Source organism: Streptomyces sp. NPDC050548, assembly GCF_044457385.1.
Taxonomy (GTDB): Bacteria; Actinomycetota; Actinomycetes; order Streptomycetales; family Streptomycetaceae; genus Streptomyces.
Window position 1 is genome coordinate 55,219 of sequence record NZ_JBITGV010000010.1, and the last position, 54,725, is coordinate 109,943.

Annotated in this window: 58 protein-coding genes (2 of these 58 only partly in view); 37 read left to right on the plus strand and 21 right to left on the minus strand. The window is 69.8% G+C overall.

The genetic code is table 11. The features are described 5' to 3' along the window. From ACIBJH_RS26550 to ACIBJH_RS26565, 4 genes are all read left to right on the plus strand, one after another. Positions 1–309 carry the 3' end of a glycosyltransferase gene (locus ACIBJH_RS26550; RefSeq protein ID WP_399119369.1) on the plus strand. Its footprint begins 1,182 nt before the window's first position, so the window shows 309 of its 1,491 coding nt (coding positions 1,183–1,491); its start codon lies beyond the left edge, outside the window; it ends in the stop codon at positions 307–309. Continuing rightward, positions 306–1,049, plus strand: coding sequence for a polysaccharide deacetylase family protein (locus ACIBJH_RS26555; protein ID WP_399119370.1), 744 nt, complete (start codon positions 306–308; stop codon positions 1,047–1,049). The genes ACIBJH_RS26550 and ACIBJH_RS26555 overlap by 4 nt, the downstream gene beginning before the upstream one ends. Before the next feature lie 72 nt (positions 1,050–1,121). Beyond that, positions 1,122–2,774, plus strand: coding sequence for a carboxylesterase/lipase family protein (locus tag ACIBJH_RS26560; RefSeq protein WP_399119371.1), 1,653 nt, complete (start codon positions 1,122–1,124; stop codon positions 2,772–2,774). A 109-nt stretch (positions 2,775–2,883) separates the two neighbouring features. Beyond that, a complete protein-coding gene (locus tag ACIBJH_RS26565) occupies positions 2,884–3,405 on the plus strand; it encodes a MarR family winged helix-turn-helix transcriptional regulator (RefSeq protein ID WP_399119372.1) in 522 nt (173 codons plus the stop codon). Positions 3,406–3,439: 34 nt separating this feature from the next. Here ACIBJH_RS26565 and ACIBJH_RS26570 read toward each other — a convergent pair whose 3' ends face one another. Both ACIBJH_RS26570 and ACIBJH_RS26575 read right to left on the minus strand, forming a co-directional pair. Further along, the gene (locus ACIBJH_RS26570; RefSeq protein WP_399119373.1) at positions 3,440–4,501 is read right to left on the minus strand and encodes a dihydrodipicolinate reductase; all 1,062 of its coding nucleotides are present in this window, start codon (positions 4,499–4,501) and stop codon (positions 3,440–3,442) included. Positions 4,502–4,585: 84 nt separating this feature from the next. Beyond that, the gene (locus ACIBJH_RS26575; protein WP_399119374.1) at positions 4,586–5,251 is read right to left on the minus strand and encodes a TetR/AcrR family transcriptional regulator; all 666 of its coding nucleotides are present in this window, start codon (positions 5,249–5,251) and stop codon (positions 4,586–4,588) included. Between the two features lie 145 nt (positions 5,252–5,396). On the opposite strand from ACIBJH_RS26575, the gene ACIBJH_RS26580 reads away from it, so the two are divergent. From ACIBJH_RS26580 to ACIBJH_RS26605, 6 genes are read left to right on the plus strand one after another with little or no spacing between them, the layout of a single operon-like run. After that, a complete protein-coding gene (locus ACIBJH_RS26580) occupies positions 5,397–6,677 on the plus strand; it encodes an acyl-CoA dehydrogenase family protein (RefSeq protein ID WP_399119375.1) in 1,281 nt (426 codons plus the stop codon). Further along, positions 6,674–7,696: a phosphotransferase family protein gene (locus ACIBJH_RS26585; RefSeq protein ID WP_399119376.1), complete on the plus strand. Its 1,023-nt coding sequence runs from the start codon at positions 6,674–6,676 to the stop codon at positions 7,694–7,696. The genes ACIBJH_RS26580 and ACIBJH_RS26585 overlap by 4 nt, the downstream gene beginning before the upstream one ends. Continuing rightward, complete coding sequence (locus ACIBJH_RS26590) at positions 7,693–8,664, plus strand: NADPH:quinone oxidoreductase family protein (protein WP_399119377.1); 972 nt, start codon at positions 7,693–7,695, stop codon at positions 8,662–8,664. The genes ACIBJH_RS26585 and ACIBJH_RS26590 overlap by 4 nt, the downstream gene beginning before the upstream one ends. After that, positions 8,654–9,505, plus strand: coding sequence for an acyl-CoA dehydrogenase family protein (locus ACIBJH_RS26595; protein ID WP_399119378.1), 852 nt, complete (start codon positions 8,654–8,656; stop codon positions 9,503–9,505). The genes ACIBJH_RS26590 and ACIBJH_RS26595 overlap by 11 nt, the downstream gene beginning before the upstream one ends. Next, positions 9,502–10,650, plus strand: a complete 1,149-nt coding sequence (locus ACIBJH_RS26600; protein WP_399119379.1) for an acyl-CoA dehydrogenase family protein — start codon at positions 9,502–9,504, stop codon at positions 10,648–10,650. The genes ACIBJH_RS26595 and ACIBJH_RS26600 overlap by 4 nt, the downstream gene beginning before the upstream one ends. Before the next feature lie 21 nt (positions 10,651–10,671). Next, the gene (locus ACIBJH_RS26605; RefSeq protein ID WP_399119380.1) at positions 10,672–11,499 is read left to right on the plus strand and encodes an enoyl-CoA hydratase; all 828 of its coding nucleotides are present in this window, start codon (positions 10,672–10,674) and stop codon (positions 11,497–11,499) included. A 19-nt stretch (positions 11,500–11,518) separates the two neighbouring features. On the opposite strand, the gene ACIBJH_RS26610 is transcribed toward ACIBJH_RS26605, so the two are convergent. Genes ACIBJH_RS26610 through ACIBJH_RS26625 form a run of 4 tightly spaced genes read right to left on the minus strand, consistent with a single transcriptional unit; the run spans position 11,519 to position 14,738 of the window. Beyond that, positions 11,519–12,319 (minus strand): SDR family NAD(P)-dependent oxidoreductase, encoded by an 801-nt coding sequence (locus tag ACIBJH_RS26610; RefSeq protein WP_399119381.1) that lies wholly within the window; start codon positions 12,317–12,319, stop codon positions 11,519–11,521. A gap of 42 nt (positions 12,320–12,361) precedes the next feature. Then, complete coding sequence (locus tag ACIBJH_RS26615) at positions 12,362–13,183, minus strand: NAD(P)-dependent oxidoreductase (RefSeq protein ID WP_399119382.1); 822 nt, start codon at positions 13,181–13,183, stop codon at positions 12,362–12,364. Continuing rightward, positions 13,180–13,707 carry a nuclear transport factor 2 family protein gene (locus ACIBJH_RS26620; RefSeq protein WP_399119383.1) on the minus strand — a complete coding sequence of 176 codons (528 nt, stop codon included), beginning with the start codon at positions 13,705–13,707 and terminating at the stop codon, positions 13,180–13,182. The genes ACIBJH_RS26615 and ACIBJH_RS26620 overlap by 4 nt, the downstream gene beginning before the upstream one ends. 8 nt (positions 13,708–13,715) lie before the next feature. Next, positions 13,716–14,738: a zinc-binding dehydrogenase gene (locus ACIBJH_RS26625; protein ID WP_399119384.1), complete on the minus strand. Its 1,023-nt coding sequence runs from the start codon at positions 14,736–14,738 to the stop codon at positions 13,716–13,718. 128 nt (positions 14,739–14,866) lie between these two features. Here ACIBJH_RS26625 and ACIBJH_RS26630 point away from each other — a divergent pair, with 128 nt between their 5' ends. After that, on the plus strand, positions 14,867–15,463 hold the full coding sequence (locus ACIBJH_RS26630) for a TetR/AcrR family transcriptional regulator (protein ID WP_399119385.1): 597 nt from the start codon (positions 14,867–14,869) through the stop codon (positions 15,461–15,463). Between the two features lie 31 nt (positions 15,464–15,494). Here ACIBJH_RS26630 and ACIBJH_RS26635 read toward each other — a convergent pair whose 3' ends face one another. From ACIBJH_RS26635 to ACIBJH_RS26655, 5 genes are read right to left on the minus strand one after another with little or no spacing between them, the layout of a single operon-like run. Then, positions 15,495–16,706 (minus strand): amidohydrolase family protein, encoded by a 1,212-nt coding sequence (locus tag ACIBJH_RS26635; RefSeq protein WP_399119386.1) that lies wholly within the window; start codon positions 16,704–16,706, stop codon positions 15,495–15,497. A gap of 6 nt (positions 16,707–16,712) precedes the next feature. Then, a complete protein-coding gene (locus tag ACIBJH_RS26640) occupies positions 16,713–17,033 on the minus strand; it encodes a hypothetical protein (RefSeq protein WP_200711194.1) in 321 nt (106 codons plus the stop codon). Next, positions 17,020–18,285 (minus strand): aromatic ring-hydroxylating dioxygenase subunit alpha, encoded by a 1,266-nt coding sequence (locus ACIBJH_RS26645; RefSeq protein ID WP_262062208.1) that lies wholly within the window; start codon positions 18,283–18,285, stop codon positions 17,020–17,022. Before ACIBJH_RS26645 ends, ACIBJH_RS26640 begins: the two co-directional genes overlap by 14 nt. A gap of 4 nt (positions 18,286–18,289) precedes the next feature. After that, a complete protein-coding gene (locus ACIBJH_RS26650; RefSeq protein ID WP_399119387.1) occupies positions 18,290–18,877 on the minus strand; it encodes a carboxymuconolactone decarboxylase family protein in 588 nt (195 codons plus the stop codon). Continuing rightward, positions 18,874–19,578: an SDR family NAD(P)-dependent oxidoreductase gene (locus ACIBJH_RS26655; RefSeq protein ID WP_399119388.1), complete on the minus strand. Its 705-nt coding sequence runs from the start codon at positions 19,576–19,578 to the stop codon at positions 18,874–18,876. The genes ACIBJH_RS26650 and ACIBJH_RS26655 overlap by 4 nt, the downstream gene beginning before the upstream one ends. Before the next feature lie 236 nt (positions 19,579–19,814). Here ACIBJH_RS26655 and ACIBJH_RS26660 point away from each other — a divergent pair, with 236 nt between their 5' ends. From ACIBJH_RS26660 to ACIBJH_RS26720, 13 genes are all read left to right on the plus strand, one after another. Further along, positions 19,815–20,546, plus strand: a complete 732-nt coding sequence (locus ACIBJH_RS26660) for an SDR family oxidoreductase (RefSeq protein ID WP_399119389.1) — start codon at positions 19,815–19,817, stop codon at positions 20,544–20,546. Further along, positions 20,543–21,982 (plus strand): aldehyde dehydrogenase family protein, encoded by a 1,440-nt coding sequence (locus ACIBJH_RS26665; RefSeq protein ID WP_399119390.1) that lies wholly within the window; start codon positions 20,543–20,545, stop codon positions 21,980–21,982. Before ACIBJH_RS26660 ends, ACIBJH_RS26665 begins: the two co-directional genes overlap by 4 nt. Then, the gene (locus tag ACIBJH_RS26670) at positions 21,979–23,184 is read left to right on the plus strand and encodes a CaiB/BaiF CoA transferase family protein (protein WP_399119391.1); all 1,206 of its coding nucleotides are present in this window, start codon (positions 21,979–21,981) and stop codon (positions 23,182–23,184) included. The genes ACIBJH_RS26665 and ACIBJH_RS26670 overlap by 4 nt, the downstream gene beginning before the upstream one ends. Before the next feature lie 41 nt (positions 23,185–23,225). Then, the gene (locus ACIBJH_RS26675; RefSeq protein ID WP_399119392.1) at positions 23,226–24,590 is read left to right on the plus strand and encodes an ABC transporter substrate-binding protein; all 1,365 of its coding nucleotides are present in this window, start codon (positions 23,226–23,228) and stop codon (positions 24,588–24,590) included. 42 nt (positions 24,591–24,632) lie between these two features. After that, positions 24,633–24,827 (plus strand): ferredoxin, encoded by a 195-nt coding sequence (locus ACIBJH_RS26680; protein WP_019069976.1) that lies wholly within the window; start codon positions 24,633–24,635, stop codon positions 24,825–24,827. Positions 24,828–24,863: 36 nt separating this feature from the next. Further along, a complete protein-coding gene (locus tag ACIBJH_RS26685) occupies positions 24,864–26,240 on the plus strand; it encodes a cytochrome P450 (RefSeq protein ID WP_399119393.1) in 1,377 nt (458 codons plus the stop codon). Then, on the plus strand, positions 26,237–27,898 hold the full coding sequence (locus ACIBJH_RS26690) for a thiolase C-terminal domain-containing protein (RefSeq protein ID WP_399119394.1): 1,662 nt from the start codon (positions 26,237–26,239) through the stop codon (positions 27,896–27,898). Before ACIBJH_RS26685 ends, ACIBJH_RS26690 begins: the two co-directional genes overlap by 4 nt. After that, complete coding sequence (locus ACIBJH_RS26695; protein ID WP_399119395.1) at positions 27,895–28,812, plus strand: alpha/beta hydrolase; 918 nt, start codon at positions 27,895–27,897, stop codon at positions 28,810–28,812. The genes ACIBJH_RS26690 and ACIBJH_RS26695 overlap by 4 nt, the downstream gene beginning before the upstream one ends. Then, positions 28,809–29,360: a DoxX family protein gene (locus ACIBJH_RS26700; protein WP_399119396.1), complete on the plus strand. Its 552-nt coding sequence runs from the start codon at positions 28,809–28,811 to the stop codon at positions 29,358–29,360. Before ACIBJH_RS26695 ends, ACIBJH_RS26700 begins: the two co-directional genes overlap by 4 nt. Further along, positions 29,360–30,211: an NAD(P)-dependent oxidoreductase gene (locus tag ACIBJH_RS26705; protein ID WP_399119397.1), complete on the plus strand. Its 852-nt coding sequence runs from the start codon at positions 29,360–29,362 to the stop codon at positions 30,209–30,211. Before ACIBJH_RS26700 ends, ACIBJH_RS26705 begins: the two co-directional genes overlap by 1 nt. Before the next feature lie 70 nt (positions 30,212–30,281). Then, positions 30,282–31,577, plus strand: a complete 1,296-nt coding sequence (locus ACIBJH_RS26710) for a cytochrome P450 (RefSeq protein ID WP_399119398.1) — start codon at positions 30,282–30,284, stop codon at positions 31,575–31,577. Continuing rightward, positions 31,574–31,762, plus strand: a complete 189-nt coding sequence (locus tag ACIBJH_RS26715; RefSeq protein WP_399119399.1) for a ferredoxin — start codon at positions 31,574–31,576, stop codon at positions 31,760–31,762. Before ACIBJH_RS26710 ends, ACIBJH_RS26715 begins: the two co-directional genes overlap by 4 nt. Before the next feature lie 97 nt (positions 31,763–31,859). Beyond that, entirely contained in the window at positions 31,860–32,432 is a 573-nt protein-coding gene (locus tag ACIBJH_RS26720) for a TetR/AcrR family transcriptional regulator (RefSeq protein WP_399119400.1), read from the plus strand. On the opposite strand, the gene ACIBJH_RS26725 is transcribed toward ACIBJH_RS26720, so the two are convergent. The 3 genes from ACIBJH_RS26725 to ACIBJH_RS26735 are packed head-to-tail and all read right to left on the minus strand — an operon-like array spanning position 32,386 to position 34,926. After that, positions 32,386–33,195 carry an alpha/beta hydrolase fold domain-containing protein gene (locus ACIBJH_RS26725; RefSeq protein ID WP_399119401.1) on the minus strand — a complete coding sequence of 270 codons (810 nt, stop codon included), beginning with the start codon at positions 33,193–33,195 and terminating at the stop codon, positions 32,386–32,388. The genes ACIBJH_RS26720 and ACIBJH_RS26725 overlap by 47 nt on opposite strands. After that, positions 33,188–33,907: an enoyl-CoA hydratase/isomerase family protein gene (locus ACIBJH_RS26730; protein ID WP_399119402.1), complete on the minus strand. Its 720-nt coding sequence runs from the start codon at positions 33,905–33,907 to the stop codon at positions 33,188–33,190. The genes ACIBJH_RS26725 and ACIBJH_RS26730 overlap by 8 nt, the downstream gene beginning before the upstream one ends. 5 nt (positions 33,908–33,912) lie before the next feature. Then, positions 33,913–34,926, minus strand: coding sequence for a 2Fe-2S iron-sulfur cluster-binding protein (locus tag ACIBJH_RS26735; protein WP_399119403.1), 1,014 nt, complete (start codon positions 34,924–34,926; stop codon positions 33,913–33,915). Positions 34,927–34,990: 64 nt separating this feature from the next. Here ACIBJH_RS26735 and ACIBJH_RS26740 point away from each other — a divergent pair, with 64 nt between their 5' ends. The 9 genes from ACIBJH_RS26740 to ACIBJH_RS26780 are packed head-to-tail and all read left to right on the plus strand — an operon-like array spanning position 34,991 to position 44,473. Beyond that, positions 34,991–36,529: an AMP-binding protein gene (locus ACIBJH_RS26740; protein WP_399119404.1), complete on the plus strand. Its 1,539-nt coding sequence runs from the start codon at positions 34,991–34,993 to the stop codon at positions 36,527–36,529. A 35-nt stretch (positions 36,530–36,564) separates the two neighbouring features. Further along, entirely contained in the window at positions 36,565–37,743 is a 1,179-nt protein-coding gene (locus ACIBJH_RS26745; RefSeq protein WP_026178744.1) for an amidohydrolase family protein, read from the plus strand. Next, positions 37,740–39,167, plus strand: coding sequence for a FadD3 family acyl-CoA ligase (locus tag ACIBJH_RS26750; protein ID WP_399119405.1), 1,428 nt, complete (start codon positions 37,740–37,742; stop codon positions 39,165–39,167). The genes ACIBJH_RS26745 and ACIBJH_RS26750 overlap by 4 nt, the downstream gene beginning before the upstream one ends. Further along, complete coding sequence (locus ACIBJH_RS26755; RefSeq protein ID WP_399119406.1) at positions 39,164–40,765, plus strand: methylmalonyl-CoA mutase family protein; 1,602 nt, start codon at positions 39,164–39,166, stop codon at positions 40,763–40,765. The genes ACIBJH_RS26750 and ACIBJH_RS26755 overlap by 4 nt, the downstream gene beginning before the upstream one ends. Next, a complete protein-coding gene (locus ACIBJH_RS26760; protein ID WP_200711216.1) occupies positions 40,765–41,163 on the plus strand; it encodes a cobalamin B12-binding domain-containing protein in 399 nt (132 codons plus the stop codon). Before ACIBJH_RS26755 ends, ACIBJH_RS26760 begins: the two co-directional genes overlap by 1 nt. Positions 41,164–41,194: 31 nt before the next feature. Next, positions 41,195–42,151, plus strand: a complete 957-nt coding sequence (locus ACIBJH_RS26765) for an LLM class F420-dependent oxidoreductase (RefSeq protein WP_399119407.1) — start codon at positions 41,195–41,197, stop codon at positions 42,149–42,151. Further along, on the plus strand, positions 42,148–43,206 hold the full coding sequence (locus ACIBJH_RS26770) for a CaiB/BaiF CoA transferase family protein (RefSeq protein ID WP_399119408.1): 1,059 nt from the start codon (positions 42,148–42,150) through the stop codon (positions 43,204–43,206). The genes ACIBJH_RS26765 and ACIBJH_RS26770 overlap by 4 nt, the downstream gene beginning before the upstream one ends. After that, on the plus strand, positions 43,203–43,658 hold the full coding sequence (locus tag ACIBJH_RS26775; RefSeq protein WP_399119409.1) for a VOC family protein: 456 nt from the start codon (positions 43,203–43,205) through the stop codon (positions 43,656–43,658). Before ACIBJH_RS26770 ends, ACIBJH_RS26775 begins: the two co-directional genes overlap by 4 nt. Then, a complete protein-coding gene (locus ACIBJH_RS26780) occupies positions 43,655–44,473 on the plus strand; it encodes an SDR family oxidoreductase (protein WP_399119410.1) in 819 nt (272 codons plus the stop codon). The genes ACIBJH_RS26775 and ACIBJH_RS26780 overlap by 4 nt, the downstream gene beginning before the upstream one ends. Positions 44,474–44,485: 12 nt before the next feature. Here ACIBJH_RS26780 and ACIBJH_RS26785 read toward each other — a convergent pair whose 3' ends face one another. From ACIBJH_RS26785 to ACIBJH_RS26795, 3 genes are all read right to left on the minus strand, one after another. Next, positions 44,486–44,668: a hypothetical protein gene (locus tag ACIBJH_RS26785; protein ID WP_019069998.1), complete on the minus strand. Its 183-nt coding sequence runs from the start codon at positions 44,666–44,668 to the stop codon at positions 44,486–44,488. 125 nt (positions 44,669–44,793) lie between these two features. Further along, a complete protein-coding gene (locus ACIBJH_RS26790; RefSeq protein ID WP_399119411.1) occupies positions 44,794–45,537 on the minus strand; it encodes an SDR family NAD(P)-dependent oxidoreductase in 744 nt (247 codons plus the stop codon). Positions 45,538–45,551: 14 nt separating this feature from the next. Further along, positions 45,552–46,313, minus strand: a complete 762-nt coding sequence (locus ACIBJH_RS26795) for an SDR family NAD(P)-dependent oxidoreductase (RefSeq protein ID WP_399119412.1) — start codon at positions 46,311–46,313, stop codon at positions 45,552–45,554. 54 nt (positions 46,314–46,367) lie between these two features. On the opposite strand from ACIBJH_RS26795, the gene ACIBJH_RS26800 reads away from it, so the two are divergent. The 3 genes from ACIBJH_RS26800 to ACIBJH_RS26810 are packed head-to-tail and all read left to right on the plus strand — an operon-like array spanning position 46,368 to position 49,746. Then, the gene (locus ACIBJH_RS26800; protein WP_399119413.1) at positions 46,368–47,801 is read left to right on the plus strand and encodes a class I adenylate-forming enzyme family protein; all 1,434 of its coding nucleotides are present in this window, start codon (positions 46,368–46,370) and stop codon (positions 47,799–47,801) included. After that, complete coding sequence (locus ACIBJH_RS26805) at positions 47,794–48,942, plus strand: thiolase family protein (protein WP_399119414.1); 1,149 nt, start codon at positions 47,794–47,796, stop codon at positions 48,940–48,942. Before ACIBJH_RS26800 ends, ACIBJH_RS26805 begins: the two co-directional genes overlap by 8 nt. 42 nt (positions 48,943–48,984) lie before the next feature. Beyond that, on the plus strand, positions 48,985–49,746 hold the full coding sequence (locus tag ACIBJH_RS26810; protein ID WP_399119415.1) for an SDR family NAD(P)-dependent oxidoreductase: 762 nt from the start codon (positions 48,985–48,987) through the stop codon (positions 49,744–49,746). Positions 49,747–49,767: 21 nt separating this feature from the next. Here the strand turns inward: ACIBJH_RS26810 and ACIBJH_RS26815 are convergent, their stop codons facing one another. Genes ACIBJH_RS26815 through ACIBJH_RS26830 form a run of 4 tightly spaced genes read right to left on the minus strand, consistent with a single transcriptional unit; the run spans position 49,768 to position 52,909 of the window. After that, on the minus strand, positions 49,768–50,571 hold the full coding sequence (locus ACIBJH_RS26815) for an acyl-CoA thioesterase (protein WP_399119416.1): 804 nt from the start codon (positions 50,569–50,571) through the stop codon (positions 49,768–49,770). A gap of 42 nt (positions 50,572–50,613) precedes the next feature. Beyond that, entirely contained in the window at positions 50,614–51,399 is a 786-nt protein-coding gene (locus tag ACIBJH_RS26820) for an acyl-CoA dehydrogenase family protein (protein WP_399119417.1), read from the minus strand. A gap of 2 nt (positions 51,400–51,401) precedes the next feature. Continuing rightward, complete coding sequence (locus ACIBJH_RS26825) at positions 51,402–52,517, minus strand: acyl-CoA dehydrogenase family protein (RefSeq protein ID WP_399119418.1); 1,116 nt, start codon at positions 52,515–52,517, stop codon at positions 51,402–51,404. After that, positions 52,514–52,909 carry a nuclear transport factor 2 family protein gene (locus tag ACIBJH_RS26830; RefSeq protein ID WP_200711230.1) on the minus strand — a complete coding sequence of 132 codons (396 nt, stop codon included), beginning with the start codon at positions 52,907–52,909 and terminating at the stop codon, positions 52,514–52,516. The genes ACIBJH_RS26825 and ACIBJH_RS26830 overlap by 4 nt, the downstream gene beginning before the upstream one ends. Positions 52,910–53,119: 210 nt before the next feature. Between ACIBJH_RS26830 and ACIBJH_RS26835 the strand changes: the two genes are divergently transcribed. Further along, positions 53,120–54,725, plus strand: partial view of an ABC transporter permease gene (locus ACIBJH_RS26835; RefSeq protein WP_399119419.1) — the 5' portion only. It continues 509 nt past the right edge of the window; only the first 1,606 of its 2,115 coding nucleotides appear in the window; its start codon is at positions 53,120–53,122; its stop codon lies off the right edge, out of view.

Genomic DNA, 54,725 nt, shown 5'->3' on the forward strand with positions numbered 1-54,725 from the left:
GGTCCCGCCGCCGAAACGGTACGGGTCTGCCGGGCCGGCGTCGGGCCCGCCACCCCGATCGCCGTCCGCCGGACCCGTGCGGTCCGTCCGGCCGCCCTGCGGCTCGCGATCACCACCGCCCTGGCCTGCACGGTCTGGGCGGGCGCGGTCGGCACGGCCGTCGCCACGACCGACGGCGGCCCGCGTCTCATCCACGCCATAGGAGAGGACCTCGACCTCGACGACGTGGGCCACCCACATCACGGACACCACGGACACCACGAACTCGACGCGGATCACGAAGGCCACGCCAAGGGACGCCACTCATGACCGCCACCCGCCTCCTCCGCACCGCCACCCGCGCCGCGCTCCCCGCACTTCCCCTCCTCGCCGCCGCGTACGCCGCCCCCGTCCTCTCCACCTACGGCCCCCTCCGCAACCGCGTCATGCCCCGCCTCGCCGGCCGCGGCCGGCCCGACCACGTGGCGCTCACCTTCGACGACGGACCGGACCCGCTCTCCACCCCCCTGTTCCTCCGCCTGCTCGACGAGCGCGGGGTCCGCGCCACCTTCTTCCTCCTCGGCAACCAGGCGGTACGCGCCCCCGGCCTGGTCCGCGAGATCGCCGCCGCCGGACACGAGATCGCCGTCCACGGCTGGCTCCACCGCCCCCTCCTGCTGCGCGGCCCGCGCGCCACCCTCGACGACCTGGCCCGCGCTCGCGACACGGTCGGCGACCTCACCGGCCGCACGCCACGGCTCTTCCGCCCGCCCTACGGTGTGATGTCGACCGCCGCCCACCTCGCGGCCCGCCGCCTGGATCTCACGCCGGTGCTGTGGACGGCCTGGGGCGAGGACTGGAGGGCGCGCGCCACCCCGGAGTCGGTCCACCGCACGGTCACCGGGGACCTGCGCGGCGGCGGCACGATCCTGCTGCACGACTCCGACTGCACCTCGGCCCCCGGCTCCTGGCGCGCCACTCTCGGCGCCGTGCCCCGCATCCTCGACACCTGCGCGCTGCGCGGGCTGTCCGTGGGCCCGCTGCGGGAGCATGCTGTGGATCCGCTCTGAAGTTGACAATATTGTTGGCGCTCCCGGTCGAGGGAATTTACGTTCGCAAGTACCTAGACCAGGGAGCCCCCCATGCTTTCGAACGCCATGAACCGCCGGACCTTCCTCAACGGGACGCTGACCGCCGCCGCGACGACCGCACTCGCCGGCAGCGCGACCGGCGCCTACGCGGCGGACCGCGACAGCTCCGCGACCCCGTTGACGGGCCCGCTCCGGATCGACACCGGCCGGGTGTCCGGCGTGGCGTCCCTGGTCTCCGGCGTCACGGTGTTCAAGGGCCTGCCCTACGCGGCGACCACGGCGGGCGCCAACCGCTGGCGCCCGCCGCAGCGGGCCGACTCCTGGACGGGCGTGCGCATCGCGGACACCTTCGGGGACATCTGCCCGCAGCAGACGATGAGTTCGGCCTCGGTCACGATGAGCGAGGACTGCCTCAACCTCAATGTCTGGACCGGGGCGGCGAGTTCACGAGAGAAACGCCCGGTCCTGGTCTGGATCTACGGCGGCCGTTTCACCGGCGGCTACGCCTCCGACCCCGGCTTCGACGGAGCCGGACTCGCCGCCAAGGGCCTGGTCGTGGTGACCCTCAACTACCGCACCGGCGCCTTCGGTTTCCTCGCCACCCCCGAACTCAGCGCCGAGTCCGGCCACCAGGCATCCGGCAACTACGGTCTCCTGGACCAGATTTCGGCCCTGCGCTGGGTACGGCGCAACATCGCCGCGTTCGGCGGCGACCCGAACCGGGTGACGATCGCCGGCCAGTCGGCGGGCGGCGCCTCCGTGATGCACCTCATCTACTCACCGCTCGCCAAGGGCCTGTTCCAGGGCGCGATCTCCGAGAGCGCCGGCGCCCGCGCCACCGGCGACCCCGAAATCGCCGCGCTGGCAGCGTCGTACCGCACTCTGGAGACGGCCGAGAGCCAGGGCACCGCATACGCCGCCGCGCTCGGCGCCACCTCGCTCGACGCTCTCCGGGCCGTGGCCAGCGACAAGTTGATGGCGGGTCAGAACGCGAACGACACCACGGTCAGCGGTCCGGTGAACGGCAACCCGCCGGAGTTCCGCCCGGTCCTCGACGGCTGGGTCAAGCCGTGGACGTACGAACAGGCCCTGGCGGGCGGCCACTTGAACGACGTACCGGTACTGGCGGGCGGCAACAAGGACGAGAACGGCGCTTCCCCGAGCCCGACCGTGAAGCTCGCCGACTACCTCGCCACCGCCCAGAAGGAATACGGCACTCTCGCCGACGAATTCCTGACGCTCTACCCCGCCACCACCGACACGGAGGCGGGCCAGGCCCGCAACGCCTCCGCCCGCGAGGGCTCGCGCGTCTCCGCGAACCTATGGGCGGCGGAGTGGGCGAAGACGGCCAAGAGCCCGGTGTTCACGTACTACTGGGAGCACGTCCCGCCGACGGCGACCGGTCCCAACTCCCGTGGCGCGTACCACGGTTCGGAGATCAACTACGTCTTCGACAACCTCTACGCCACGAACCTGCCCTGGACCGACGCCGACCGTACGGTGGCCGACACCCTGTCCGACTACGTGGTGAACTTCGTGACCCACGGCGACCCCAACGGCCATGGCCTCACCCGCTGGCCCGCGGCGAACCACCGTTTCCCGGTCACGATGGAACTCGGCGACCGCTTCGGCTCGCTCGCCCTGGCGGACGCGGCCAAGGTGGACTTCTTCGGGCGATTCTTCGCGAGCCAGAAGCGCTGGTGACGTCGGTGTCGATGGGGGCCCGCGGGTGACGTACTCTCTCCGCCGTAGACGGGGTAAACGCACGCCGTAACTTACTTGAGTTACGCAACAATATGGTAAAGTGGGTCTCATGTCCACACCTCCGGTCCCCACCGCCCCCGCCTCCCCGGAGGTGACCGAGATCGAGCGAGCCCTCACTCGGATCACCTACCTGAGTACGCGCGCCCGCCAGCACGACCGGCTCATGGCCCTCGCCGGTGTGCCCCTGGACCGTGCGGCGGTGGCGCTGCTGCGACAGGTCGCCGACTCCGAACCGCTGCGCCCGGGGGAGCTGGCGAACCGCCTCGGGGTGGAGGCCTCGCATGTGACCCGCACGGTGCAGCAGCTGCAGAAGTCCGGCTACGTCACCCGCGTGCCCGACCCCGACGACCGCCGCGCCCAGCGGATCGAGCTGACCGAGGCCGGCGAGAAGGCCGTCGCCAGTGTCCGGGACGCGGGTGCGCGCGGAATGCAGATGGCCCTCTCCGAGTGGTCGACGGACGAACTCCAGCAACTGGCAACGCTGTTCCACCGCATGGTCGACGACTTCCTGAACTACGCGATCGACGAGGAGAGTGAGCCGGAGGGCGCCGCACCGGCGACCACCGCCTGAGCATGGACAGCACGGGGTGGGGATCGTGCCGACCTCAACCGAGGTCGGCGACGATCTGCGGCAGGTCGGCCGTGGTGCGGATTCCGGGGGTCGCCGCGCAGACGAAGGGGACGGCGTTGACCGCGCGGTTCGCGGTGTAGGAGGGGGACATCGCGGCCATCCGGTCGAGAGGGACGGGGAAGCGCAGGTCGATGTCGAGCGGTGCGTCCCCCTCGACCGAGACGTGCCAGCCTGTGGAGCGGAGATCCCAAGCTGGATCGAGGTCGGTGGTGCAGTACCAGTTGGCGCGGAATCGCAGCAGTGGACGGCCTTCGCGCAGACCGGAAACCGTGATGCGCTGCGCGGCCACCGACCCCTCCGCCAGGGTGCCCGCCGCGATCGTGGTCGGGCGCCGGGCGAGTGCGACCTCACCGGTGGCCTCCACCGAATCGAGCGGTGTCCCGAGCGCCTCGGCCAGCAGCCGCAACGACGGGCCGAAGCTGTCGCGCAGTCCGGTCAGCCGCCGTTCGCCGAATTCGGCAGGGGGCTGCCCGAAGCCCATCACCTCGAACAGCAGCCCGGGGGAGTCGCGTTGGGAGAGATCCGCGAACTCGTCGATCGTCAGCGCGTCGAGGCGCCGCTGGATCGAGGTGAGGACGATCGGTAGCGCCTCCGTGATGAACCCGGGGCTGCTGCCCGTGCTGTGGACGGAGGTCCCGCCCTCCGCGCACGCGTCCTCGATCCGTTTCCGCACGACCGGGTCGAGACTGGGCGCGTGATGGAACTCTCCGCGCGTCGACACGACGTTCACGCCTGACGAGAGCAGCGTGCACACCTCGTCGAAGTCGCAGGCGCGCGGGGTGTAGAGGACGCAGTCGGCGTTCAGCGCCAGGATCTCGTCGATGTCGTGCGTGGCGAGGATCCCGGTCCTGCCGAACTCGCAGCCGCTCAACTCACCCGCGTCCAGGCCCGACTTGGCCGGCGTATGGACGTACACGCCGGCCAGGGTCAGCTTCGGATGCTCCAGTACGGCACGCATCGTGCGGGCACCGATGTTCCCCGTGGCCCACTGCACGACCCGGTAGCGCTGCGTTTCATGCCGTAGCGGCTCGGTCATCGCCCACCTCCCGATCGGTGGGCGAGAACCGTACTCTCCGCTTCGGAGAGCGTCAATTACGCGTCAACTGTGCATGGAGAACCGTCAGTTGCGCACCGGGACGCCCGAGAGGCCGCCGAGGCAGAACTGCCAGACCTCCTCGGCGCTGACCGCCGCGGCATGGCTGCCGGCCGGAACGCCGTTGCCCTGCGCGACGAACATGACCGTCTGCATCAGGATCGAGGCCTGACGGCGAGGCTTCCCGGCGGGGATGGCACCGGCCTCCTCGGCCTGTTCCACCAACTCCGTGAACACCGTGAGCAGGGGGAGATGAGCGGTCGCCACCTGCGAGGGGTGCTTCACGAGGAGCTGCAGTGCGAAGTCGCTGAACAGCGGGCGCTCCACACCGGGGTTGGAGAGGGACTGCTCGAACAGCATCTCCACCGCGAGCCGCAGCGCCTGGAGCGGATCGGACTGGGCGCCCGCGGTCTCGCGGATCTCGGCGGCCGACTTGGACAACGCGTCCTCGAACAGCGCGAGCAGCAGCTCGTGTTTGCCGTCGAAGTGCTGGTAGAAGCTGCGCAGTGACTGTTTGGAGCGGTCCACGACCTCCTGGACGGTGAAGTCCGTCGTCCGCTTCTCCGCGATCAGTTCCTGTGCCGCGTCCAGGAAGCGCTGCACCCGTTGTTCGGCGCGGAGCTTGGCGGCACGGGTGGAACGCTCAACGGCGCGCTGGCGCCAGGCTGGTTGTTCTTCGGGGACAGCTGTCACATGAAGAACGATACTCCACTTCAGCGGTAACACCCCGGCTTCCCCTACCGAAGGCCGCACTGCAAGTTTCGAGACTCTTACTTGCGTGAGATGAGAATGATATTCTCACCGGCATCAGTCCGGGTTGGCAGGAGGTTCGTCTGACATGGCATGGGACTTTTCCACCGAGCCGGAGTTCGAGGAGAAGCTGGAGTGGATCAGGCGGTTCCGCACCGAGCGCGTGGAACCCCTGGACCTGCTGTATCCGGACCGGGCCTACCACCCGCTCGACGACGAACTCGGCCCCGTCGTCAGGACGTTGAAGCAACAGGTCCGCGACGAGGGCCTGTGGGCACCGCACCTCGGTCCCGAACTCGGCGGGCGCGGCTTCGGCCAGGTCAAGCTGGCGCTCATCAACGAGATCCTGGGCCAGTCGAGTTGGGCCCCGGTCATCTTCGGCACGGCCGCCCCCGACACCGGGAACGCCGAGATCATCGCCCGCTACGGCACCGACGAGCAGAAGGAGCGCTACCTCCAGCCACTGCTCGAAGGCGAGTGCTTCTCCTGCTTCTCCATGACCGAACCCCAGGCCGGCGCCGACCCCACGATGTTCACCACCCGCGCCGAACGCGACGGCGACGACTGGGTCATCACCGGCCGCAAGTTCTTCTCCTCCAACGCCCGCACCTCGAAGTTCGTCATCGTGATGGCCGTGACGAACCCCGACGTCAGCCCCTACAAGGGCATGTCGATGTTCCTCGTGCCCAGCGACACCCCCGGCGTCCGCATCGAGCGCCACCTCGGCATCATGGGCGAGGCCACCGACGAGGGCATGCACGCGCTCATCGCCTACGACGGCGTCCGCGTCCCCGCCGACGCACTGCTCGGCGGCGAGGGCCAGGCCTTCGCGATAGCCCAGACCCGCCTCGGCGGTGGCCGCGTCCACCACGCGATGCGGGTCGTCGGCCAGAGCCAGAAGGCGCTGGACATGATGGCCGAGCGGGCCCTGTCCCGCGAGACCCAGGGTGAGCGGCTCGCGGACAAGCAACTCGTACGGGCCGACCTCGCCGACTCCTACGCCCAACTCGCCCAGTTCCGGCTGTTCGTGCTCTACACCGCCTGGCAGATCGACCGCTACCAGGACTACAAGCGGGTCCGGAAGGACATCGCCGCCATCAAGTTCCTCACGCCGAAGGTGCTGCACGACATCGTGTACCGCTCGATGCATCTGCACGGCGCCCTCGGTGTGTCGAACGAGATGCCGTTCTCGGAGATGTGGAACGGCGCCGCCGTCATGGCCGTGGTCGACGGCCCCACCGAGGTCCACAAGATCACGGTCGCCCGTGACGTCCTGCGCGGCTACGAAGCCGCCCCCGGCCTGTGGCCCACCCAGCACCTGCCCACCCGCCGCGAATGGGCCCGGAAGCAGTTGGAGGACCTGCTGTGACGCTCGCCAACACGGAATCCCTCGCCCGCTGGCTGGACGACCAGGGCATCGCCCCCGGCGAACCCGTCGAGACGTCGTACATCTCCGGAGGCACCTCCAACGACATCTACGGCATCCGGCGCGGCGAGCGGAGCATGGTGCTGCGCAAACCGCCGGAGAAGGTTCCGCCGGGGCGCAACGAGACCATGCTCCGCGAATACCGCGTCCTCAAGGCGCTCAACGGCACGGACGTCCCGCACCCCGAGGCGATCGCCGTCTGCGACGACACCAGCGTGCTCGGCTCCTGTTTCTACCTCATGGCACACGTCGACGGCTGGTCCCCGATGAACTCCGGCGGCTGGCCCGAACCGTTCCTGAGCGACCTGTCCCTGCGGTCCGGTCTCGCGTACCAACTCGTCGAGGGCATCGCCAAGTTGGGCAACGTGGACTGGCGGGCCCAGGGACTTGAGGGCTTCGGCCGCCCGGACGGCTTCCACGACCGGCAGGTCGACCGCTGGCTGGCCCACCTCGCCAAGTTCAAGTTCCGTGAGATACCCGGCCTGGAGAAGGCCGCCGCCTGGCTGCGGGAACACCGTCCCGCCCACTGGACACCGGGCATCATCCACGGCGACTACCAGTTCGCCAACGTCATGTTCCGCCACGGCGCGCCCGCCGAACTCGCCGCCCTGGTCGACTTCGAAATGGCCACCGTGGGCGACCCGTTGCTCGACCTCGGCTGGGTCGTCATGGGCTGGCCGGACGCCGACGAGGACCGCACCCAGAAGGGCTACGTCGACTACACCGGCATGCCCGACCGCGCCGACCTGCTGGAGCACTACGCCAAGGTCAGCGGCCGCGACGTCAGCGAGATCGACTACTACGTGATCCTCGCCCGCTTCAAGATGGCCGTCGTCCTGGAGGGCGGCTACGCCCGGCATGTGAAGGGCGAGGGCGGCAACCCCAAGATGGCCCACTACGGCGACGTCGTCCTGCAGATGGCCGCCCAGGCGGCCGAGCTCGCCGCCACGACCCGGCTATGAGAGCCGCCCGCTGCAACGCCGTCGGCGGCCCGGTGGTCGTCGAGGACATCCCCGAACCGCCTTTCCCGGACCCGGAGTTCATCGAAGAAGACGGCGGCATCCCGGTCGACGTGCACTGCGCCGCAGTCAACTTCGCCGACGTCCTCGTGATCGACGGCGCCTACCAGGTGAAGGCCGAGCCGCCGTTCACCCCGGGCAGCGAGTTCGCCGGCGTGGTCGCCGCCTCCGCGCACGGATTCGAGAAGGGCGAGCGGGTCTTCGGCTCGATGTTCGTCGGCGCCTTCGCCGAACGCGTCACCGCTCGTCCCGCCGGCCTGAGCCGCATCCCGGAGGGCATCCCCACCGAACGTGCTGCGGCCTTCGGGGTCAGCCACGCCACCGCCTTCGACGCCCTCCGCCTGGTCGCCGACATACAGCACGGCGAGCGGGTGGCAGTCCTCGGCGCGGCCGGAGGCGTCGGCCTCGCGACCGTCGAACTCGCCGCGCTGCTCGGCGCGGAGGTGATCGCCGTCGCCTCCACGGAGGAGAAGCGGGCGGTGTGCGCCGAGCAGGGCGCGCACGTCACCTTGCCGTACGACGATCTGAAGCGGCGCCTGCGGGACGCGGGCGGCGCCGATGTCGTGATCGACCCGGTCGGCGGGCCGTACGCGGAGGAGGCGCTGCGGGCGATGCGCTGGGGCGGACGGTTCGTGAGCGTGGGGTTCGCCAGCGGGGAGATCCCGCGCATCCCGCTCAACCTCCCCATGCTCAAAGGCGTCAGCGTCCACGGCTTCGACCTCGGCGGGTGGGCGCGGCACCGGCGGGACGACCTGGTCGCCGCCCGCACCGAACTCCACGGACTGTTCGCCGCCGGACGGATCCGGCCCCGCGTCCACGCCGTGTATCCGCTCGCCGAAGTCGCCGCCGCCCTCGCCCTGGGGCGCCGCGCCATCGGCAAGGTCCTTCTGGAGGTCGCGCATGGAGTTTGAGTTCGACGACGAGCAGCGGCTGCTCCAACGAGTGGTCCGCGAAACGGTCACCAGGACGCGCTCGCTGCCCGAGGACCAACTCTGGGACACCTACCTGGAGTTGGGCTGGCTCGAAGCCCCTCCGGTGGAACTCGCCATCGTCCTGGAGGAGTTGGGCTACGCCGCCGACCCGACGCCCTTCCTCGCCACCGCCACCTGGTTCGCACCGCTGGCCGGACGACTGCCGCGCGGCTCGGGCACCGGAGTCTTCGACGGCGAGGGCCGCTTCGTCCTCGACGCCGACCGCGCGGACGAGATCGCCCTCCTCACCACCGAGGGCGTGGTCGTACGGAGCGGAGAAGACCTGGCGTCCGAGCGGCTCTCCGTCTTCGACCCGACCCTGCACGTCGCCCGGGTCGACGCCCCGGACCTGGTCGCCGGCGTACCGGACCTGGCCCTGATGGGCCTGGCGGTCAGCACCGTCGGCAGTTGCCGGCGCATTCTCGACCTGGTCGTCGCCCATGTGAAGGAACGACACCAATTCGGCGTGCCCATCGGCTCGTTCCAGGCTGTCAAGCACAAGGCCGCCGACATGTACGTCGCCATCGAACGCGCCAAGGTGCTCGCCTACTTCTCCGCGCTCACCATCGCCGAGGACGACCCGCGCCGCGGCCGGGCCGCCGCGATGGCCAAGGCAGCCGCCGGAGACTGCCAACGGGTCTGTTTCCGCAACGGGTTCCAGCTCTTCGGTGCCATGGGCTACACGTGGGAGAACGAACTGCAGATCCATCTCAAGCGGGCCAAGGCCGGAGACCTGCTCCTCGGCACGGCGTCCGAGCACAGGAAGGCGCTGCTGGTATGAGGCTGGCCCCCGACCCCGAGGTCGAGAAGTTCCGCGCCGATTTCAGCGCCTTCCTCGACACCCACCTGCCCACCCCCGAAGAGGCCACCGTCCGCTCCAAGTCCAGCGCGGACATACCGGATTGGGCCCGGCGCTGGCAGCGCACCCTCTTCGACGAGGGCTGGCTGCTGCCCGCCCAGCCGCCCGAGTACGGCGGGCGCAACGCCACCCTGCCCCAAGTCGTCGCCCACCTGGAGGAGTTGTCCAGGCGGCGGATCTACCACAGCTTCAACCCACAGGGCCTCAACATCATCGCGGCCTCCCTGCTCACCTTCGGGACGGAGCAGCAGAAACGCGACTGGGCCATACCGCTCCTACGGGCCGAGATCACCGCGTCGCTCGGCATGAGCGAACCCGGAGCCGGCTCCGACCTGGCCGGGCTGCGCACCCGCGCGGTCCTCGACGGCGACCACTTCGTCGTCAACGGACAGAAGGTGTGGACCTCCGGCGCGCACGACGCCGACGTCCTGCTCACCTTCGTCCGCACCGACCCCGACGCCCCCAAGCACAAGGGCATCAGCGTCCTGCTGATCCCCACCGACTCCGAAGGCCTGGTCCGGCGGCCGTTCGGATCGATCGCCGCACCCGACGACCTCGACTTCAACGAGGTCTTCTTCACGGACGTCCGCGTCCCCAAGGAGAACCTCGTCGGCCCCCTCAACGAGGGCTGGCGGGTGGCCAACGGCTCGCTCGGACACGAACGGACCCTGCTCTGGGTGCACTACGCCGAGCGGATGGACGGCCTGATCCAGGACTCGCCCTGCGACGAGGAGTGGTACGCGACGCTCCAAATGGACGTCCAGGCACTGCGGTTGCTCGGCTACCGGCTGCTCGGGGCCGACCGGAACCCGGTGGAGATCTCCGTCCTCAAGCTGCTCGGCTCCGAGGCCGCGCAGAGCGCCGAACTGCACGCCCTCGAACACCACGGGACCGAGGCGCTGCTGCATCCGGTGCAGACCGGGCCGTGCACCCATATGAACATCGAGGCGTTCACCGCCAGTTGGTTCGAGCGGTACGCGCGCAGCTTCGGCGGGACGATCGCCGGCGGCACCTCCGAGATCCAGCGCAACATCATCGCCGAGCGCATCCTCGGCCTGCCCCGATAGAGCCGACGGAAGACGGGACCCATGACAGACACAGCGGACACGGTGGACAAGGTGGACACGGGCGAGGTCCTCTACGAGGTCGACGACAAGGTCGCGGTCATCACCCTGAACCGGCCCGAGGTCGCCAACGCCCAGAACGCGGTTCTCCTCGACGCGCTGGACGCCGCCTGGCGCCGGGCCGCCGCCGACGAGGAGGTCAAGGTGATCCTCCTGCGGGGCAACGGCAAGCACTTCTCCTCCGGCCACGACCTCAAGGACCGCTGGCCGGCTCCGAACGAGATCACCCTGGAGTGGATCTACGCCGCCGAGTCCCGCCGGTACCTGGAATACACGCTGCGCTGGCGCAACGTACCCAAGCCGTCGATCGCCGCGGTCCAGGGCAAGTGCATCGCCGGCGGACTGATGCTGTGCTGGCCCTGCGACCTCATCGTGGCCGCCGAGAACGCCGAATTCTCCGACCCCGTTGTCCACATGGGCATCGGGGGAGTCGAATACCACGGCCACACCTGGGAGTTGGGACCGCGCAAGGCGAAGGAGATCCTCTTCACCGGACGGGCCGTCACCGCCGAGGAGGCGGAGAAGGTCGGCATGGTGAACAAGGTCGTCCCCCTCGACCAACTGGACTCCGAGGCAATGGAGTTGGCCCGCCAGATCGCCCGCATGCCGTCCTTCGGCCTCCGCCAGGCCAAACGCGCCGTCAATCAGAGCCTCGACGTCCAGGGCTTCTACGCGGCCATCCAGTCCGTGTTCGACATCCATGAGACGGGACACGGAAACGCGTTGAGCGTCTCCGGATATCCCATTCTCACGAAGCTCGACGGCATGAAGGAACGACTCAAGGAGCAGTAGGCGGTGGCCCGACCGTGCATCACTCGCGATGCGCGGTCGCACCCCGGCTCATCGCGAGGACCGCATCCCGGCGGCTCAGCGCCCCGAACGGTGAACCGCCGGTCGGGGTGGGGCTGCCGCAGATCCAGGTCGGGCCGTCGGAGAGATGGGCGAGCGCCTCGGCGGCCACGTCGTCCGGGTCGGCCAAGTCGCCGCCGTGCGAGCCCCCTTGGGCCTCCTGGGTCCGCCGAAGGGACGGGGTGTCGGTCCTGCCGAGCACCAGCCCCAGGACATCCACCCCGCTGTCCCGCCACTCCGCCCACAGACTCTCCGCGAGGATCAGGTCGAACGCCTTCGTGGCGCCGTAGGCGGCGAGCGTGGCGCCACCGGCCCATGCGGCGCCCGAGGTCACGAGGACCACGGCGCCCCGTTTGCGCGCCACCATCGGGGCGCCGAAACGGTAGGCCGCTTCGAGTACGGCCGTGCAGTTGCGCCGCACCAGCCCCAGATGGACGTCGAGATCCTTGTCGAGGAACGGGACGCTGCGGTCGTCGCTGCCCGCGTTGTACACGAACAGACCGGCCTCAAGACCGGCGGTCGCCCGCTCCAACTCCGACAGGGCGGTGGGGGAGCTGAGGTCGAGCGCGACGGCACGGACCTCGGCCCCGTACCGGGCGCGGATCTCGTCGGCGGACTCCTCCAGCACGGGCAGCCGCCGGGCCACCAGCACGACATTCATTCCCTCGGCGGCCATCCGGTGGGCGAACGCGACACCCACCCCGTCCGACCCGCCGGCGACGACACCCCACGGCCCGTACTTGGCGGCGAGCGATTCAGTCACTTCGTTACTCCTCGATTAGTTCATCTGGGGCGACAAGTTCATCTAGGACGAACGGAGAACCTTCTTCTCGACCGCGTCGGACGACAGCACGGTCCCGATGATCCCTAGGTCGGCACCGGCGCTCCGCGCCACCTCGCGCACCACGTCGACGTCCTTGCGCATCAGGTCCGCCAGCCGTTCCGCGACCGCGTCGACCGAGCCGCCGCGGGCAACGACACCGAGCGCGCGACTGGCACCACTGCCGTGCTGGAGCGCGGCGAGAATCGCTTTCTCGTCGATGCCCAGCGAGCCCGCGACCCGCACCGCGTCGACCGCGAGACCGACCTGTGCCACGAACAGGGCGTTGTTCACAAGCTTGACCCGCTGCCCGTTCCCGACCGGTCCCACGAACATGACCGGCGAGGCATACGCCTCCAACAGCGGGCGCATCGCGTCCAGTTGAGCCTCGTCCCCGCCGACCCACAGGGTGAGGCGCCCGGCGGCGATGTCGTGCGGCCCGCCGGAGAGCGCGGCGTCCAGCACTCCGACCCCGCGCTCCGCGCCCGCCTCGGCGAGCAGCTGTGCGGTGGCCGGGTCGGAGGTGGTGTGCTGCACGAGCGTCGCTCCCGGCTTCATGGCCGAGAGGGCGCCGTCCGCGCCGAGGCAGACCGCCCGTACCTGCTCGTCCTTCAGTACGGTTACCAGCACCGCGTCGGCGTCGCGGACGGTCGCCCGAACCGTGTCGGCCGACGCGAGCTCGCTCTCCTGGGCAGCCGCACGGACCTCCGGACGGCGTACAAGCACCGTGACGTCATGCCCGGCGGCCGTCAGCCGGTCGACGATCGGCCGCCCCATCCGCCCCCACCCGATGAATCCGATCCTCAACTCTCCTCCAACACCGTGGAATTGGAGGACGGCGCCAACATCGCTCGCGGCCCCTCGGTGCCGTCGAGGTTGGCGTTGACGCGCTCGGCGATCCGCCACCCCTCCGAAGTACGCACCCAGCGCCAGGTGTTGGCGGAGACCTGGAACACCCAGAACCGTCCGGCGTCGGCGTCCCACCGTAGATGCAGCGCATGGCTGCGGCCGGTCGCGTGGTCGCCGTCGACGACGACGTGCGGCGCGGTCAGCACATGTCCGCAGCCGTTGTGGATCACGCTTTGATGCCCCGGGCCGTGCACCATGCCGACGATGCCGTCCCGGCCCTCCATCCGCAGATGGGGGATCGCGTCGAAGACACCGTCCTCGGTCCAGAGCGCCGCGGCGGCCTCTCCCGAACCGCTGTCGACCGCCGGCCCGTACTGGGCGACGAGCTGAGTGATCTCGACCTGGTCCTCCAGAGCGCGCAGCTTCGCCGCCAACGACTCGACGATGGCGCGCAGTTGGGCAAGTTCGTCGCTCTCGCTCATGAGTGGGTTCAACTCCCTGGTACGACGATGATGCGGGCCGGACCGTCGGCGTCCCGCGCCGCGTCGAGCGCCGCCGGAACCCCGTCGAGCCCGACGGTGTGGCCGAGCATCGGCCCGACGTCGAGGCTGCCGGAACAGACGGCCCGGAACGCCTCGTCCCAGTGGTCCATCGACGGACCGCCCCCGAACTGGATGTTGAGGCCCTTCCGCTTGGCGGTCAGGGTGTGCAGATGGTCGCCCTCGGGCGGACCGCCGACGGAGAAGATCCGGGTGCCGCGCTCACACCCCTTGATGATCGAGTCGAGAACACCCGGCACGCCGACGCACTCGAACACGACACAACTCGCCTGCGGACCGGCCGCGTTGCGCCATGCCTCGTACGGCGAGACCGCGGCAGGGTCGACGACCACATCGGCACCCATCGCCAGCGCGGTCGCCCGACGCGACGCGACCAGGTCGGCCGCCACGATCGGGCCGACACCGAGGCTCTTGAGCCGACCGATCGCCGACAGGGCGATGGCGCCGCAGCCGATGACCAACGGCACTTCCCGCACCGCCAGTTGTGCGCGGGACGCGGTTGACCAGCCCACCGAGATCGCGTCGGCGACACACACGATCTCACTAGGCAGATCCGACACCACGACCCGGGTGATGGCCTCGGTCAGCAAGAACAACTCACCGAACCCGCCGGGTGATTCGGGGTTCTGGCCGATGATCCGGCGGCCGGCGGGCGTGTTCAGCACAGGCAGCGAACTCACCCGCGTCCCGACCGGGATCCGCCGCTCGGTGCCGGGGCCGTAGTCCACGACCTCGGCGCAGTACTCGTGACCCATGACGATGTCGACGTCCTGGTCGTACGTCGACATCCCGCTGTCGTCGTCGGCGCCCGCCTCCGGATGGTCCATGAAGTGCAGGTCCGACGCGCAGATCCCGCACGCCAGCGAGCGGACGAGAAGCTGGCCCGGTCCGGGGACCGGATCGTCGACGACCCGCGCCCCGACCGTCCCGCCACGCAGCACAGCAGCACGCATCAGGCTCTCCTCCGATCTTCGAAGTTCTCCGGAGCCCGTGTCCTTCGGACTGTAGCCACACAGCGGGAATTACAGAAGACCGTCTCCTATAATTGGCCGGACATGGCCCGGTCACTACAATCACCGGCATGGCAGAACCGCGCCGCGCCCCGGGCCGTCCACGTGACACGAGCATCAACGAACGGGCCCTCGTGGCGACGCGTGAACTCCTCGTCCAGCGCGGCTTCGAGGCGACGACGATCCAGGCCGTGGCCGAGCACTCGGGCGTGCACGCCTCCGCCATCTACCGCCGCTGGCCGTCCCGCATCGAGCTGATCGAGGAGGCCACGTTCCCCGGACTCAGCCCGCTGAGCGTCCGGCCGACGGGGGACCTCCGACGTGACCTGCGCCGGTTCGTCCGCGCCTACCTGGCGGCCTTCGGAGCACCCGCCGCCCGTGCCGCCGCGGCCGGACTCTTCGCGCACTCCCAGACGTCGAACCGCCCCCGGCCGCCGGAGATGCTGCTGCGCGTGTCGGCACGACCGCAGTTCCAGGAGATCCTGCGCGCCGCGCCGACCGGGACCGTCGACCCCGCCGTGGACCCGGACGACGTCTTCGACATGCTCCTCGGCGCTGTCCTGACCCGCACCCTCCTGTCCACGGTCACGGCCCGCGAGCGCCCCGTCGAGCGCACGGTGGACATGGTCCTCCGGATGCTGCGGCCGCTCGACGGGCCGCCGATCTGATCAAATCGCCCAATGCAAAAGGGCGTTGGTGTCAGCGGCGCTCGTCGCGGAACACCTTCCCGCCCTTCATCACGAACCGGACGTCCGCCATCACGGAGATGTCCTCCAGCGGATTGCCCGGTACCGCGATCAGGTCGGCGAGCAGGCCTTCCGCGATGCGACCCCGGTCGTCGGCGTCGATCAGCTCCGCCGCGTTGACGGTCGCCGCCTGGAGCGCCTCCAGGGGAGTCATCCCACGGTCGACCAGGGCGATCAGCTCCTGGGCGCCACGGCCGTGCGGAATCGCCGGCGCGTCCGTGCCCAGCGCCATCCGGACACCCGCCTTCCCGGCCCTGGACACCACGGTTTTCGCCCGGGGGAAGATCTCGGCGGCCTTCTCCACCAGTTCGGGCGCGGAGTGGGACATGTCCATCCCATCGATGAGAGCGGTGGTCGGCACCAGGAAAGTACCCCTCTCCGCCATCAGCGCGATGGTGTCGTCGTCGAGCAGGAAGCCGTGCTCGATGCAGTCGATGCCCGCCTCCACCGCTGCCCGGACGGCGTCGGCCCCATGGGTGTGGGCCGCCACCTTCAGTCCGCGCCGGTGGGCCTCGTCGACGATGGCGCGCAGCTCCTCGTCGGAGTAGTGCTGCGCACCGGGGGTGCCGGTGTGCGACATCACGCCCCCGGAAGCGCAGACCTTGATGAGCCGTGCGCCGTGTTTGATCTGGTAGCGGACGGCCTTGCGCACCTCGTCGACACCGTTGGCGATGCCCTCCTCCAGGGAGAGAGGCATGATTCCGGGGGCGTACGCGGCGAACATCGTGGGATCGAGATGGCCGCCGGTCGGTGTGATGGCGTGTCCGGCCGGCACGATGCGCGGGCCGTCGATCCAGCCGGCGTCGATGGCCTTCGCCAGCGCGACGTCCAGCAGATAACCGCCCGTCTTCACGAACAGTCCGAGATTGCGGACCGTGGTGAATCCCGCGCGCAGGGTCCGCCGGGCGTTGCCCACCGCGCGGAGCATCCGCAGCGGGGGATCGTCCTGGACGGGGGAGAACGCGAGCGTCTCTCCCTGGCCGCCCATCAGGAGATTGACCTCCATGTCCATGAGACCGGGCAGGAGGGTCACGTCACCGAGGTCGAGAACCTCGGCGTCGCCGGTGCCGCCCACGATGCGGTCGCTGTCGACCGTCACCAGGCCCGGCGACTCCAACTCGCCCGTCTCCACGTGCAGTACACGCGCCGCTCTGAGCGTGAGCACGACCTGTCAGACCTTCGGCTCGACGACGAGGTCCATATAGGCGGCCCCGCTGTCCGGCACCCGGGCCTGCTTCCAGACCTCGACCGGGAACGACACGTTCACCAGCGAGAACATCAGGAGCAGCAAGTTGCGCTCCTGCTCCGGGAGTTCGGAGAGCGGGAACTTGTCGAGGTGGTCGGAGGCCTGTTCCAGGAGCGGGAACGCGGCGTCGTAGAAGGCCTGCATCTCCTCCATGGAGCTGGCCAGGCGCTTGCTGTACCGGTCGCGCTCGGACTCCAGGACCCACTCGCTGAACGGTTCGAGCACCGCGAACTCACTGGGCAGCATCGGTGTGCTCCTTGACGTAGTCGGCGACCGTCTTGTGCAGATGGCGGAGCAACAACTCCTGGTCGCAGAGCGGGAATTCGGTGACGACCCGGCTCTTGAGCATGGTCTGCGTGGCCTCCAGCGTGTTGCCGTCCTGGAGCGCGTACTCCTTGAACGTCACCGCCGCCAGCTCCTGCTTCAGCCGCTCGCGCGCCGTCTTGGCGGGCACGAAGTACAGGTTGGCCTCGAAGAGGTGCTTGTCCACCGCCGTCGGCCAGTAGTGGTACGTCAGGTACCAGCCGGGCTTCCAGATCAGCAGGGTCATGTTGGGGAAGAACTCGAAGGAGTCGTTGCCCCAGGCGCGGTGCCCGCCCGGATTGAGGCCGGGGGGAAGCGGGTCGAGGCCCTCGATGTCGGGCGCTTCCCACGGTCCGAACAGGCCGCTGCGCAGCACGCGTTCGATGGGCTTGACGATGGTCAGGTCCTTGGGCGGGGACATGCCTCCCCAGGAGGAGATCATCGAGTGCGGGGGGTGGATCTCGTAGTGCAGCGCCTCGTACCCGACGTTGAAGAGCTTGTCGGCCTCGTCCTTGACGGCCTGTTTCATGTGCAGGACGGGCGCGTGGTAGAACTCCGCGAACGCGTCGATGAACAGCTTCCAGTTGCTGCCGATCTCCGCCTTGTACGTGAAGACCTCGGTCATCTCGTGGAAGGGGTAGCCCTCAAGTCCCTTGGCGAACTCGCCCAGATACTCCTTGAGCGGCTGGGCGTCGGGGTCGAGGTTGACGAAGATGAACCCTTCCCAGACCTCGCAGCGGACCAGCTTGAGACCGTAGTCCGCCTTGTCCAGGTCGAAGAACTCCTTCTCCTGCTGGACGAAGGTCAGATCGCCGTCGAGGCTGTAGCGCCAGGCGTGGTACTTGCAGGTGAACTGGCGGCAGGTGCCCTTGACCTCCTCGCCCGGGTAGTCGTTCCACACGAGCTTGTTGCCGCGGTGGCGGCAGACGTTGTGGAAGGCGCGGATCTCCTTGTCCTTGCCCCGCACGATCACCAGTGAGGTGTCGGCGACCGCCAGCTCCTTCGTGAAGTAGCTGCCGACCTTGGGGACTTGCTCGACCCGGCCGACGTTCAGCCAGGTCTTCTTGAAGATCGCCTCCTTCTCGGCCTCGTAGTACGCGGGGTCGATGGAGTCCTCGTAGTTCACCGGGCTCGTGCCCAGCTCGGGGTAGTTCTCGGTCCAGCTCCCGGCCGCCGGCTTGGCGAAGTGTGGCATGGGATCACCCCTCTCGCTTGTGAGAATACCATTCTCGTTTTGGGAAACTGAAGTTCTCTTCCGAGATCACTGGATCGAGTTCCACGCCGAAGGTGTTGAGGGCCATCGTGAGCATCGTGTAGGCGCCGATGGTGAAGACCAGGTCCATGAGCTGGTGTTCGTCCAGGTCGACGGCGAGCGCCGCGTAGGTCGCGTCCGACAGGCCCGAGTCGGTGTCCAGTTCGTCCACCGCCCGGTTGAGCAAGGTGTCGGCGCCCGTGCGGACTTCCTCGATCTCGGCCTCGGTCACCCCGTACTTCCGGCCGATCAGGACGTGACTCGCCCACTCGTATCTGCTGCCGCGCCGCCAGGCCACGCGCATGATGGCCAGCTCGCGGACGCGCACCGGCAGGGTCGTGGTGTTGAGGTGCATGTTGAACGTCAGGAACGCCCGCGCCAGGGCCGGATGCCGCTGGAAGATCCCCAGGACGTTGGCCTCCGGCAGCTTCTTGTCGGGGTTGATGACCGAGAACAGGTCGTGGTCCCACTCGTCGTACGGCACCGGGGGGATGCGGACACCGGAGTCACCGGACGGCTCGCCGTTCTCGCTCACGTGTTCCGCCCGCCGTTCACGCCCAGGATCTGGCCGGTGATGTAGCCGGCCTCCTCGGAGGCGAGGAAGGCACAGGCCGCGGCGATGTCCTCGGGGCGCCCGACACGCCGTACCGGAGTGCGCTGGATGTGCTCCTCGACCGTCCCGCCGAGCAGTTGGCGCTCCTCGGAGCGGCGCAGCATGGGCGTGTCGATGAAGCCGGGCGGCACCGCGTTCACGGTGATGCCCTGCGGGCCCAGCTCCAGGGCGAGCGCCTTGGTCAGCCCGTTGACCGCCGACTTGGCGGCCACGTAGTGCGTCATGAACGGCTGGCCGGAGTGCGCGCTGGACGAGGAGATGTTGACGATCCGGCCCCAGCCGGCCTCCACCATGTCGGGCAGGACGGCCTGGACGCAGTGGAAGACGCCGTTGAGGTTGACGTCGATGACCCGCTGCCAGGCCTCGAAAGTCAGGTTGGCGAAGCGCTTGTAGCCCTCCATGCCCGCCGCGTTGACCAGGACCGTGACCGGACCGAGCTGCTCGCGGATCTCGGTCAGTGCCTCGTCCACCTGGGCCCGGTCGGAGACGTCGGCCTTTCGGGAGAAACCGCTGTCGGACGGGTTGAGGTCGAGGGTGGCGACCTGGAGACCGTCGGCCTCCAGGCGTTGCGCGACGGCCAGTCCGATGCCGGAGCCGCCGCCTGTGACGAGGGCTGTCCTCATGCCGGAACCCCCTTCGTCTCGATCATGAAAATCTCCCTTCCAGATCTGAGAAGCGTATTCTCGTCTCCGGTGCTTCCGGAAGTCCCGCGCAGGCAGGGGCTGTTCGCCGCACCCCGTGCACCTGTCAGCCGTCGGTCAGGATGACATTCTCGCTTCCGGATGGTTGATTCGCGTATAAGGAGAATGTAGTTTCCGCTTCATTGGAGCAAGCCGCCCATCCATGCGAGGAGAACAGGATGCGGTTCCAGGACAAGGTGGCGATCGTCACCGGAGCGGGACAGGGAATCGGCGAGGACTACGCCCGGGCGCTGGCCGCCGAGGGCGCACGGGTCGTGGTCGCGGACATCAACGAGGAGCAGGGGCAGCGGGTCGCCAAGGAGCTGGACTCCGCGCTCTTCGTCAAGGTCGACGTCGGGGACCCCGCCTCGGCCGACGCGCTGGCCGCCGCCACCGTCGCCGAGTTCGGCCGCATCGACTACCTGATCAACAACGCGGCGATCTACCACAGCATGCGGCGCGAGGGCCTGACCACCGTCGACCTCGACTACCTCAACCGCTTCATCCAGGTGAACCTGATGGGCGCCCTGTACGTCACCAGGGCCGTCGTCCCGCACCTGAGCGAGGGCAGCGCGATCGTCAACCAGTCCTCCGCCGCCGCCTACATGGCCAGCGGCTACTACGGCCTGGCCAAGATCGGCATCAACCACCTCACCGCGTCCCTCGCCGCCGAACTCGGCGGCCGGGGCATCCGCGTCAACGGCATCGCCCCCGGCCCCACCGACACCGAGGCCACGGCCACCGTCGTACCGGTCGAGTTCCAGGAGCGGATGACCCAGGCCCTGGCCATCAAACGGATGGGCACCCCCGGCGACCTGACCCCCACCGTGCTGTTCCTGCTCTCCGACGACGCCGGCTGGCTGACCGGACAGACCATCAGCGTGGACGGCGGACAGGTGGTGCGGCTGTGACCCGGCTGCTCATCAATGGTCAACTGGTCGACGGGGAGCGGACGTTCCCTTCCCTCAACCCCGCCACCGGCGAGGTCTACGGCCACGCCCCCGAGGCCACCACCGCCCAGGCCGAAGCCGCCGTAGCGGCGGCTCGCACGGCCTTCGACACGACCGCCTGGTCCACCGACGTACAGCTGCGCATCCGCTGTCTCGACCAGCTGCACCAGGCGCTCCTCGACCACGTCGAGGAACTGCGCGAGCTGACGATCGCCGAGGTCGGCGCGCCCCGCATGCTCACCTACGGCCCCCAACTCGACGACCCCGTCAAGCTGGTGCGGTTCTACGCCGACCTGCTGCGCAAGTACCCGCTGACGGAGGAGCTGGGCGAGGTCGAGATCCGCGGTCAGCGCCACCGCCGTTGGGTGGAGAAGGAGGCCGCCGGGGTCGTCACCGCGATCATCGCCTACAACTACCCGAACCAACTGGCCCTCGCCAAGCTCGCACCCGCGCTCGCGGCCGGCTGCACGGTCGTTCTCAAGGGCGCCCCGGACACCCCGCTGACCACCCTGTTCCTCGGTCAACTCATCGCGGAGCACACGGACTTCCCGCCCGGAGTCGTCAACGTCCTCACCTCCTCCAGCGCCGACGTCGGCGAAACGCTCACCACGCACCCCGACGTCGACATGATCACTTTCACCGGCTCCACCGCGACCGGCCGCCGCATCATGGAGGCCGCGAGCCGCACGGTGAAGAAGGTCTTCCTTGAACTCGGCGGCAAGTCCGCCATGATCGTCCTGGACGACGCGGACTTCGGCACCGCCGCGATGTTCGCGGCCGGCACCATCTGCTCGCATTCCGGGCAGGGTTGTGCGCTGACCTCACGGCTGCTCGTGCCCCGGGAACATCACGACGAGCTTGTCGAGAAGGTAGCCGCGGGCCTCGCCCGTATCCAGCTCGGCGACCCCGCCGACCCCAGGACCTTCGCGGGCCCGCTCATCAGCGAGCGCCAGCGCGAGAAGGTCGACGGGATGGTGCAGCGGGCCGTAGCCGCCGGCGCGAACCTCGTCACCGGTGGCGAGAAGGTCGACCCCGGCTTCTTCTACAGGCCGACCCTCCTCAGCAACGTCGACCCGGACAGCGAGATCGCCCAGGACGAGGTCTTCGGCCCGGTCCTCGTGGTGATTCCGTACGACGACGATGACGACGCCGTGCGCATCGCCAACAACTCCATCTTCGGTCTCTCCGGCGGCATCCAGAGCGGCGACGACGAGCGGGCCATCGCCCTCGCGCGCCGGATCCGCACCGGCACCTTCAGCATCAACGGCGGCAACTACTTCGCGGCGGACGTGCCGTTCGGCGGCTACAAGCAGTCGGGCATCGGCCGGGAGAGCGGAGTGCCGGGCCTGGAGGAGTTCCTGGAGTACAAGTCCTTCGCGGTCGTGGTCCGGTCATGATGCCGCTCGACGGAATCCGCGTCCTCGAAGTCGCCATGTACGGCTTCGTGCCCTCGGCGGGAGCCGTCCTCGCCGACTGGGGAGCGGATGTCATCAAGGTCGAGCACGCGGTCACCGGCGATCCGCAACGCGGTCTCCGGCAGACCGGCACGATGCGCGTCGAGGGCGACCCCAACCCCAACGTCGAGCACGCCAACCGCGGCAAGCGCAGCCTCGGTCTCGACATCTCCCGGCCCGAGGGCAAGGAGGTGCTGTACGAACTGGCCCGGCACGCCGATGTGTTCCTGACCAGCTTCCTTCCCGGCCACCGGGACAAGTTCGGCATCGACGTCGACGACATCCGTACCGTCAACCCCCGCATCGTCTACGCCCGGGGCAGTGCCTTCGGGCCGCGTGGACCGGAAGCGGGGAAGGGTGGCTACGACATGACGGCGTTCTGGGCCCGCGCCGGCACCGCCGCGAGCATCACGCCCCAGGGCACGGACGGCATCATCAACCCGCCGTCACCGGCCTACGGCGACACGATCTCCGGCACCAACCTCGCCGGCGGCATCGCGGCGGCGCTCCTGAAGCGCGAGCGCACCGGCGAACCGTCTGTCGTGGACGTCTCCCTGCTCGGCAGCGGGCTGTGGGCGATGGGTCACGCCACCGCGCTCTCCCTGCACCTCGGCAAGCCCTGGATCCCGCCGCCCGTCGGCACCCACGGCTCGGTCACCAACCCCCTGTCCGGGCTGTACGAGACCTCCGACGGCCACCACCTGGCGTTCGTGATGATGCAGCCCGGCAAGTTCTGGGCCGATGTGTGCCGGCACATCGACCGGCCCGAACTCGCCGACGATCCACGCTTCGACACGGCCGAGCACCTCGTGGCCAACACGGCGGAGGCCGTCAAGATCCTGCGCGAGGTCCTCGCCACCCGCACCCTCGCGCAGTGGAGCCGGCGCTTCGCCACCCTGGCCGGGCCGTGGGCCCCGGTGCAGGACTCCCTGCAAGTGGGCGACGACCCGCAGATCAGAGCCAACGAGTACCTGCTGCAGGCAGGAGAACTCGAACTGGTCAGCAGCCCCGTGCAGTTCGACGTGCAAGCCCCACAACTCGGGCCCGCACCCGAGTTCGCCGCCCAGACCGAGGAGATCCTCCTCGAACTGGGCCTGGACTGGGACCGCATCATCGCGCTCAAGGCGGCGGGCGCGGTCACCTGATCACCCGACAGCGGGACTCACATTCTCAACGAGGAGAACCGATGAGACGCTTGCTCATCCCCGCCCTGGTCCTGGCCCTCGCGGCCGCGGCCGGATGTTCCGGCCGCACCAAGTCCGCGGACACCACCAGCCCTTCGACCACCGGAGCCGCCGACACGGCGACCGCGGACTTCGGCACGCTGAAGTCCGTCTGCGGCAAGGGCACGGCCAAGTCCGTCACCAGCCAGGGCGTCACCAGCTCCGAGATCAAGGTCGGCGTCTTCTCCGACGTCGGGTTCACCAAGAACCCGGAGTTCGAGAACGCGGCGAAGGTCTTCACCTCCTGGTGCAACGCGGCCGGCGGCATCAACGGCCGCAAGATCACACCCGTCACGCACGACGCCCAGCTCATGCAGGTCAACCAGCAGATGATCTCGGCCTGCCGCACCGACTTCTTCGAGGTGGGCGGCGGCGCGGCCCTCGACGGCCTGGGCGTCAAGACCCGCCTGAAGTGCCTGCTCCCCGAGTTCCCGGCACAGGTCACCTCCGAGATCGGCGCGGACCTCCAGGTCATGGCCATGGGCGCCTCGACCGGCTATTCGCCCTACGCCGGCTACTACTCCTGGCTGTTGAAGGAGGCCTACCCCTCGTCGGCGAGCGGCGTCGGCATCATCACCGGAGACGTGCCCATCACCAAGCTCCTCGCGGCCCAGGACAAGGAAGTCCTCACCGCGATGGGCGGCAAGGTCACCTACTCCGACCTCTACCCCGCGCAGGGGGTCTCCGACTGGACGCCGTACGCCCAGTCCATCAAGACGAAGAAGGTCAAGGGACTCGTCTTCCTGGGTGACTTCACCCAGTTGGCGAAGCTGGAGCAGGCGCTCACCAACATCGACTACAAGCTCGACTGGATCGACGCGAACAGCAACGCCTACGGTCCCGCCTTCCTCAAGCTGGCCGGTCCCGCGCTAGGTACTCAGACCAACTTCGCCTCCATCAACGGATATCCGTTGGAGAAGGCCGACGACAACCCGGCGACGAAGGAGATGGTCGCCCTGTTCAAGAAGTACGCGCCCGACGCGCAGCTCACCCTGCCCGCCATGCAGGCCTTCTCCAGCTGGCTGCTGTTCGCCACCTCGGCCCGCGACTGCGCCGAGCTGACCCGCAGTTGTGTCCTTGAGAACGCCAAGAAGCAGACCGACTGGACCGGGGGAGGGCTCCACGCCTCGGTCAACCTCTCCTCGCCGGACGAGCCCCTGAAGTGCTTCAACGTCGAGAAGGCCACCACCAGCGGCTGGGTGCCGGCCGACTTCAAGCCCACCGAGGGTGTCTACCGCTGCGACGCGCCCGCCTACAAGTTCAAGGGGAACTACGGCAAGCCGCCGACCCTGGCGGACGTCGGCAAGTCGCTGTCCGACCTCAAGTAACCACGCCACGCCCCCCGTTCACCACGGCAGGAAGGAAGGACCGTGAAGGTACGAGTCGACCCGGAGCGCTGTCAGGGCCACACGCTCTGCGCGATGCGCGCACCGGACACCTTCGAACTCAGCGAGATCGACGGACACTCCTCGGTCGTAGCGGAAGAAGTCCCCGCCGATCAGGAGGCGGACGTCCGCGAGGCGGTCCTGTCCTGTCCCGAGCGGGCGATCTCCCTCATCTCCTGACCCCCACCTCATCCACCGAGCAGGAGAGGACTCCGCATGACCACGGAAGAAGCGGCCGTCGACGACGACGGCGGCCGCAAGCACCACCTGGTGCACTTCGACCGGCACACCCCCGACTACCGCGACCGGTTCGAGGACATCACCCACGAACTGCACGGTCAGTGCCCGATCGCCTGGACGGAGGCCCACGGCGGCCACTGGGTCGCCAGTGGCAACCGTGAGGTGTTCGAACTCGCGCGGTCCGCCGAGTTCCTCTCCAACGACCATGACGTGAAAGGGGAGCGGCGCGGCTACAAGGGCATCTCCATCCCCCCGCCGCCCCGTGCCCGCGAGGCCCAGGGCGGCTTCCTGGAGATGGACCCGCCGGACCAGCGGCACTACCGGCAGACCCTCAACCCGTATCTGTCGCCGGCCGCGATCCAGCGCTGGGTCCCGTTCGTCGACGAGGTCGTCCGCGCGAGCATCGACGAGAAGATCGAGTCCGGGCACATCGACTTCGTCGACGACCTGGCCAACATCGTCCCCGCCGTGCTCACCCTGGCGATGATGGGCATCCCGCTGGAGCGCTGGACCATCTACAACGAACCGGCCCACGCCTCCGTCTACACCCCGCCCAACTCACCCGACATGCAACGAGTGTTGGACCTGAGCCGCAAGATGGGCATGGACCTCATGGCCCAGCTCGCGGAGATCCGGAAGAACCCCCGCCCCGGCCTGGTGGACGCGCTCGTCCGCGCCGACATCAACGGCCGCAACCCCGATGACGGTGAACTCCTCGGCGTCTGCGCACTGTTGATCGGCGGCGGCTTCGACACCACGACCGCGCTCACCGCCCACTCCCTCGAATGGCTCTCCCAACACCCGGAGGAGCGGGCCCGGTTGAGCCGGGAGCGCAAGACCCTGCTGGACTCCGCGACCGAGGAGTTCCTGCGCTTCTACACCCCGGCACCCGGAGACGGCCGCACCATCACCGCCGACTGCGAGATCGCCGGCACCCGGTTCAAGGAGGGCGAACGCCTCTGGCTCTCCTGGGCGATGGCCAACCGCGACCCGTCGGTCTTCCCCGACCCGGACCGCGTCGACATGGAACGCAAGGGCAACCGCCACAGCAGCTTCGGCCTCGGCATCCACCGCTGCATCGGCTCCAACGTGGCCCGCACCGTGTTCAAGCGGATGGTGACGGCCGTACTCGACCGGATGCCCGACTACGAGTGCGCCCCCGAAGGCGCCGTGCACTACGAGACCATCGGCGTCATCCAGGGCATGCGCCATCTCCCCGCCACCTTCACCCCGGGCAAGCGGCTCGGCGCCGGACTCGACGAGACCCTCGCCGAACTCCAGAAGCTCTGCGACGAACAGCGCCTCGCCGAACCCGTCACCGTCCGCAAGTCCACGGCACGGATCGACACATGACGGACAGTCAGCGCCCGGGACCGGTGATCACGGAGGAGAACGAGTTCTTCTGGACCTCCGGCGCGGACGGCCGGCTGCGGCTGACGGAGTGCGGGTCCTGCCAGGCCCTCATCCACCCGCCGCAGCCGGTGTGCCGGTACTGCCACGGCCACGACATGGGCGTCCGCGCAGTCTCCGGCCGTGCGACGCTGATCGGCTTCACCGTCAACCACCGCTTCGCCCTGCCCGGCCTACCCGCGCCCTACGTCGTCGCCCAGGTCGCCTTGGAGGAGGACCCCCGCGTCCGCCTCACCACCAACGCCGTCCAATGCACCGCGGACGAGCTGGAGTTGGGCATGCGGATGGAGGTCGTCTTCGAGCAGGTCGAGGACGCCTGGCTGCCCCTGTTCCGCCCGGCACCCGAACGTCCGGCCCCGGACCCGCTGCCGCTCGCCGAGGTGGACACCCGCCAACTCGCCCGCCGGGTACGGCCGATGGTGTCGACCGAGAAGTTCGAGGACAAGGTCGCGATCACCGGCATCGGCATGTCGCAGATAGGCCGCCGCCTCCTGGTCCCACCGGTGTCCCTGACCGTCCAGGCCTGCCAACAGGCCATCGCCGACGCCGGGTTGACCGTCGACGACATCGACGGCCTGGCCACCTACCCGGGCGCCGGCACCGCGTACGGCGGCTTCGGCGAAGGTGGCGTCACCGCCCTGGAATCCGCCCTCGGCCTCGAACCGACCTGGTACAACGGCGGCAGCGAGACCTTCGGTCCCTGCGGCTCCCTCATCTCCGCGATGCTCGCCGTCGCAGGCGGACTTGCCCGGCACGTCCTGTGCTTCCGCACGGTCTGGGAGGCGTCGTACGGCGAGCTTGTACGCCGCGGCCGGATCGCGCAGGACCCGCCGCGGAAACTGGACGGCTGGATGAAGCCGTTCGGCGCGACCTCGGCCGCGCACACCCTCGCCCAGAACGCCCAACGCCACTTCCACCGCTACGGCACCACCCGCGAGACCCTCGGCTGGATCGCCCTCAACCAGCGGGCCAACGCGGCACTCAACCCCACGGCGGTCTACCGCGACCCGCTGACCATGGACGACTACCTGGGCGCCCGCCCGATCACCACCCCGTTCGGCCTCTACGACTGCGACGTCCCCTGCGACGGAGCGGTCGCCGTGATCGTGTCGGCCGTGGACGCGGCCCGGGACCTCGCCCAACCGCCCGTGCTGGTGGAGGCGGTCGGCACCCAGATCCTGGAACGGCTCGAATGGGACCAGAGCACGCTGACCCACGAGCCTCAAGTGCTGGGACAGTCCGCCCACTTGTGGTCCCGCACCTCGCTGGGCCCCGAGGACGTCGACGTCGCCGAACTCTACGACGGCTTCACCTTCAACTGCCTCTCCTGGCTTGAGGGGTTGGGGTTCTGCGGCATCGGCGAGTCGAAGGACTTCCTGGACGGCGGCAAGAACATCGCACGGGACGGCGTACTGCCGCTGAACACCCACGGCGGGCAGCTCTCCCACGGCCGCACCCACGGCATGGGACTGGTCCACGAGGCCATCACCCAGCTGCGTGGCGCGGCCGGGCCGAGGCAGGTCGCAGGCGCCCGGGTGGCGGTGGCGAGCAGCGGCGGACTCACCCCGAGCGGCGTGATCCTCTTCCGGGCGGACGGATGAACCCACGTACCACGGAGGTCGTTTCGCGCGTCGTCGACGTCGACGGCATCCCCATGTCGGCGCTGCTGTGCGAGGCCCGCGAACCGCGCGCGGTCCTCGTCGCGCTGCACGGGGGAGCGGTGACCTCCCGCTACTTCGACTACCCCGACCAGCCCCGCCTGTCCCTCCTGCGCACGGCGGCGGCACTCGGCTACACCACCGTCGCCATCGACCGCCCCGGATACGGGAGTTCGGCTCCGTACGGCGAGAGCATGGCTTCCCCGGCGCGACGCGTCGACCTCGCCTACGGAGTGGTGGACCAGCTGCTCGCCTCGCGTCCGCGCGGAGCGGGCCTGTTCCTGTGGGCGCACTCGATCGGCTGCGCCCTGGGCGTGCGCATGGCCGGTGACGAACGGCGCAGCGACCTTCTCGGGCTGGAGATCGCCGGTACCGGACGCCATCACGCGCCCGCCGCCGTCGAGATCCTGGACTTCAGGCGGCGCGACCCGGCCGAGCCGCGACGGTCAGGACCCGGACTGCGCGACCTGCTGTGGGAGCCGTCGCGCCTGTATCCGGCCGAAGTCGTCGGTGCCGCCCGCATCCAGTCGTCGGGTCCGCCGTACGAAGGCACCGTGGCCCGCCGTTGGCCGCTGGAGTTCGCCGAAGTCGCCGCCCACGTGCGGATTCCCGTGCACTACACGCTCGGTGACCACGAACGCGTGTGGAGCTCCGGGCCCGCGGCCATGGCCGACATCGCGAGCCTGTTCACCGCCTCCCCACGGGTCGTCACCGACGAACAGGCCGACAGCGGCCACAACTTGAGCATCGGGCGCACCGCGACCGGATACCACCTGAAGATCCTCTCGTTCGTCGAGGAGTGCGTGCTCGGCCGGGAGAACGACGGGATCGACCGTCTGCCGAGGAGAGCCGGATGAGCGACGCCGACAACGCCGTACTGCTGCTCGTACGAGTGGTCGTCGGACTCGTCATGATCATGCACGGGCTGAATCACTGGCGCGGCGGCGGCAGGATCGAGGGCACTGCCCGCTGGTTCACCGGACTCGGCCTGAGGCAGGGCGTGCTGCAGGCCTGGATGAGCGTGCTCACCGAGGTCGGCGCGGGCCTCCTGCTCGTCCTCGGTCTCCTCGCCCCGCTGGCCTGTGCCGCCGTCGTCTCCGTGATGCTGGTCGCGGGACTGCTCGCCCACCGGCCCAACGGGTTCTTCGTCTTCAAGGACGGCTACGAGTACGTCCTCACGCTCGCCGTCGTCGCCCTGGCCCTCGCGGTGCTGGGCCCCGGCCGCTGGTCCCTCGACCACGCGGCCGGCCTCGACCTGACCGGCTGGACCGGTGGCGCGATCGCGCTCGGCGTGGCCGTGGTGGCGACCGGGGGACTGCTGGGCACGTTCTGGCGACCGGAGCCCGCCGCAGAAACGCTGGCGGCCGACAACACCCCCGAGCAAGTCGACCAGGAGGCCCGCTGATGCGCGTCGGATTCATCGGGCTGGGCAGCCAAGGCGCCCCCATGGCACGCCGGATCGTCGAGGCGGGCTTCGAGACCACGCTCTGGGCGCGCCGCCCGGCCACCCTCGCCGCGTTCGGGGACACGGCCGCCCGGCGCGCCGCGTCACCCGTCGAACTGGCCGCGGCCAGCGACCTTGTGTGCGTCTGTGTCGTCGACGACGCCGACGTCGAACAGGTCGTCACGGGTGAGCAGGGCGTACTGACCGGCCTGCGCCGGGGCGGAGTCATCGCCGTGCACAGCACGGTCCACCCCGACACCTGCCGGCGGCTGGCCGAACGGGCCAAGGCGCACGGCGTGTCGGTGGTCGACGCACCGGTCAGCGGCGGCGGACGAGCCGCCGCCGAGGGCCGGCTGCTGGTGATGACGGGAGGCGAGTCCGGCACGGTCGCCTACTGCCGCAAGGCGTTCGAGACCTTCGGCGATCCCGTGCTGCACATGGGCCCGCTCGGCTCGGGACAGATCGCCAAACTTCTCAACAACCTATTGTTCACTGCCAACTTGGCGACCGCGGCCGATACGCTGGCCCTGGCACCGGAGTTCGGCATCGACCGCGGCGCTCTCGCCGAAGCCGTGCTCCACGGCAGCGGAGCGAGCTTCGCCCTCGACCGCGTGAAGTCCGCGGGCGGCACGCTCGACCCTCTCGCGGAGCGCGCGGGACCCCTGCTCCGCAAGGACGTGAGACTCCTGGCCGGCCTCGCCGAGTCGGCGGACGCCACGGCGGGCACCGCACTCGCGGCGGCCGACGCGGCCCTGGACCGCATGGGCCAAGGGCGCCTGACGGCGGCCCCGACTCCCGCTCCACGAAAGTGAAAACGAGCTTCTCGCCAGTGGAGAAGATTGATATCGTCGCTCGTCGTCAGACTGGTGACGGAAGGGAACCGTGCACACCGTGAAGGACTTCGAGGCGATCGACTTCTTCCAGGACGACGAGGTCGTCGCGGACCCCTATCCCTATTTGGCGGCCCTGCGCGGGAAGTGCCCGGTGCTGCGTGAGAGCCACCACGACGTGACGATGGTGACGGGCTACGACGAGGCGATCCAGGTCCTCAACGACTCCGACACGTACTCGTCCTGTCTCTCGGTGACCGGCCCGTTCCCCGGGTTCCCGGTCCCGCTGGACGGCGATGTCGACGTCAGCGCGCTGATCGAGCAGTACCGCGACCAGCTCCCGATGAGCGACCAGCTGCCGACGCTCGACCCGCCCATGCACACGGACCACCGCGGTCTGCTGATGCGGATGATCACCCCGCGCCGCCTCAAGGAGAACGAGGCGTCGATGTGGCACCTCGCCGACGCCCAGCTGGACGCGTATCTCGCCGCCGGCGAGGGCGACTTCATCAGCGGGTTCGCCGGTCCCTTCACCCTGCGGGTCATCGCCGACCTGCTCGGAGTGCCCGACGAGGACCGCAACACGTTCGTGGAGGGCCTCGAACACCAGCCGCGGGGCGGCGTCGGAAGCACGGACGGCGAGCTGGCGTACTCGCCGCTGCAGTACCTCTACGCGCAGTTCTCGGCCTATGTCGAGGAGCGCCGCCGTGAGCCGCGCGAGGACGTGATCACGGGCCTCGCCCTCGCGAAGTTCTCCGACGGGTCGACCCCCGACGTCGCCGACGTGGCCCGCGTGGCCACCAACCTGTTCGCGGCCGGCCAGGAGACGACCGTCCGGCTGCTGAGCAACGCCCTCAAGCTGATCGCCGAAGACCCCGATCTCCAGCACCTGTTGCGCACCGAGCGCGACCGCATCCCGAACTTCATCGAGGAGACGCTGCGCACGGAGAGCCCGATCAAGGGCGACTTCCGGCTGTCGCGCGTGGCGTCCACGGTGGGCGGCGTCGACATCCCGGCCGGCACCACCCTCATGGTCCTCAACGGCGCCGCCAACCGCGACCCGCGCCACTTCGAGGACCCCGAGACCTTCGACCCGGCCCGCGCCAACGCCCGCCACCACCTCGCCTTCGGCCGCGGCCCCCACACCTGCCCCGGCGCCCCGCTGGCCCGCGCCGAGGCCCGGGTGGGCATCGAGCGCATCCTCGACCGTACGACCGACATCAGGATCTCGGAGAGCGTGCACGGCCCCGCCGAGGCACGGAACTACCGTTACCTGCCGACGTACATCCTGCGCGGACTCACCCATCTGAACCTGGAGTTCACGCTCGCCGAGGAGCCCGCCCGATGAAAGCCGTCATCGACACGGACCGCTGCCGGGGCCACGGCATCTGCTGGTCGATCTGCCCCGAGGTCTTCGACCTCACCGACGACGGCTACGCCGAGGTGCTGACCCCGGAAGTCCCCGCCGCGTACGAGGCCCAGGTCCGCGAGGCGATCAGCAGCTGCCCCGAGCGCGCCATCACGGTGCACTAGCCCGCTCACCCGCGTCCGTCGATGGCCGGAAGGGTCGCCCTGTCGCCATGGCAACCGTAGTGTCACATCGGTGTTGCCGCGGTGAAAGGGGTCCCCAATGACGTCGGCCCGATACGAGGAGATCCTTGTCGCCGCGCTGGCGGTGTTCGCCGAGCGCGGCTACAAGAAGGCGTCCATCGACGCAGTGGCGGAGCGCGCCGGTCTGACCAGACAGGGCGTTCTGCACTACTTCCCCAGCAAGAAACGGCTGCTCCTCGCCCTCGTCCAGCTCCGCGAGGACCTCACCCGCGAACACCTGGCCGCGCTGAGCGCCGACCCCGGCGAGGACCTCCCGGGGCTGCTCGCCGAGGTGATCACCTACGACCACAAGAACCCCGGTCTCGCCCAGATCCACAGCGTTCTCGTGGCCGAGGGGGTCACCGGCAGCGACGAGGCACTGCGGTTCTGCCACGACTACTACCGGGCGATCCAGGAGCACACCGTCGAGCACCTCACCGCGCTCTACGGCGACCGCGTACCCAGCGGTCTGACCCCGCGAGCCGCCGCCACCGCCGTGGTGGCGATGCTCGACGGGGTCCAGCAGCAGTGGATGCTCGACGAGGAGCAGACCGACTACCCGGAGATCATCCGCGAGGTGATGGGTGTGCTGCTCGGGCCCACGCCTGTATGAAATCGGCCATCGCCGTCACACTCTCGGGATGCAGACTCACCGCGTCCGGCCGCACCCGGAGATCCACCGTGACACCGGACCGGGCCGCGCGGGCGGCGAACGACAGCGAGTCGTCCAGCAGCGGATCGGTCCCCGCCACCAGCAGTTGGATCGGCGGCAGTCCGTGCAGATTGGCGTGCAGCGGACTCAGCAGCGGATTGGTCCGGTCGGCGCCGGCCGCGAACCGGGCCGCGTGCAGCCGGAGTTCGTCGATGTCGAAGCCCGGATCGGCCGCCGCGTTGAACAGCAGACTCGGCGCGTCCAGCGTCAGATCCAGCAGCGCCGAGCTCAGCACCGCACAGTCCGGCTCGGCCGCCCCCATGTCCCGCAGCCGCACCAGCAGCGAGGCCGCGAGCCCGGCCCCGAGCCGCTCACCGGCCAGCGCCACCGGACCACGGGCCTGGCACGAGCTGTACACGGCGTGCACGTCGTCGAGAGCCCCCGGGAACGACGAACGGTAGCGCGGGCACACCACCACCGCCCCCGTGCGCAAGGCGAGTCGCTCGGCCAGGTCGACCGCCGACTCCGGAGAACCCGACAACTGCCGGTCCCCGTGCAGATACAGGATGACCAGATCGCTCGCGTCCGGCGGCCGCACGATCGGCCCGACCGGGCTCGACTCGACCCGCACCCGCCCGTCGTCGGCCCCCGCCCGAGCCGTCCTCGCTCGTACGTCGGCCAGGTCCGCGCTCGCTCCGGTCGCCCCAACTCGTGTGTCACCCACGGGACATCACCCTCTCCGCTGCCTGCCAGTGCTCGTCGGACACCCAGAGGCGGGCGAAGGCGCGGGCCGCCTCCTCCTCCGGGATCGCCCCGCTCATCACGCGCTTGATCTCCCGCGCCGGGTCGGTCGCCAGTGACCTGGCCAGGGTCCGCCAGCCCTCGGCGAACTCCGTGCGAGGCAGCACGAGATCGAGCAGCCCGACGCGCTGGGCCTCGGCCGCGCCAAGTACGGTCCCGGCCCCGGCGAGCATCAACGCCCGCCCCCTGCCGACGAGTTGGGCAAGGCGCTCGGCGCCGCCCCACGCCGGCATGATGGCCAGCGCCACCTGGTTGAAACCGATCCTGATGTCGTCGGCGGCGACCCGGATGTCGGCGGCCACCGCGACCTCGGCGCCGCCGCCGAACGCGTGCCCGTTCAACGCGGCGATCACCGGTCCCGGGAAGTTCGCGATGCGGTCGCAGATCCCCCGCATCCGCAGGGCCATGGCCATCGCGTCCTCCTCGGTCCGGACCGCACTGAGCTGCTTGAGATCCCCGCCGGAGACGAACGCCCGGTCGCCGGCGCCGGTGACGACCAGTGCCTTGGCGCCGGAGGCCGCGTCGAGCGCCTTGTCGAGTTCGTCCATGGTGGCCTGGGCGATAGCATTGCGGGCCTGCGGACGGTCGATGGTGATGACCGCCAGGCCCTCGTCGAGTTCGAGATCTACGTCCATGGGCCTCAGTCCTCGTATACGACAGTGACGTGCGGCGTGGTCGGCTCGCCCTGGCAGGTCAGGACCCAGCCTTCGGCGATCTCGTCCTCGTCGAGCGCGTTGTTGACGCGCATCTTGGCCTCGCCTTCGGTGACTTGGGCGATACAGGTGGCGCAGTTGCCCGCCTCGCAGGAGAACGGCGGGGCCAGACCCGCCCGACGCGCGCTCTCCAGAAACGTCTCGCCGGAACGCTGCGCGAGCGTGTGCCGCTTGCCGGAGAGCACGAGCGTCAGAGTCCCCTCCTGCTCAGGGGCCTCCTCGGGCACTGGATCGGCGGCCTGCGCGAACCGCTCGACGAAGATCCGCTCCGGGGCGACTCCGTGAGCGAGGAGCGCGTTCTCCACCAGCTCCATGAAGGGCGCGGGCCCGCAGAGGTAGAAGTCCGCGTCCGTGTCGCCGCCCGCGAACTCCCGTACCTGGTCCGCCGTGACGAATCCCTCCCAGTCGTCGAGGTGGTGCCGGATCTCGAACCGTCCGGGGTACCGCCGCTCCAACTCGCCCAGTGCGGAGGCGAAGATGACGGCACCCGCGTCCCGGTTGGCTGACAGCACCCGCACCGGGCGCCCGGTGCCGGCCAGCGCGGACTTGGCGAGCGAGAGGACCGGGGTGATCCCGCTGCCCCCGCAGAACGCCACCACCGGAGCGGCGAACTCGTGGGCGGAGCCCGCCTGTTCGCCTTCCCGCAGACAGAACACCCCTGCGGGCAGCGTGGTTTCGAGGACGTCGCCGGGGGCCAGATGGTCGTGCATCCAGTTGGACACCAGACCGCCCGGCACCCGCTTCACCGTCGTCATCAACTCGGCGTCCGTCTCCGGCGAACTGGACATCGAGTAACTGCGCAGCGTGCCGCAGGCCTTGATCGTGACGAACTGGCCCGCCCGGTACGGGAAGGGCGCGTCGAGTACGTACGTCCGGGTGTCGGGCGTCTCCTGGATGATCCGGGTGATCCGGACCGGGTGGAACCCGTGGTCTCGTCCCATGTATGGAATTTACCTTCTCGCTCTGAGAGAGTGCAATTCTCAATGACGAGAGGAAGTTCCTGTCGTGCGGACTGTCCCCGCTGAACTGGTCAGGCGCTACGAGGCGGAGGGGTGGTGGACCGGGGAGACGATCGGTGACCTGCTGGCGCGGGGACTGGAGACCGCCCCGGGCGCCGCGTTCCGCGTGCACTCGGCGGTACGGCCCTGGGAAGGCACCTTCGCCGAGGTCGAACTGACGGCCCGCCGACTGGCCGCAGGACTGCGCGAACGGCGTGTCGCCCCCGGCGACGTGGTGGCACTCCAGCTGCCCAACTGGATGGAGGCCGCCGCCGTCTTCTGGGCCTCGGCGTTCCTCGGCGCGGTCGTGGTGCCGATCGTCCACTTCTACGGACGCAAGGAAGTCGGCTACATCCTGGACACGGTCGAACCCAAGGTCTTCGTGACGGCCGAACGGTTCGGGCATCTCTCCTACGACCCCGACCTGAGCGCGAAGATCCCCGTGGTCGGTGTCGTCGGGCGGGACTTCGACGAACTGCTCGCCGACGAACCGCTGCCCGGCGTCGTACCGACGGACCCGGCCGGCCCGGCGCTGATCGCCTTCACCTCCGGAACGACCCGCGATCCCAAGGGAGTTGTGCACAGCCACCACACCCTGGGCTTCGAGACCCGCCAACTGGCCGGCCGCTACCCACCGGACCGTGGCAACCAGCTCACCTCCGCCCCCGTCGGCCACTTCATCGGCATGGTCAACGCCTTCCTGATCCCCGTCCTCGACGGCAGCCCGGTCAACCTCGCCGACACCTGGGACCCGGGCCAGGCACTGGAGTTGATGGCCCGCGACGGACTCACCGTCGGAGGCGGCGCCGCCTACTACATGACGAGCCTGCTCGACCACCCCGACTTCACGCCCGCCCACCTGGCAGGCATGAAGTACGCGGGCCTCGGCGGTGCGGCCGTACCCAACGCCGTGACCAGACGACTCGCGGACCTCGGCATCACTGTCTTCCGGGCCTACGGCAGCACCGAGCACCCCTCGATCACGGCCTCCAGTCACACCGCGCCCGAGGGCAAACGGCTCTACACCGACGGAGACGTGCTGGCCGGAGTGGAGATCCGGCTCGCGGAGGACGGCGAGATCCTCAGCCGCGGCCCCGACCTGTGTCTCGGCTACACCGACGACGCCCTCACCGAGTGCGCCTTCGACGCGGACGGCTGGTACCGCACCGGCGACATCGGCCGGCTCGACGAGGACGGCTACCTGACCATCACCGACCGCAAGGCGGACATCATCATCCGCGGCGGCGAGAACATCGGCGCGCTGGAGGTGGAGGAGGTCCTCCTCGCCCTGCCGTCCGTCGCCGAGGCCGCGGTCGTGGCCGCCCCGGACGCTCGCCTCGGCGAGCACGCGGCAGCCGTCGTACGACTGAGGCCCGGCCACCCCGAACCCACCCTCGACGATCTCCGCGCCCACTTCGGCGCGGCGGGGCTGGCCCGCCAGAAGTGGCCGGAGGAGCTGCACGTCGTCGAGGACTTCCCGCGCACCGCCAGCGGCAAGGTCCAGAAGTTCGTTCTCCGCAAGGATATTGCCGCCCATCAAGAGTGAGAATAGGATTCTCGTAATCTGCGAAGGAGGATCTCATGCCATCGCGTGTGCCGCCGTATCCGCTGTTCGACGCGGACAACCACCTGTACGAGACCGAGGACGCGCTCACCCGGTACCTGCCCAAGCAGTACGCGAGCGCCATTCAGTATGTGCAGGTGAAGGGGCGTACGAAGATCGCCATCCGCGGTCAGATCAGTGACTACATCCCCAACCCCACCTTCGAGGTCGTCGCCCGGCCCGGCGCCTGGGAGGACTACTTCCGCGAGGGCAACCCCGAGGGCAAGTCCCACCGGGAGCTGTTCGGCGAGCCGATGCGGTCGATCCCCGCGTTCCGCGAACCCGCGCCGCGCCTGGCCCTCATGGACGACCTGGGCATCCAGCAGACCCTGATGTTCCCGACCCTCGCCAGCCTCGTCGAGGAACGGATGCGGGACGACCCCGAGCTGATCCACGTCGTCGTGCACGCCCTCAACCAATGGCTGCACGAGACCTGGCAGTTCAACTACAAGAACCGCATTTTCACCACCCCGGTGATCAGCCTGCCGATCCTGGACAAGGCGATCGCCGAACTGGAGTGGTGCCTTGAGCGCGGAGCGCGGGCGATTCTCGTCCGGCCCGCCCCGGTCCCCGGGTACGGCGGGTCGCGGTCCTTCGCGCTGCCGGAGTTCGACCCCTTCTGGAAGCGGGTCGAGGAGGCGGGTGTGCTGGTGGCCATGCACTCCTCCGACAGCGGCTACTCGCGCTACTCCAGCGACTGGGAGGGCAAGAGCCAGGAGATGACGCCGTTCCAGGCGCAGGTCTTCCGGATGATGTCCGAGTGGCGCCCGGTCACCGACGCGGTCGCGTCCTGGGTCTGCCACGGAGCCCTGTTCCGCTTCCCGGAACTCAAGGTCTCGGTCATCGAGAACGGCTCCTCGTGGCTGCTGCCGCTGCTCGACCAACTCGCCAGCACCTACAAGAAGCAGCCCAAGGGCTTCCTCGGTGACCCGGTCGAAGAGGTCAGGAACCGCATCCACATCAGCCCGTTCTGGGAGGAGGACATGGCCGCCCTCTCCGAGGTCGTCGGCGTCGAGCGTGTCCTGTTCGGGTCCGACTACCCCCACCCCGAGGGGCTGGCCGACCCGGTCTCCTACATCGACGCCATCCAGGGCATGAAGCAGGCCGACCAGGCCAAGATCATGGGCGGCAACCTCGCCCGCCTGATCGGCGTATGACCTGGGAGAGCATCCCGCAGATGGTGCTGAGCGCGGCCGACCGCTTCGGTGACGCCGAAGCCGTGGTGGACGGCCCGCTCCGCCTCACGTTCACCGAGCTGGTCGAGCGGGTGCGCGTGGCTGCGGGGGCGTTCGCGTCGGCCGGGGTGGAGCAGGGCGACCGGGTCGCGATCTGGGCGCCCAACTCCGCCGAGTGGATCGTCGCCGCCTTCGGTCTCATGACCGCGGGCGGTGTGGTCGTGCCCGTCAACACCCGCTTCAAGGCGGACGAGGCCCACGACATCATCGTGCGCAGCGGTGCGAAGGCCGTTCTCGTCCAGGAGGGCTTCCTCGGCCTGGACTTCAAGGCACCGCCCGGTGTGCCGGTCATCGACCTCAAGTCCGGCTTCCTGGCGAGCGGTTCGCCCTTCGAGCGGAAGGTGACCGGCGACCAGGTCAGCGACATCGTCTTCACCTCGGGCACCACCGGCCGCCCCAAAGGCGTCCTGATGACCCACGCCCAGACGCTCCGCCTGTACACGGAGTGGTGCGACCTCGCCGGGGTCAGGGAGGGCGACCGCTATCTGATCGTCAACCCGTTCTTCCACATCTTCGGCTTCAAGGCGGGCATGGTCGCCTCGCTGATCCGCGGCATGACCATCCTGCCCGTACCCGTCTTCGACGTGGAGAAGGTCCTCGACCTGGTCGAGCGCGAGAAGGTGACGGTCCTGCCCGGCCCGCCCACGCTCTACCATTCCCTGCTCACCGACCGAGGCTCAAGAGACCTTTCCTCACTGCGAGTTGCGGTCACCGGCGCCGCCGACATCCCCGTCGAACTGATCCGCCGCGTGATGACCGAACTGCCCTTCACCTCGATCATGACGGGCTACGGCCTGACCGAGGCGGGCACCGCAACCGCCACCCGCCCCGGCGACTCCTTCGAGGACATCGCCACCACCGTCGGCACCCCCTGCGACGGCGTCGAGGTCCACATCGCCGACGACGGCGAGGTGTTGGTCCGCGGCTACAGCGTCATGCGCGGCTACTTCAACGACCCCGAGGCGACCGCCCAAGCCATCGACGAGGACGGCTGGTTGCACACCGGGGACCTCGGCACGCTCGACGAACGCGGCTATCTGAGGATCGTCGGCCGCAAGAAGGACATGTTCATCGTCGGCGGCTTCAACGCCTACCCGGCCGAGATCGAGGGCTTCCTGATGGAACACCCGGCGGTCGCCCAGGCCGCCGTGATCGGTGTCCCGGACGAACGGATGGGACAGGTCGGCAAGGCCTTCGTCGTCCTCCGACAGCCGCTGACCGCCGACGAGTTGATCGAGTGGAGCCGGCGCCGGATGGCCGGGTTCAAGGTGCCCCGGTCCGTGGAGTTCCTGACGGAACTGCCGCTGAACGCCACCGGAAAGGTGATGAAGGACCTCCTGCGATGACGCCTCCCACACCGCCCCAGGGCGAAGAACCCGTCCGGACCGCGTCCGGCCTGCCCCTCAAACCGGTCTACGGCCCCGACGACGTCAAGGCAGAGCCGCCCGCGCCGGGCAACTTCCCCTTCACGCGCGGCAATTACGCCACCGGATACCGGGGACGGCTGTGGACCCTGCGCCAGTACTCCGGCTTCGGCACCGCCGAATCGTCCAACCGCCGCTACCACTACCTCCTCCAACAGGGCGGCACCGGACTCTCCGTGGCGCTCGACCTGCCCACCCAGTGCGGCTACGACTCCGACGACCCCGAAGTCGGCGAGGAGGTCGGCCGGGTCGGGGTCGCCGTCGACACGCTCGCCGACGCCGAAGTCCTCTTCGAGGGCATCCCGTTGGACCGGATCAGCACCAGCTTCACCATCAACGGCACCGCCGCGATCCTGCTCGCCTTCTACGTCGCCGCCGCCGAACGGGCTGGGGTACCCCGCGCGAAGCTCACCGGCACGATCCAGAACGACATCCTCAAGGAGTACGCGTCCAGGGGCACTTGGATCTGGCCCGCCGAACCGTCCCTCCGACTCATCGCGGACACCATCGAGTTCTGCGCGGCCGAAGTACCGCGCTTCAACGCGATCTCGGTCGCCGGCTCGCACTTCCGCGACGCCGGTGCCAACGCCGTGCAGGAGATGGCGTTCACGCTCGCCGACGGGGTCACCTACTGCGACACGGTGCTCGCCCGGGGGCGTATGACGATCGATCAGTTCGCCCCGCAGGTCTCCTTCTTCTTCTACACGCACGGCGATTTCTTCGAGGAGATCGCCAAGTACCGTGCCGGACGCAGGCGTTGGGCGACCATCGTGCGCGAGCGGTACGGCGCCGACAGCGACAAGGCGGCCATGTTCCGCTTCGGCTGCGTCGCCGGAGGTGCCTCTCTCTACGCACCCCAGGCGCAGAACAACACCGTCCGCGTGGCCTATGAGGCGCTTGCCTCGGTCCTCGGCGGCGTCCAGTCCATGTTCACGGCCGCCTGGGACGAGCCCTTCGCCCTGCCCAGCGAGGAGTCGGCGACACTCGCGCTGCGCACGCAGCAGATTCTCGCCCACGAGACGGGTGTTGCCCGGGTCGCGGATCCGCTCGGCGGCTCGTACTTCGTGGAGGCGCTCACCGACGCCACCGAGGAGCGCATCGTCGAGATCATGGAGGACCTGGAGCGGTACGGCGGCATGGTCCGGGCCATCGAGGACGGCTATCTGCAGACCCTCATCGCCGACGAGGCCTACCAGTTGCACCGTGAGGTGGAGGCGGGCACCCGTCCGGTGGTCGGCGTCAACCGCTTCGTCTCCGACGAGCCGCCGCCCGACCTCGCCACGTACGAACTGGACGCGGAGGGCCGTGACCGGCAGCTGAAGCGCCTCGCCGACGTCAAGGCCACCCGCGACGCGGCCCTCGTACGGCAACGTCTCGCCGAACTGGCCCGCGCCGCGGAAGGTACCGACAACCTCATGCCCATCCTGATCGACTGCGCCAAGGCCTACTGCACGGTCGGCGAGATGGTGGCCGCGCTCAAGGCGGTCTGGGGCGAGTTCCAGCAGCCGGTGGTGTTCTGATGAACTCCCGTGTACTGGTGGCCAAACCGGGGCTCGACGGACACGACCGCGGAGCCAAGATCGTCGCGCGGACCCTGCGCGACGCGGGCTTCGAGGTGATCTTCACCGGGATCCGGCAGCGCGTCGACGACATCGTGGCCGTCGCCGTTCAGGAGGACGTGGCCGTCGTCGGTCTCAGCATTCTCTCCGGCGCACATCTCGCTCTCACCACCCGCGTGATCGAGGCCCTGCGTGCCACGGGCGCCGAGGACATCGCCGTCGTCGTGGGCGGCACCATCCCACCGGCCGACGTACCGAAACTGCTGTCGGCCGGAGCCGCCGCGGTCTTCCCCACGGGCACACCGCTCGACGCCCTCGTCACCGAGATGCGCGCCCTGACATCCGTCACCTCGCCATGACCCGGCGGCAACCCGAAAACCTGGAGGCAGCGTGCGCATCGGAGTGATGATCGGGCCCGAGCGCGGGGACTCGGTCCGCAAGGTCACGCGGATGATCGACGACGTGACATGGGCCGAGAAGGCGGGCTTCGACACCGTGTGGGTGCCGCAGATCCCGACCGACTTCGACGCGCTCACGGCGGTCGCGCTGATGGGCGCGCGCACCGAGCGCATCGAACTGGGCACCGCCGTAGTGCCGTTGCAGGCCCAGCACCCCATCGCCCTTGCCCGGCAGGCCATTTCGGCCCAGGCGGCGGCAGGCGGACGACTCGCGCTGGGGCTCGGCCCGTCCCATCACTGGATCATCCGGGACATGCTCGGACTGCCGTACGAGAAACCGGCCGCCCTCACCCGCGACCATCTGGACGTCCTGGACGCCGCGTTCGCCGGAACGGACATGGTCGACGTCGAGAACGACACCTTCACCGTCCACAACCCGCTCACCCTCGCCCCCGTCTCCCGGCTGCCGGTTCTGCTCGCGGCCCTCGGCCCGGTCATGCTGCGGCTCGCCGGGGAACGGGCCGACGGGACGGTGCTGTGGATGGCGGACGAACGCGCGGTCGCCGAACACGTCGTGCCCCGCATCACCAAGGCCGCCGAGAGCGCCGGACGCCCGGCACCCCGGATCGTCGCGGGCATCCCGGTCTGCCTGTGCGCACCCGACCGCGTCGACGAGGCCCGCGAGCGCGCCAACCGCATCCTCGGCGAGGCCGAGATCTCGCCCAACTACCAGCGCCTGCTGGACTACGGCGACGCCCGCGACGTCGGCGACCTGTGCGCGGCCGGCGACGAGAACGCCATCGCCGCCCGCTTCCAGCGCTTCGCGGACGCCGGGGTGACCGACCTCTCCGTACGGCTGCTGCCCATCGGCGACAACCGCGACGAGCTGGTCGCCTCCAAGTACCGCACCCGCGACATGCTCGCCGCCCTCGCCGCGGACCTGCGATGACCGCCGGACCGCTGGACGGCATCCGCGTCCTGGAGGTCGGCCACATGCTGGCAGGCCCCTACGCCACGATGATGCTCGCCGACCTCGGCGCCGAGGTCACCAAGATCGAGCCGCCCGGCGGGGACATCTCGCGCCAGGTGAGCGACGCCTACTTCGCCAGCCTCAACCGCGGCAAGCGCAGCGTCCGCCTCGACCTCACGACCGCCGACGGACAGGCCGGACTCGGTGAACTCGTCGCCGACGCCCACGCGTTGCTCGTCAACCTCAAACCGTCGGCGATCCACCGGCTGGGGCTGACGTACGACGTGCTGCGGAAGTGGAACGACCGGATCGTGTGCGTCGCGCTCACCGGATACGGGCTCGCGGCGGGCGACGAACCCGCCTTCGACTACGTGGTTCAGGCGGCCACGGGCGTCGCCGCCCTCACCGGCGACCCGGACGGTCCGCCGACCCTCCCCGGCTATTCCTCCGCCGACAACTCCTCGGGTCTGACAGCCGCGTTGGGACTCCTCGCCCACATCGTCTCCGGACGCGGCGGCCAAGTGGAGGTGTCCTTGCGGGACGTGATGCTGTCTCAGCTCAACTACCGCGCCTCCGCCTACCTCAACGAGGACACCGAACCGCGCCGACTGCCGCTCGGCGCGCACTCCTTCTACGTACCGGCCCAGCTCTTCCCCACGGCCGACGGCTACTTGGCGCTCTTCATCACCCACGACGGCTTCTGGAAGTCCTTCGCCGCCGAGGCCGGACTTCAAGGGTTCCCCACCATGGCGGAACGGGCGAAGCGCCGGGAGGAAGTACTCGCAGCTGTGACAGATGCCCTGGCCGGCGACACGGCCGCGTCGTGGGAGGCGCGGCTGCGTCCCCTCGGGGTGCCCGCCGCCGCCGTCCGGACATTGCCGCAGGCGCTCGCCGCCACCCCGGAGGCCGTGGTCACGGCCGGGGACTTTCGACTGGTCCGCAGCCCCGTCCGGGTCGCCGGGTACGAGCCCGACTACGGGCCGCCGCCCCGCCTCGGTGAGCATGACGTGTCCGGGGCGGTGGTGGAGTCATGAGGGCCGAGGACCAGTTCCATCTCGGGCTGGTCGTCGAGGACTTCGAGGCGACCCTGGCGGAGTTCTCGGCCGCGTTCGGGTACGCGTGGTGCGCCGAGATCGGGGGAGCGGTGCCGCTGGCGCTGCCGACCGGAGACGCCGTTCTCGACATCAGCTGCGCCTACTCCCGGACACTGCCTCGACTGGAGATCGTCCGACGGGTGCCGGGCACCCTGTGGGAACCGGTGGCCGGTGGGGGAGTGCACCACGTCGGCTACTGGTCGGACGACGTCGCAGCCGACGCCGCCGAACTCACCGCGCAGGGCTTCGTGACCGAGGCACGCCGGATCGGCTCCGGGGGCGCGCCCTTCGCCTTCCTGCGCGGGCCCAGCGGACTGCTCGTGGAACTCGTGGACCGGGTGGCGCGGCCGGGCCTGGAGAAGTACTGGAGCCACGGAGGAGGGACCGCATGACGACCGTGGGCATCGCGACCGGCGCCGGGCGCGGCATGGGACTGGCCTGCGCACGCCGTCTCACCGACCTGGTGGACACACTGCTGCTGGTGGACCACGACGAACCGGCCGTCACCGCCGCCGCGAAGGAACTGTCGGCCGCGGACGGGGAGGTGCGGATCGAACCTTTCGTCCTCGACATCACCGACCCGGCCGGACTCGCCCAACTCGCCTCCCGCACAGCAGAATCGGGCACCCTCAGGGCCGTCTCCCACGCCGCCGGGATCTCACCCACCATGGCCGACTGGCGGCGCATCTTCGAGGTCGACCTCGTCGGCACCGCCCGCCTCGCCGAGGCTCTCCGCCCGCTCGCCACCGAGGGAACGGCACTGGTGTGCTTCGCCTCGATGGCCCCGCTGCTCGGCAACCTGGACGCCGATCCCGCCGTGGCGGCGATCCTCGACGACCCGCTCAGGGACGACTTCCTCGACCGGCTCCGGGACGCCCTCGGGCCCGCTGTCGAGAACTCCGGGCTCGCCTACGCGTGGGCCAAGCACGGGGTGCACCGGTTCGTGCGACGGGAGGCGGTACGGCTGGGGCCGTACGGTGCCCGTGCGTGTTCCGTCTCACCGGGTGTCATCGACACCCCGCAGGGGCGGCAGGAGGCAGCGGCCCAGCCCGCGATGGCCGCGCTCGTGGAACGGACACCGCTCGGCCGGACGGGGCGGGCCGAGGATGTCGCGGCGGCGGTGGCGTTCCTGCTGTCGGACGAGGCCGCTTTCGTTTCCGGGATCGACGTTCTCGTCGACGGCGGAGTGTGTGCGGCGGTCCGGTGACGCCTTACGGCGTCAGCGCCGACGGCCACTGCGGCGCGCGGACCAACCCGTCCCCAGGCCGGCCGAGTGCGCGGCGAGGAAGGCCAGTCCGAGGAGCATGAGGCTCGTCGGGGTGAAGACCAGCTGGGTCGATGTCTCGGTGACGCGGATGAGGAAGGCGATGACGAAGAGCGCGGCAGCCACAAAGGCAAGCATGTGAGGATCCCTACGAATGGACGACGAGCCACCGGTGACCCCGGCGGCTCGTCGTTCCGTGTGCCCCCGATGGCGCCGATCAGTCGTGCCCGCCGCGACTCGCGCACGCAGGCCCAACTCGCCGTTCAGGCAAGGGATTCCGAGCGCTGCACGGTACCGGTGAGGCCCGTGGCGTCCTGGCCCGCGAGGAGAACCGCGGCCCTCGCCATCGCCTCCGGCGGCTCCACCATCTCCGGCGGGATCTCCCGGCCCCCGCCCCCGGCCTGCCATCCCTCCGTCAGCACCACCCTTGACGGAGCGAGGCAGTTGACCGCGATGTTGTCCTTCCGCAGGTCGGCGGCGAGCCCCAGATAGAGGCGCTCGACCGCCGCCTTGGACACCCAGTACGCGTTGGCGCCCCGGTCCGTCATGCCCACCCCGCCGGTCGTCACGGCCACCAACGACCCACCGCCACGCGCGCGTACGTGCGGAATCACCGCCCGGGTCACCAGGAACACCCCGGTCAGATTGACGTCCAGACACAGCTGCCAGCGCTTGAGCGGCGTCGACTCGACCGGGCCGAGCCAGAGCACCCCGGCATTGGCTACGAGAATGTCGATTCCGCCGAATTCCGCGACCGTGGCGGCGACGGCCGCGTCGACCGACGCCTCGTCGCTCACGTCACAGGGCACCGGCAGCGCCCGTCCGCCCGCCGCCGTGATCCGGTCCGCGACCGAGTGGATCGTCCCGGGCAGCCGCCCCTCCCGCTCGGAGCGCGCGGCGACCGCGACCGACGCGCCCGCTTCGGCGAGCGCCAGCGCGACCGTACGGCCGATGCCACGGCTGGCGCCCGCGACGAACGCGACCTTGCCCTTCAACGAGCCGCTCACGCCGCTCACTTCCCCTACTTCGGCGGGAACCGGAGGGCGCCGTCGAGACGGACGACCTCGCCGTTGAGATAGTCGTTCTCGACGATGTGCTGGACCAGTGACGCGTACTCCGGTGACTGACCCATGCGCTTCGGGTACGGCACCTGCGGCCCCCAGTAGGCCTCCAGTTGGGGACCTGCCTTGCCGTAGGCCGGTGTGTTGAAGGTGCCCGGCGCGATCGTGACGACCCGGATGCCGAGCGGCGAGAGATCGCGGGCGGCGACCAGGGTCATGCTGACGACTCCGCCCTTGGCTGCCGCGTAAGGGAGTTGGCCGATCTGGCCCTCGTACGCGGCGATGGACGCCGTGCTGACGATGACACCCCGGCCGCCGTCCAGCGGCTCCTGACGGGCCATCGCGGCGGCGGCCAGGCGCAGCACGTTGAACACGCCGGTGAGATACACGTCGATCGTCTTGCGGAAACCCGCGAGGTCAAGGGGAGAGCCGTCCTTGCCGACCAGCCGGCCACCGCTCGCCGGGCCGCCGTGCGCGTCCACCGAGATCCTGAGCGGTCCCGCCGACTCCGCCTCGGCCAGCGCCGCTTGGACGTCGTCCTCGACGGTGGCGTCGGTGCGCACATAGCGCACACCCAACTCCTGCTCCAGGGCCTTGCCCTTCTCGTCGGCCAGATCGGCTACGACGACCTTCGCTCCCGCCGCGTGCAGCCGACGGACGGTGGCCTCGCCCAGGCCACCCGCCCCGCCGACGACGACCGCGGAGCTCCCACTGATCTGCATCAAGGATTTCCTCTCTTGCGAACAGCGCTCTAGTGAGATGAGAATAGCATTCTCATGAACATAACCATGATTCTGGAGATGGTGGCCTCGGGCGGCGACCGACCGGTGGTCACGGCGAACGGCCGCTCCCTGACCGCCTCGGAACTGCTCGCCCGCGCCCGCACCGCCGCGCACCGCTTCCAAGGTCACCCGGCCGTGCTCTATCTGAGCCCCAGTCACCTCGCCTATCCGGTGGCCCTGTTCGGAGCCGCTCTGGCGGGCATCCCGTTCATCCCCCTCAACTACCGCCTCGGCGCACACCAGTTGGACCGCCTCCTGGCCCGCCACCCCGGCGCCCTCGTGCTGCGCCCCGCCGACCTGGACGCCCTGCTGAGCGCCGAAGAGGACACCGACGTAACGGAGTTGGCCCACGCCCAGGACCAGGACTCGGTCGCGGTGGTCCTCTACACCAGCGGCACGACCGCCGAACCCAAGGCGGCCCTGCTGCGCCACCGCCACCTGCTGGCCTACGTGCTCAACACCCAGGAGTTCGGCTCCGCCGAGGAGGGCGACGCGGCGCTGGTGGCGGTCCCGCCGTACCACGTGGCCGGGTTGATGAACCTGCTGACGAACCTCTACTCGGGCCGCCGCCTCGTGTACCTCTCCGCCTTCGACGCGGGGGAGTGGCTGGAGACCGCGCGCCGCGAGCGGGTGACCCACGCACTCGTCGTGCCCACCATGCTGGCCCGCATCGTCGCCGAGGTCCCGGCGGACGACGCCGGTACGCCCGCACTCCGCAGCCTGGCCTACGGCGGAGCCCGGACCCCGCTGCCCGTGGTGGAGCGGGCGTTGCGGATCTTCCCCGGGACGGGGTTCGTGAACGCCTACGGCCTGACGGAGACGGCCTCTTCGGTCGCGGTGCTGGGACCCGACGACCACCGCGAGGCGGTGGCGTCCGCCGACCCGGCCGTACGGGACCGACTCGGTTCCGTGGGGCGGCCGTTGCCCGGGGTCGAGATCGAGATCCGTGGGGAGGACGGGAAACCGGCCCGTGCCGGGGAGACCGGGCTCGTCTTCGTGCGCGGCGATCAGATCTCCGGCGAATACGGCGGACGCAGCGCACTCGACGCGGACGGCTGGTTCCCCACGAGGGACCGGGGCCGTCTGGACGTCGACGGCTATCTGTTCATCGAGGGCCGTGCCGACGACACCATCATTCGCGGCGGCGAGAACATCGCTCCCGCCGAGATCGAGGACGTTCTCGTCGCCCACCCCGGGATCGTGGAGGCCGCGGTGATCGGTGTGCCCGACGCCGAGTGGGGGCAGCGGATCGTGGCCGTCGTGGTCGGCGAGGGCGATCCGGCGGAGGTCCGCCAGTGGGTCCGGGACCGGCTGCGCTCCTCCAAGACCCCCGACACGATCGTCTTCCGCGCCGAACTGCCCAAGACCGAGACCGGAAAGCTGCTGCGCCGCACCCTGCTGGCCGAGTTGGAGACCACCCATGCCTGAAGCAGTCCTCGTGTCCGCCCTGCGTACCCCCGTCGGCACCGCCGTGAAGGGCACCCTCCGCGACACCACCGCGTTCGACCTGGCCCACCACATCGTCGCCGCCGCTGCCGCCACGGACGGGCTCGACCCGGACGCGGTCGACGACGTCATCCTCGGCGAGGGCCTGTACGGGGGCGGGGTCGTGGCCCGGCACGCGGCACTGACCGTCGGACTCACCGCCGTACCCGGCCTCGCCCACAACCGCCACTGCGCCGCCGGTCTCGCGGCCGTGCAGAGCGCGGCGGGCAGCATCCGCGCGGGCATGGACGAACTGGTCATCGCCGGCGGCGTCAACTCGGCTTCCACCTCCCCGAAACTGCGATTCCGCGTGGACGGGGAGTGGGTCGAGCCGTGGAGCCCGCCCACGCACCCGGACCGCCCCGACGCCCCCAACCTGGACATGTCGATCACGGTCGGCTGGAACACCGCCGTACGGGCCGGTCTCAGCCGCGCAGACATGGACGCCTGGGCGCTGCGCTCGCACCAGAACGCGATTCGCGCCATCGACGAAGGCCGTTTCGACGCCGAGCTGGTGCCCATCGACACACCGCACGGACTGTTCTCCGTCGACGAACACCCGCGCCGCACCACGAGCCTGGAGAAACTGGCCTCGCTCAAGCCGCTCCACCCGGAGATAGACGGCTTCTCGATCACGGCGGGCAACGCGGGCGGCGCCAACGACGGTGCCGCCGCACTGGTGGTGGCCAGCGACCGGCTCGGCCTGCCCGCGCTCGCCGTGGTCCGCTCCTGGGCCTCGGTCGGCGCCGACCCCGCCGAGACGGGGCTCACCCCCGTGAAGGTGATCCCCAAAGCCCTTGCCCGCGCGGGACTTTCGACATCCGACGTCGACCTCTTCGAGATCAACGAGGCCTTCGCCGCCGTGCCCGTCGCCGCGGTGAAACTGCTCGGTCTCGACCCCGACCGCGTGAACGTCAACGGCAGCGGCTGTTCCCTCGGCCACCCGGTCGCCGCGACCGGCGCCCGGATGCTGGTCACGCTGGTGCACGAATTGCGCCGCCGAGGCGGTGGCATCGGCGTGGCCGCGATGTGCGCGGGCGGCGGCATGGGCTCGGCCACGGTCATCGAGGTGCCGGCGCCATAGCGCTCAAGTACGGAGAGGAGTCGATGCGATGAGGGGAACGCTGTGGAGGGCTTGAAGGAGAAGGTCGTTCTCGTCGTCGGCGCGGCCACCGGGCTGGGTGCCGCGTCGGCCCGGCGGCTCGCCGACGAGGGCGCCAGGGTCGTCGTCGCCGATCTCGATGTCGAGGGCGCCCGGCGGACCGCCTCGGCCATCGGTGACGCCGGTGGCGAGGCGATCGGGGTGGGTTTCGACATCGCCGACGAGACCTCGGTCGGCGAACTGGTGACGACCACCGTGCGGACGTACGGCGCCCTCGACGCAGTGCACATCAACGCGGGGGACATGGGCGCGGTCTCCAAGGACACCGACGTCGTCGACATGGACCTCGCGGTCTGGGACCGGACCTTCGCCGTGAATCTGCGGGGCCACATGCTCGTCACGCGTTACGCCGTTCCCGAACTCCTCGCCCGGGGCGGCGGCGCGCTCGTCTACACCTCGTCCATCGCGGCCTTCACCGGCGAGGCCGCGCGCCCCGCGTACTCGGCGACCAAGGCGGGCATCAACGCCCTCGCCCGTCATGTCGCCTCCCGCTGGGGCAGGGAGGGCATCCGGGCCAACGCGGTCGCCCCCGGTCTGATCCTGACCCCGGCGATCCAGGAGGGCGCCGCCCCGGACCTGTTGGAGGCACTGCTCGCCCGCACCCGCAGCACCCGGCACGGCCGCGCCGACGACATCGCCGCGATGGTCGCCCACCTCATGTCCGACGCGGGGGCCTGGATCAACGGCCAGGTCATCAACGTCGACGGCGGCACCGTGATGCGCTGAGCGCTCTGTGGGAGCGGGCCGCTACTCGACCGTACGGAAGCGCAACAGGGCCTCCTGCGCGAACGAGGCGACCAAAGACCCCTGCGCGGTGAGCACATCGCCCCGGCCGTAGCAGCGGCCGTGGGCGAGCAACGGGCTCTGCTGGCGCAGGAGAAGCCAGTCGTCCGTCGTGAAGGGGCGGTGGAACCACACCGTGTGCGCGGTGACGGCGGACGAGAACGCCGTTCCCGAATCGTGCTGCGTGACCCCCTCCAGCGGGCGAAGCGCCGTACCGATCAGACTCAGATCGCTCGCGTACGCCGTCAACGCGGGCGCGAGTTCAAGCGCCACCGCCGGTGTCCGCATCCACAGGTCGTACTCGGGCGGTTCCGACTTCGGCGAGTCCACGTCGACCGTGGCCCGGGTGTCCCAGGGCAGCAGCGAGAGGTCCACGTCGTGCTCGGCTCCCGGCACCGCCGGCATCAGGAACGCGATCTGCTGGTCGGGACCCTCCTCGTGGGAGTGCAGGGAAACCGCCGCCACGGCCGCGACGCCCTGCGTCTGACGCGCCACGACCGTCAACGTGGCGAAGGAACCGCCCTCATGATGACGCGTCACCTCGTACCGCACCGGTTCCTGCGGCCGTCCGGCCCGCGCGAACTGCACATGAAGGCTTTTGACCGCCTTCTCGGGGCAGGCCAGTTGGGCGGCCCGGACACTCTGCGCGAGCAACTGCCCGCCGAAGATGCGGTGATAGCCGAGTTGTTGGTTGCGGCCCTCGAACGTGTCACCGGGGCGGACGGCGAGGTCCAGGCAGGAGAGCAGGTCGCTCCACAGATCGGTCACTGATGTCACTCCTCGGTCGATCACGGGCGGACGAGCTGTCGATCACAGGTGGACGAGCCGCGGAGCGGACCCGCCGGCCCGCAGCAGTGCCCCGGCCTCGCGCGTCAACTCCCGTGCACTGCCCAGGAGTCCGTCCAGCACCATGGCCCGCCGCACATGCCGGTGCAGATCGTGCTCGGCGGTGAAACCGATCCCGCCCAGGACCTGCTGACAGTGCCGGGCCGCCGTCAGCGCCGCCTGCCCGGCCGCGGCCTTGGCCAGCAGCGCGCCCAGATCGTCGGTGGCGGCCACCAGGGTGGCCTCGGCGCCGTCCAGCGCCACGAGGGTCTCGGCGAGCCGGTGACGCACGGCCTGGAAGGAGGCGAGCGGGCGGCCGAACTGTGCCCGATCGACGGCGTGTTGGCGGGCCAGCGCGAGCATGGCGCGACCCGTCCCGAGCAGCCACCAGCCGAGCGCGACCCGACCGGCGGGGAGTGGGACGGGGGCTCCGGCGGGCACGGACCGCAGGGGCAGTTCGGCGTCCAGGGCCGCCCCGGCCGCACTGTCGTCGCGCTCCCAGGCGACCCACGTGCCGCCGGTGTACGGCAGCGGCAGTGTGCCGCCGAGCGGACGGCCCGCCGCGCCGAGCAGGACGTCGTTGAGGAGGGGCGCGTGGGCACCCGTCTCGCCGAGCAGACGGAAGGCGAGCGGTACGGCGATGTCCGGCTGTTCGGCGAGGAGTTCGGCCCAGCCCAGGTCGGCGAGGGCGGTGTCCAGAGCCTGTCCCGACGCGGCCGTCATCGTCTTGCGGAGCGTCTCGGCGAGCAGGTCCCGTTCGGCGGCGTCCACGGTTACTCCTTCCCCAGGTCGAGCAGTCGGCGCGCGATGATGTTCCGCTGGATCTCGGCCGTACCGCCGTAGATGGTCGCCGCCTTCGCGTACAGGTACTCCGAGCGCCACGGCGTGTCCGTCAACTCCAGTACGCCGGGCAGCAGATCGCGCACGGTCTCGAAGAGCCGTTGCTCGGCGGTGGCGAGCAGCACCTTGTCGACCGACGTCTCCGCGCCCAGCCGCTCGCCCTCGCCCAGGCGTCGCTGGGTGGCGTGGGAGCGGCAGCGGACGGTGTGCAACGCCAGGTAGGCGGCGCCGAGTTCGGCGTCGTCCGGGACGCTCGTCTCGGCCAGCAGGCGGTCAAGTCGCGTGTAGAGATGGGCGATCCGGTGCCAGAAGCAGGTGGACCGCTCGTGCGGCAGCAGGTCCATGGCCAGGCGCCAGCCGTCGCCGGGGCTCCCGAGCATCCGGTCGGCGGGCACGATCACGTCGTCGAAGAACACCTCGGCGAACTCGTCCACACCGTGCATCGTGCGCAGTGGCCGGACGGTGATGCCGGGGGTGTCCATGTCGACGAAGAAAGCGGTGATCCCGTTGTGGCCCGGCGCGGTGCGGGTCAACAGGACGCAGCGAGCGGCGAATTGGGCCAGGCTCGTCCACACCTTCTGGCCGCTGATCACCCAGTGGCCGTCGCGGGCAGCCGCGCGCGTGGTGAGGGAGGCCAGGTCGCTGCCGGAACCGGGCTCGGAGAAGCCCTGGCACCACTGCTCGCGGCCGCTGAGCAGCCGGGGCACCATTTCGGCGGCCAGCGCGGGAGGGGCGTACGAGATCATCGTCGGGGCGAGGACCTCGATCATCGAGTAGATGCCCGGCTCGGCCAGTTCCCGGGTGGCGACCTCCTCGCCGAGCACCGCTCTCAGCACCGCGGGCCCGCCGAGCCCCCTCACCTCGGCGGGCCAGCCGTACCGCATCCAGTCCGCGTCGTACAACGCCCGGCGGACCCGGGCCAGTTGAGCGACCTGGGCGTCCAGGGAGTGGTCGGGGCCGGGGGACAGGTCGTGCTCGTCCAGCCAGCCGCGCAGGTCCGAGCGGAAGTCGGCGACGTTCACGTACCCGGGCGCGGAGGAGGCGTTCATGTTCCCGGGCGCTGATAGGCGTGCGGGCGGCCCGAGTCGTGCGCTCCGCTGCGGCGGATGAACGTCATCGCGCGGGTGCGCAGCCGCCACCCCTCGTCCGTGCGGACGTAGGTGTCGTTGTAGTAGCCGATCCGCATGTCGTGCGTGGCGTGGTCGACGAAGCACAGCGGCTGGGTGCCGGTGGCCGTATCGCCGGACAGATCGACGGCCGGCGTACCCGTGAGGAACAGCCCCTTGGGGGCGGCGGCCACGAGCGCCGGGAACTCGTCGAGGCCGTAGGAGTCCCCGAAGGCGCTGTACGTGCCGTCGGGTGTGAAGACCGCCAGCACCCCGTCCAGGTCGCCGCGCGTGATGCACACCGCGTAGCGGGCGAGGAGCTGCTGGATCTCCATCAGGTCGTCGGTCGGACCTGGGGGAGGAGCCGGAACAGGCAAGGAGGACAAGGACTTTCCACCCTTCACCATGAGTGAGAATGCCATTCTCTCAGATGAGTGGCAGATTTCCACGACGCGTGAGGCGACGTCAACAGTCTCTGTCTGAATGGTTGATTCTCCGTAGATGAGAAGCTAGTTTCCAGCGATGGAGAGGGGAGATCCGACGCGATGGACCAGTTCCTCACCTTCGGGATCGTGGGCCTGAGCACGGCCGCGATCTATGCCGTCATCGGCAGTGGGCTCGTGCTCACCTACACCACCACCGGCGTGTTCAACTTCGCGCACGGCGCGGCCGGCATGCTGTCCGCGTTCATGTACTGGCAGCTGACCGTCGGCTGGGGCTGGCCCGTTCCGGTCGCCCTGGTCGTGGTGCTGCTCGTGCTCGCCCCGGGCTTCGGACTGCTCGTCGAGCGGTTCGTGCTGCGCCCCGTCCAGGCCCTCGGCGAAGCCGAACGGCTCGTCATGACGGTGGCGTTGCTCAGTGGACTCATCGCGGCGGCGCGCTGGATCTGGGACCCGAACGTCGCCCGCCCACTGCCGTTGTTCTTCGCCGACCGCAAGCCCTTCCATGTCGGGCCTGCCGTCATCACCTGGCACCAGGCGATCACCATGGCGGTGGCCGTCGCCGTCGCGATCGGCCTGCGCGTCCTGCTCTACCGCACCCGCGCCGGAGCCGAGATGCGCGCGGCCGTCGACGACCGGGCACTCGTCGGTCTCACCGGCGCCGACCCGGTCCGGGCGGGCCGGGTCTCCTGGATCCTGGGCACCCAACTGGCCGCGATCGGCGGCATTTTGATCGCCCCGACCGTCACGCTCGACGCCGCCCAGCTCTCCCTGCTGATCGTCAGCGCCTACACCGCGGCAGTCTTCGGCAGGCTGCGCAGCCTGCCGCTCACCTTCCTCGGCGCCGTCGTCGTCGGCTGCATGGAGAGCTATCTGACGGGCTACCTGCCGCAGAACGACTACCTCCCCGGACTACGGCTCGCCGCCCCCGCCCTCCTTCTCTTCCTCGCCCTGCTGGTCTTCCCGCACCGCCGCCTGCGCGGCCGCGAACGACGGCTCGCCCGCGTCCCGGTGCCGAGCGCGCGCGGCACACTCGTGTTCGCCGCGGTGGTCATCACCTTCGGCGCGGTACTGGCCTCCCTTCTCGGAGAAGCCGACCTCATCACCTACGGAGCGATCTTCTCGCTGGGCGTGGTGGCACTCTCGTACGTCCCGCTCGCCGGGTACGCGGGACAGGTCTCCCTGTGCCAGCTGAGCATGGCCGGCATCGGCGCGGTCGTCTGGGGACACCTCGGCGCCCACGGCCAACTGTGGGCGCTCGGCGCCGCGATCCTGGTCTCGGCGGCGGCCGGAGCGCTGGTCGCACTGCCCGCACTACGGCTCTCCGGCGTCTATCTCGCCCTGGGCACAGCCGCGTTCGCCGTGATCCTCGACCGCTGGATCTTCACCATCCCGGCCTTCCACGTCCTCGGCCTGCGGATCGCCCTCTTCGACCAGGGCTCGGTGGACATCTCAGGGCCCCACCTCTTCGGTCTACGGCTCGACAGCGGGCGGGAGTTGATGGTGTTCGCCGCCGTCTGCCTCGCCCTCGCCTCGATCGGTGTGGCCGCCCTGCGCCGCAGCCGCTTCGGACGGCGACTGATCGCCCTGCGGGACAGCGAGGCCGCGTACGCCACCCTCGGCGGCAACCTGCTCGTCGCCAAGGTCGCCGTGTTCGCCCTCGCCTCCGGCATCGCCGGACTCGGCGGAGCGCTGTACGGAATGCAGCAAC

Bases quoted from the DNA above. Each gene is read 5' to 3' on its own strand.
- ACIBJH_RS26555 (WP_399119370.1), top strand. From the start codon at position 306: ATGACCGCCACCCGCCTCCTCCGCACCGCCACCCGCGCCGCGCTCCCC.
- ACIBJH_RS26560 (WP_399119371.1), top strand. From the start codon at position 1,122: ATGCTTTCGAACGCCATGAACCGCCGGACCTTCCTCAACGGGACGCTG.
- ACIBJH_RS26565 (WP_399119372.1), top strand. From the start codon at position 2,884: ATGTCCACACCTCCGGTCCCCACCGCCCCCGCCTCCCCGGAGGTGACC.
- ACIBJH_RS26570 (WP_399119373.1), bottom strand. From the start codon at position 4,501: ATGACCGAGCCGCTACGGCATGAAACGCAGCGCTACCGGGTCGTGCAG.
- ACIBJH_RS26580 (WP_399119375.1), top strand. From the start codon at position 5,397: ATGGCATGGGACTTTTCCACCGAGCCGGAGTTCGAGGAGAAGCTGGAG.
- ACIBJH_RS26590 (WP_399119377.1), top strand. From the start codon at position 7,693: ATGAGAGCCGCCCGCTGCAACGCCGTCGGCGGCCCGGTGGTCGTCGAG.
- ACIBJH_RS26595 (WP_399119378.1), top strand. From the start codon at position 8,654: ATGGAGTTTGAGTTCGACGACGAGCAGCGGCTGCTCCAACGAGTGGTC.
- ACIBJH_RS26600 (WP_399119379.1), top strand. From the start codon at position 9,502: ATGAGGCTGGCCCCCGACCCCGAGGTCGAGAAGTTCCGCGCCGATTTC.
- ACIBJH_RS26605 (WP_399119380.1), top strand. From the start codon at position 10,672: ATGACAGACACAGCGGACACGGTGGACAAGGTGGACACGGGCGAGGTC.
- ACIBJH_RS26620 (WP_399119383.1), bottom strand. From the start codon at position 13,707: ATGAGCGAGAGCGACGAACTTGCCCAACTGCGCGCCATCGTCGAGTCG.
- ACIBJH_RS26625 (WP_399119384.1), bottom strand. From the start codon at position 14,738: ATGCGTGCTGCTGTGCTGCGTGGCGGGACGGTCGGGGCGCGGGTCGTC.
- ACIBJH_RS26630 (WP_399119385.1), top strand. From the start codon at position 14,867: ATGGCAGAACCGCGCCGCGCCCCGGGCCGTCCACGTGACACGAGCATC.
- ACIBJH_RS26640 (WP_200711194.1), bottom strand. From the start codon at position 17,033: ATGCTGCCCAGTGAGTTCGCGGTGCTCGAACCGTTCAGCGAGTGGGTC.
- ACIBJH_RS26645 (WP_262062208.1), bottom strand. From the start codon at position 18,285: ATGCCACACTTCGCCAAGCCGGCGGCCGGGAGCTGGACCGAGAACTAC.
- ACIBJH_RS26655 (WP_399119388.1), bottom strand. From the start codon at position 19,578: ATGAGGACAGCCCTCGTCACAGGCGGCGGCTCCGGCATCGGACTGGCC.
- ACIBJH_RS26660 (WP_399119389.1), top strand. From the start codon at position 19,815: ATGCGGTTCCAGGACAAGGTGGCGATCGTCACCGGAGCGGGACAGGGA.
- ACIBJH_RS26670 (WP_399119391.1), top strand. From the start codon at position 21,979: ATGATGCCGCTCGACGGAATCCGCGTCCTCGAAGTCGCCATGTACGGC.
- ACIBJH_RS26675 (WP_399119392.1), top strand. From the start codon at position 23,226: ATGAGACGCTTGCTCATCCCCGCCCTGGTCCTGGCCCTCGCGGCCGCG.
- ACIBJH_RS26685 (WP_399119393.1), top strand. From the start codon at position 24,864: ATGACCACGGAAGAAGCGGCCGTCGACGACGACGGCGGCCGCAAGCAC.
- ACIBJH_RS26690 (WP_399119394.1), top strand. From the start codon at position 26,237: ATGACGGACAGTCAGCGCCCGGGACCGGTGATCACGGAGGAGAACGAG.
- ACIBJH_RS26695 (WP_399119395.1), top strand. From the start codon at position 27,895: ATGAACCCACGTACCACGGAGGTCGTTTCGCGCGTCGTCGACGTCGAC.
- ACIBJH_RS26700 (WP_399119396.1), top strand. From the start codon at position 28,809: ATGAGCGACGCCGACAACGCCGTACTGCTGCTCGTACGAGTGGTCGTC.
- ACIBJH_RS26705 (WP_399119397.1), top strand. From the start codon at position 29,360: ATGCGCGTCGGATTCATCGGGCTGGGCAGCCAAGGCGCCCCCATGGCA.
- ACIBJH_RS26715 (WP_399119399.1), top strand. From the start codon at position 31,574: ATGAAAGCCGTCATCGACACGGACCGCTGCCGGGGCCACGGCATCTGC.
- ACIBJH_RS26720 (WP_399119400.1), top strand. From the start codon at position 31,860: ATGACGTCGGCCCGATACGAGGAGATCCTTGTCGCCGCGCTGGCGGTG.
- ACIBJH_RS26730 (WP_399119402.1), bottom strand. From the start codon at position 33,907: ATGGACGTAGATCTCGAACTCGACGAGGGCCTGGCGGTCATCACCATC.
- ACIBJH_RS26735 (WP_399119403.1), bottom strand. From the start codon at position 34,926: ATGGGACGAGACCACGGGTTCCACCCGGTCCGGATCACCCGGATCATC.
- ACIBJH_RS26745 (WP_026178744.1), top strand. From the start codon at position 36,565: ATGCCATCGCGTGTGCCGCCGTATCCGCTGTTCGACGCGGACAACCAC.
- ACIBJH_RS26750 (WP_399119405.1), top strand. From the start codon at position 37,740: ATGACCTGGGAGAGCATCCCGCAGATGGTGCTGAGCGCGGCCGACCGC.
- ACIBJH_RS26755 (WP_399119406.1), top strand. From the start codon at position 39,164: ATGACGCCTCCCACACCGCCCCAGGGCGAAGAACCCGTCCGGACCGCG.
- ACIBJH_RS26760 (WP_200711216.1), top strand. From the start codon at position 40,765: ATGAACTCCCGTGTACTGGTGGCCAAACCGGGGCTCGACGGACACGAC.
- ACIBJH_RS26770 (WP_399119408.1), top strand. From the start codon at position 42,148: ATGACCGCCGGACCGCTGGACGGCATCCGCGTCCTGGAGGTCGGCCAC.
- ACIBJH_RS26775 (WP_399119409.1), top strand. From the start codon at position 43,203: ATGAGGGCCGAGGACCAGTTCCATCTCGGGCTGGTCGTCGAGGACTTC.
- ACIBJH_RS26780 (WP_399119410.1), top strand. From the start codon at position 43,655: ATGACGACCGTGGGCATCGCGACCGGCGCCGGGCGCGGCATGGGACTG.
- ACIBJH_RS26785 (WP_019069998.1), bottom strand. From the start codon at position 44,668: ATGCTTGCCTTTGTGGCTGCCGCGCTCTTCGTCATCGCCTTCCTCATC.
- ACIBJH_RS26795 (WP_399119412.1), bottom strand. From the start codon at position 46,313: ATGCAGATCAGTGGGAGCTCCGCGGTCGTCGTCGGCGGGGCGGGTGGC.
- ACIBJH_RS26800 (WP_399119413.1), top strand. From the start codon at position 46,368: ATGAACATAACCATGATTCTGGAGATGGTGGCCTCGGGCGGCGACCGA.
- ACIBJH_RS26805 (WP_399119414.1), top strand. From the start codon at position 47,794: ATGCCTGAAGCAGTCCTCGTGTCCGCCCTGCGTACCCCCGTCGGCACC.
- ACIBJH_RS26825 (WP_399119418.1), bottom strand. From the start codon at position 52,517: ATGAACGCCTCCTCCGCGCCCGGGTACGTGAACGTCGCCGACTTCCGC.
- ACIBJH_RS26830 (WP_200711230.1), bottom strand. From the start codon at position 52,909: ATGGAGATCCAGCAGCTCCTCGCCCGCTACGCGGTGTGCATCACGCGC.